45 protein-coding genes and 2 tRNA genes (2 of these 47 cut by a window edge) are annotated in these 57671 nt (G+C 41.1%); 26 read left to right on the forward strand and 21 right to left on the reverse strand.

Going from position 1 to position 57671, the window contains the following annotated elements; translation table 11 throughout:
- From KQP79_RS10395 to KQP79_RS10425, 7 genes are all read right to left on the reverse strand, one after another.
- Positions 1 to 2202, reverse strand: the 5' portion of a protein-coding gene (locus KQP79_RS10395) for an alpha-amylase family glycosyl hydrolase (RefSeq protein WP_004305044.1). It extends 75 nt beyond the left edge of the window; only the first 2202 of its 2277 coding nucleotides appear in the window; it begins with the start codon at positions 2200 to 2202; the stop codon falls past the left edge of the window.
- 163 nt (positions 2203 to 2365) lie between these two features.
- A complete protein-coding gene (locus tag KQP79_RS10400; RefSeq protein WP_004305043.1) occupies positions 2366 to 3847 on the reverse strand; it encodes a DUF5115 domain-containing protein in 1482 nt (493 codons plus the stop codon).
- A 25-nt stretch (positions 3848 to 3872) separates the two neighbouring features.
- On the reverse strand, positions 3873 to 5045 hold the full coding sequence (locus tag KQP79_RS10405; protein ID WP_004310516.1) for a SusF/SusE family outer membrane protein: 1173 nt from the start codon (positions 5043 to 5045) through the stop codon (positions 3873 to 3875).
- A gap of 35 nt (positions 5046 to 5080) precedes the next feature.
- Positions 5081 to 6691: a starch-binding outer membrane lipoprotein SusD gene (gene susD / locus KQP79_RS10410; protein WP_022198967.1), complete on the reverse strand. Its 1611-nt coding sequence runs from the start codon at positions 6689 to 6691 to the stop codon at positions 5081 to 5083.
- Between the two features lie 29 nt (positions 6692 to 6720).
- On the reverse strand, positions 6721 to 9768 hold the full coding sequence (locus tag KQP79_RS10415; RefSeq protein WP_004310514.1) for a SusC/RagA family TonB-linked outer membrane protein: 3048 nt from the start codon (positions 9766 to 9768) through the stop codon (positions 6721 to 6723).
- A 105-nt stretch (positions 9769 to 9873) separates the two neighbouring features.
- Positions 9874 to 12090 carry a glycoside hydrolase family 97 protein gene (locus tag KQP79_RS10420; RefSeq protein ID WP_032856047.1) on the reverse strand — a complete coding sequence of 739 codons (2217 nt, stop codon included), beginning with the start codon at positions 12088 to 12090 and terminating at the stop codon, positions 9874 to 9876.
- Positions 12091 to 12287: 197 nt separating this feature from the next.
- The gene (locus KQP79_RS10425; protein ID WP_004299758.1) at positions 12288 to 14141 is read right to left on the reverse strand and encodes a glycoside hydrolase family 13 protein; all 1854 of its coding nucleotides are present in this window, start codon (positions 14139 to 14141) and stop codon (positions 12288 to 12290) included.
- Positions 14142 to 14385: 244 nt separating this feature from the next.
- Between KQP79_RS10425 and KQP79_RS10430 the strand changes: the two genes are divergently transcribed.
- Both KQP79_RS10430 and KQP79_RS10435 read left to right on the forward strand, forming a co-directional pair.
- The gene (locus KQP79_RS10430) at positions 14386 to 15981 is read left to right on the forward strand and encodes a DUF6377 domain-containing protein (RefSeq protein WP_004305037.1); all 1596 of its coding nucleotides are present in this window, start codon (positions 14386 to 14388) and stop codon (positions 15979 to 15981) included.
- Between the two features lie 161 nt (positions 15982 to 16142).
- Positions 16143 to 17543, forward strand: a complete 1401-nt coding sequence (locus KQP79_RS10435; RefSeq protein WP_004310511.1) for an alkaline phosphatase — start codon at positions 16143 to 16145, stop codon at positions 17541 to 17543.
- Positions 17544 to 17613: 70 nt separating this feature from the next.
- On the opposite strand, the gene efp is transcribed toward KQP79_RS10435, so the two are convergent.
- The gene (gene efp / locus KQP79_RS10440) at positions 17614 to 18180 is read right to left on the reverse strand and encodes an elongation factor P (protein WP_004299761.1); all 567 of its coding nucleotides are present in this window, start codon (positions 18178 to 18180) and stop codon (positions 17614 to 17616) included.
- 192 nt (positions 18181 to 18372) lie between these two features.
- On the opposite strand from efp, the gene rpmH reads away from it, so the two are divergent.
- The 7 genes from rpmH (at position 18373) to KQP79_RS10475 (ending at position 23980) form a co-directional block, all read left to right on the forward strand.
- On the forward strand, positions 18373 to 18531 hold the full coding sequence (rpmH, locus tag KQP79_RS10445; RefSeq protein ID WP_004299762.1) for a 50S ribosomal protein L34: 159 nt from the start codon (positions 18373 to 18375) through the stop codon (positions 18529 to 18531).
- 370 nt (positions 18532 to 18901) lie between these two features.
- On the forward strand, positions 18902 to 19555 hold the full coding sequence (locus tag KQP79_RS10450; protein WP_004310510.1) for a PASTA domain-containing protein: 654 nt from the start codon (positions 18902 to 18904) through the stop codon (positions 19553 to 19555).
- Positions 19556 to 19581: 26 nt separating this feature from the next.
- Positions 19582 to 20655, forward strand: coding sequence for an RluA family pseudouridine synthase (locus KQP79_RS10455; protein WP_004299766.1), 1074 nt, complete (start codon positions 19582 to 19584; stop codon positions 20653 to 20655).
- Positions 20652 to 21626: a D-alanine--D-alanine ligase gene (locus KQP79_RS10460; protein WP_004299767.1), complete on the forward strand. Its 975-nt coding sequence runs from the start codon at positions 20652 to 20654 to the stop codon at positions 21624 to 21626. The genes KQP79_RS10455 and KQP79_RS10460 overlap by 4 nt, the downstream gene beginning before the upstream one ends.
- A gap of 100 nt (positions 21627 to 21726) precedes the next feature.
- Positions 21727 to 22875: a 1-acyl-sn-glycerol-3-phosphate acyltransferase gene (locus KQP79_RS10465; RefSeq protein ID WP_004310509.1), complete on the forward strand. Its 1149-nt coding sequence runs from the start codon at positions 21727 to 21729 to the stop codon at positions 22873 to 22875.
- The gene (locus KQP79_RS10470) at positions 22872 to 23573 is read left to right on the forward strand and encodes a NigD-like protein (RefSeq protein ID WP_004310508.1); all 702 of its coding nucleotides are present in this window, start codon (positions 22872 to 22874) and stop codon (positions 23571 to 23573) included. Before KQP79_RS10465 ends, KQP79_RS10470 begins: the two co-directional genes overlap by 4 nt.
- A 14-nt stretch (positions 23574 to 23587) precedes the next feature.
- Positions 23588 to 23980, forward strand: coding sequence for a rhodanese-like domain-containing protein (locus KQP79_RS10475; RefSeq protein WP_004299770.1), 393 nt, complete (start codon positions 23588 to 23590; stop codon positions 23978 to 23980).
- A gap of 33 nt (positions 23981 to 24013) precedes the next feature.
- Here KQP79_RS10475 and KQP79_RS10480 read toward each other — a convergent pair whose 3' ends face one another.
- The 5 genes from KQP79_RS10480 to proB all read right to left on the reverse strand — a co-directional run bounded on the left by KQP79_RS10480 (position 24014) and on the right by proB (position 30184).
- Positions 24014 to 24970 (reverse strand): acetylornithine carbamoyltransferase, encoded by a 957-nt coding sequence (locus tag KQP79_RS10480; protein WP_004310506.1) that lies wholly within the window; start codon positions 24968 to 24970, stop codon positions 24014 to 24016.
- A 71-nt stretch (positions 24971 to 25041) separates the two neighbouring features.
- A complete protein-coding gene (locus KQP79_RS10485) occupies positions 25042 to 26298 on the reverse strand; it encodes a glutamate-5-semialdehyde dehydrogenase (protein WP_004299772.1) in 1257 nt (418 codons plus the stop codon).
- Positions 26299 to 26524: 226 nt separating this feature from the next.
- The gene (locus tag KQP79_RS10490; protein WP_004299773.1) at positions 26525 to 27571 is read right to left on the reverse strand and encodes a hypothetical protein; all 1047 of its coding nucleotides are present in this window, start codon (positions 27569 to 27571) and stop codon (positions 26525 to 26527) included.
- 34 nt (positions 27572 to 27605) lie between these two features.
- The gene (locus KQP79_RS10495) at positions 27606 to 28631 is read right to left on the reverse strand and encodes a hypothetical protein (RefSeq protein WP_004310505.1); all 1026 of its coding nucleotides are present in this window, start codon (positions 28629 to 28631) and stop codon (positions 27606 to 27608) included.
- Between the two features lie 470 nt (positions 28632 to 29101).
- A complete protein-coding gene (gene proB, locus KQP79_RS10500) occupies positions 29102 to 30184 on the reverse strand; it encodes a glutamate 5-kinase (RefSeq protein WP_004310504.1) in 1083 nt (360 codons plus the stop codon).
- A gap of 105 nt (positions 30185 to 30289) precedes the next feature.
- On the opposite strand from proB, the gene KQP79_RS10505 reads away from it, so the two are divergent.
- Positions 30290 to 31438 carry a pyridoxal phosphate-dependent aminotransferase gene (locus KQP79_RS10505; protein ID WP_004310503.1) on the forward strand — a complete coding sequence of 383 codons (1149 nt, stop codon included), beginning with the start codon at positions 30290 to 30292 and terminating at the stop codon, positions 31436 to 31438.
- On the opposite strand, the gene KQP79_RS10510 is transcribed toward KQP79_RS10505, so the two are convergent.
- The 8 genes from KQP79_RS10510 to ribD all read right to left on the reverse strand — a co-directional run bounded on the left by KQP79_RS10510 (position 31407) and on the right by ribD (position 40080).
- Positions 31407 to 31640, reverse strand: coding sequence for a DUF2007-related protein (locus tag KQP79_RS10510; protein ID WP_004299777.1), 234 nt, complete (start codon positions 31638 to 31640; stop codon positions 31407 to 31409). The two genes, KQP79_RS10505 and KQP79_RS10510, sit on opposite strands and share 32 nt — an antisense overlap.
- A 76-nt stretch (positions 31641 to 31716) precedes the next feature.
- The gene (murI, locus tag KQP79_RS10515; protein WP_004310502.1) at positions 31717 to 32559 is read right to left on the reverse strand and encodes a glutamate racemase; all 843 of its coding nucleotides are present in this window, start codon (positions 32557 to 32559) and stop codon (positions 31717 to 31719) included.
- Positions 32560 to 32667: 108 nt separating this feature from the next.
- Positions 32668 to 33183 (reverse strand): OmpH family outer membrane protein, encoded by a 516-nt coding sequence (locus KQP79_RS10520; protein ID WP_004310501.1) that lies wholly within the window; start codon positions 33181 to 33183, stop codon positions 32668 to 32670.
- A gap of 56 nt (positions 33184 to 33239) precedes the next feature.
- On the reverse strand, positions 33240 to 33755 hold the full coding sequence (locus tag KQP79_RS10525) for an OmpH family outer membrane protein (protein WP_004310500.1): 516 nt from the start codon (positions 33753 to 33755) through the stop codon (positions 33240 to 33242).
- 23 nt (positions 33756 to 33778) lie between these two features.
- Complete coding sequence (gene bamA / locus KQP79_RS10530) at positions 33779 to 36433, reverse strand: outer membrane protein assembly factor BamA (protein WP_004299781.1); 2655 nt, start codon at positions 36431 to 36433, stop codon at positions 33779 to 33781.
- 30 nt (positions 36434 to 36463) lie between these two features.
- Positions 36464 to 37198: an isoprenyl transferase gene (locus KQP79_RS10535; RefSeq protein WP_004310499.1), complete on the reverse strand. Its 735-nt coding sequence runs from the start codon at positions 37196 to 37198 to the stop codon at positions 36464 to 36466.
- Between the two features lie 25 nt (positions 37199 to 37223).
- Positions 37224 to 38882: a DUF6242 domain-containing protein gene (locus tag KQP79_RS10540; protein WP_004310498.1), complete on the reverse strand. Its 1659-nt coding sequence runs from the start codon at positions 38880 to 38882 to the stop codon at positions 37224 to 37226.
- 142 nt (positions 38883 to 39024) lie between these two features.
- Positions 39025 to 40080, reverse strand: a complete 1056-nt coding sequence (gene ribD, locus KQP79_RS10545; protein WP_061447986.1) for a bifunctional diaminohydroxyphosphoribosylaminopyrimidine deaminase/5-amino-6-(5-phosphoribosylamino)uracil reductase RibD — start codon at positions 40078 to 40080, stop codon at positions 39025 to 39027.
- 36 nt (positions 40081 to 40116) lie between these two features.
- Between ribD and prmC the strand changes: the two genes are divergently transcribed.
- The 16 genes from prmC to KQP79_RS10625 all read left to right on the forward strand — a co-directional run.
- Positions 40117 to 40953, forward strand: a complete 837-nt coding sequence (gene prmC / locus KQP79_RS10550; RefSeq protein WP_004313007.1) for a peptide chain release factor N(5)-glutamine methyltransferase — start codon at positions 40117 to 40119, stop codon at positions 40951 to 40953.
- Complete coding sequence (locus tag KQP79_RS10555) at positions 40950 to 41432, forward strand: regulatory protein RecX (RefSeq protein ID WP_004299786.1); 483 nt, start codon at positions 40950 to 40952, stop codon at positions 41430 to 41432. The genes prmC and KQP79_RS10555 overlap by 4 nt, the downstream gene beginning before the upstream one ends.
- Positions 41433 to 41510: 78 nt before the next feature.
- On the forward strand, positions 41511 to 42149 hold the full coding sequence (gene pyrE / locus KQP79_RS10560) for an orotate phosphoribosyltransferase (protein WP_004313008.1): 639 nt from the start codon (positions 41511 to 41513) through the stop codon (positions 42147 to 42149).
- Positions 42150 to 42244: 95 nt separating this feature from the next.
- On the forward strand, positions 42245 to 42655 hold the full coding sequence (locus tag KQP79_RS10565) for an SRPBCC family protein (RefSeq protein ID WP_008024483.1): 411 nt from the start codon (positions 42245 to 42247) through the stop codon (positions 42653 to 42655).
- A 10-nt stretch (positions 42656 to 42665) separates the two neighbouring features.
- Entirely contained in the window at positions 42666 to 44006 is a 1341-nt protein-coding gene (gene argH / locus KQP79_RS10570) for an argininosuccinate lyase (protein WP_004305025.1), read from the forward strand.
- A 93-nt stretch (positions 44007 to 44099) separates the two neighbouring features.
- Positions 44100 to 44172, forward strand: a tRNA-Gly gene (locus KQP79_RS10575).
- Between the two features lie 16 nt (positions 44173 to 44188).
- Positions 44189 to 44272: transfer RNA gene (locus KQP79_RS10580), tRNA-Leu, on the forward strand.
- A 282-nt stretch (positions 44273 to 44554) separates the two neighbouring features.
- A complete protein-coding gene (locus KQP79_RS10585) occupies positions 44555 to 45097 on the forward strand; it encodes an RNA polymerase sigma-70 factor (protein WP_004314638.1) in 543 nt (180 codons plus the stop codon).
- A 70-nt stretch (positions 45098 to 45167) separates the two neighbouring features.
- On the forward strand, positions 45168 to 46154 hold the full coding sequence (locus tag KQP79_RS10590; RefSeq protein WP_008645190.1) for a FecR family protein: 987 nt from the start codon (positions 45168 to 45170) through the stop codon (positions 46152 to 46154).
- A gap of 161 nt (positions 46155 to 46315) precedes the next feature.
- Positions 46316 to 49639: a TonB-dependent receptor gene (locus KQP79_RS10595; protein WP_138343213.1), complete on the forward strand. Its 3324-nt coding sequence runs from the start codon at positions 46316 to 46318 to the stop codon at positions 49637 to 49639.
- Between the two features lie 15 nt (positions 49640 to 49654).
- Positions 49655 to 51295, forward strand: a complete 1641-nt coding sequence (locus KQP79_RS10600) for a SusD/RagB family nutrient-binding outer membrane lipoprotein (protein WP_138343212.1) — start codon at positions 49655 to 49657, stop codon at positions 51293 to 51295.
- A gap of 33 nt (positions 51296 to 51328) precedes the next feature.
- Complete coding sequence (locus KQP79_RS10605) at positions 51329 to 52450, forward strand: glycoside hydrolase family 18 (RefSeq protein ID WP_004305021.1); 1122 nt, start codon at positions 51329 to 51331, stop codon at positions 52448 to 52450.
- Between the two features lie 32 nt (positions 52451 to 52482).
- Positions 52483 to 53625 (forward strand): DUF1735 and LamG domain-containing protein, encoded by a 1143-nt coding sequence (locus KQP79_RS10610; RefSeq protein ID WP_004310490.1) that lies wholly within the window; start codon positions 52483 to 52485, stop codon positions 53623 to 53625.
- Between the two features lie 346 nt (positions 53626 to 53971).
- Positions 53972 to 54514 carry an RNA polymerase sigma-70 factor gene (locus KQP79_RS10615; protein WP_008770350.1) on the forward strand — a complete coding sequence of 181 codons (543 nt, stop codon included), beginning with the start codon at positions 53972 to 53974 and terminating at the stop codon, positions 54512 to 54514.
- Between the two features lie 149 nt (positions 54515 to 54663).
- Positions 54664 to 55635: a FecR family protein gene (locus KQP79_RS10620; RefSeq protein WP_004310488.1), complete on the forward strand. Its 972-nt coding sequence runs from the start codon at positions 54664 to 54666 to the stop codon at positions 55633 to 55635.
- A 180-nt stretch (positions 55636 to 55815) separates the two neighbouring features.
- Positions 55816 to 57671: the 5' portion of a SusC/RagA family TonB-linked outer membrane protein gene (locus KQP79_RS10625; protein WP_008770349.1), read on the forward strand. The gene runs 1507 nt beyond the window's last position; 1856 of the gene's 3363 nt are visible here — the first part of the coding sequence; the start codon lies at positions 55816 to 55818; its stop codon lies off the right edge, out of view.

Genomic DNA, 57671 nt, shown 5'->3' on the forward strand with positions numbered 1-57671 from the left:
CCCATTTTCCAGATATAGATACCATGTACCTTCAGGAATAGTATAATCGATAGATGCATTGGTGAAATTCGCATACACATGAAGTTGTTTCCCATTCACAGCTTTCAATGTCAGTGTACGTCCATTATCCCAATCATTATAACTGACTTTCCAGGTAAATTGAGAAGAAGCGTTGAATAAATCGGAGTGTGTTGTCCGTAGAGTGATTAGTTTTGTATAAATATCTACCAAGCTTTTACGCTCTGTCTGATATTCCCAAAGGACTGGTTTCTTTCCGGTACGTCCATTTTCGTCTATTGAAATATCATACCCCATTTCGCCGAATTGCCAAAGCATTTTCGGACCTGGAACCGTAAAGAAGAATGCGGCGTTGGATGATAACTGTTTGAGCCGTTCGGACAGGTTGGTTTTTAAGGCTCCATTTCCGTATTCAATCTGTTTATAGGCACACCGCTCTTCGTCATGACTTTCCATATAGCCCACAAATTGATTCGGACGGGTGGTGTCATATAATCCGGAGAAATCACTATTATCTTTCCAGCCCATAGCCGACTGACAATAAGAATGGTTCATATTCCTCCAAAAATGAATTCCTTCTGTGGCTAAAGTTGTTTCTTCATTTGCACAGAAATGTTCCATGGTAACCATTGCATCTTCTTTGACAGCTTTTACGGCTTCGTAGTATTCTTTCAGTACTGATACACGAGCAGGGTCGGTTGCCGCCAAATCATCATCACCTGTTGTCTGTTTCTGTGTGAAACCTTTGGTGAAATCGAAACGGAAACCGTCGATGTGGTAAGTATCTAACAGATATTTCAGGTTGCGTTTGACAAAAGCTTTTGTTTGTTCTGAAGTGTGATTGAAATCATCCGGTGAAAAAACATACTTCTGATGCGGTGTTACAGCGTTCAGCCATGGATTCTTAGTGGAAGGGCGGTTATTAAACGTATCCCAATACATACGGGCAAACGGATTATCATTGTTCGTATGGTTGTAGACTACATCGAAAATAACGGCGATTCCATTCTGATGGCAGGCGTCAATAAAAGCTTTATATTCATTTTGAGTTCCATACGAGGCATCCAGTGCAAAGTATAGTCCGGTGTTGTATCCCCAACTGTCATTACCTGCAAATTCTTGTACAGGCATCAGTTCGATAGCATCTATTCCCAGTTCTTTTAAGTAAGGCAGCTTTTCCATTGCTCCTGCCAGATTTCCACTGGAAGTAAAATCCCGCAACAAGAGCTCATAGATAACCGGATTTTCTTTATTCTTCATCTCAAATTCTCCGGCACTCCATTGATAGGGTTGTGGGTTTGTGCTTACGACTGATACGTAAGGTGCTTGTGCGCCAGTGGGAAAGTTGGTATCCACTCCCTTTTCCAATGCTTGCTCACAATAAGGATCGCACAAGTAAGTACCGCCATCCGAAGCACTGTACACAAAGTACTGGAACTGTGTTTCACCGGCAGTCAATTCCTCCAGAGTGATCCACCAGCAATGGTTTGTTTCGTCATATTTCATCATGTAGCGACTATCCAGTTTCCAGTTGTTGAAATTACCTGTTACAAATACACAATCTTTATGACCGCCCTGACTGTCCTTATCATATAATACAAGCGTTATCGAAGTGGCCGAATGGATATGAATACCCTCTTTTTCTTCTCCGGATATGGGGAGAGGGGCTTTTTGCGGTTCTTCCCAGATAAATCCGTTTTGACTATCTTCTACTAAAGTTGCGTAATCGTAGGTTTGTTGGCTACCTTCCGCATCACGTACAATCAGGTTAATGGTCTGTAAGGGAGTAGATGGAGCAACAGAATAGAAATGGCGGATAGATGAGGAAAGGGTGATACTCCACACATTGTCCTTTGTCTTTTTCAGTCTGTATTTATTCTGATTATCTCCCCATGTAGGTGCACCTGTCCAATTTGCTCCTGTTCCGGAGTGTAAGTACAAGTCGTCAGCGTAACCATAGAAGTTACTTCCTTCGGGTGCTTTGAAGGTGATAGTCAGTGGTTCATCCGCTTTAGGAATAGCCGGATCAAAATTAAATCCGTCGTGGAGAACTTGTTCTTCCGGGGCAGGATCAGTTCCGGACGAAGGACGCTCGCCCGGCATCAACGGATCATCATCTGAACAAGCTCCAAAGCTGTTGAGTATCAGCAATAAAAGGAGCCAAATATATTTAAAGTCTTTCATAAGCCTTATTTTAGAATTCTTCTTCCAATGTAGTGGTACTATATTTAGCTTTGAGTGTGTCAGATTTCGATCATATCTCAAATCTCCTCTTTCCCGAAGAGGGAGACTTGAGATATGATCGTAATTGATTCTACTCGTTGTGCTGTTTAAGAGTGTCTGATAGTTATTCGACTTTACCTTTGCCTGTCGTAAAGTTAATATGGACTTTCTGACCGGCTTTTACATTACATTCGTAGCCAAGTTCGCTTAGATTATCCGATACGTTCTTATTCTCACGGTAAACGATAGTACCATCGCCTTCATTAGCCAGATCAAGTGTAAATTCGCTCTTCCACCAGCCTCCGGCATCTACAGCCGTAGTAGAAATACGTGCCATGCCTGTAACGGTTGCTGCCGGTGATATGAAGTCGCTTGTTTTATCGGTCGGAATCCTGAACAAGGTCGTTTCATCGCAATTCCACGAATTGTTAATCACACCTCCCAACAGGTAAACTTCCGGCAAACGGAATGAAATTGTTTTTCCTTCTGTAGTCACTGCGACAATTACCAGATACCATCCGGATTTACCAATGCCAATATTGCCTCCTGAGGATGTTAATTCGGCGAAATCAATTGCTTCCGGAGATAAGATTTCTTCGTCATAACCAAAGTCTCCTTCCCATTTTCTAACCGGAGCAAACTTGATTTGGTCTCCCGCCGTATAATATTGTATACTCCAGAACATTCCGGGAGTCTGTGTGACAGGAACCATTTCAGGAGCTACTGCCCAATCCCACCCAAGACTGTACGGAGATCCATTGATGTACATGTGCTCGGGTAGATCCTCCTTGATTGTGTATGTATAATCTTCTACATTAATCGTAATTTTCATTTTCTTTCCGCCGGCGCAGGTGAGATTATCCGGGTCGGCTCCTTCTTTATCCCTGAAAGCCAATAATCCCGGATCCGGATCTTCTATTACTTTGGAAGCACCCAAGGCTCTTTGCCAGGCATCCGGAGCTTCTATCGCACTTCCCGGGACAATCTTGAAATCAAACTTCTCTTCCGACTCGACGACTACTGAAAAGAGATACTGATTGTCTTTGTCTACTTCGAGCTTTGTGGCTGTCGATTTGTCCATCTGCCAGCTGTTTAGATCACCTACTATATAGTATTCCGTATCCACAGCCGGAGTTGCGACCGGAGTGATGGCAGATTGCATTTCCGGGTATTCAGTCAGTGAAGTTGCTTCACCGTTGGTTGTCATGACTACCGGTGTCAGCTTTAAAGTGACTTCGCGCTCTAAAGATTTTTGTGACTTATACAAACTTGCCACTTTTTGGTCAAGTTCTGTCAACCTGACTTTTATATTCCCATCTTTTACTTTTGACGGTAGATTTAATATCTGCCCTTCGGCAACTAATTCTATATTACAAGCTGTGAGTGAGAAGTTTTCTGCAATCGAAGAAACAGAGGCGATTACCACAGAATCGCCCGGCTGTTCTTCAAGTTTCATACTGGCAACCGGAGTTATATCTACCATTGCAGTTATAGCTTCTTCCTGGGGATTGGACTGGGGATCAGCCCAGTCCTTAAAATCTTCATCGCAAGCGGTGAAAGCTGCCGAAGCAAGCAACAGACACGCCATATATGATAATCTTTTCATGATATTCAGTTATTAAAGTTAACGATTATTGAGTAACGGAACCTGTTTTCTGAACAAAGTTCAGATTTATTTTCTGCCCTGCCTTAACGTTTATCGCATATTCAGGACCTATTTCCGACCAACTGTCAATCACACTTTTGTTTTCACGGAACACGATTTTTCCATTAGGTATAGCGAACTCCGTACGCCACCAGTCTTCTCCCGGAACTTTGACGGACATACGCAATTCTCCGCCTCCGGTGCATACCGGTGAAACAAAGTCTGCATCTGCCGTTGTTGGTGCTTGGAATTTGCCTTTATCGCCGAATGTCCAATCTCCTATAGCATTGCCTATCAGACAAACTTCGCCCGGAGCAATATCCAGCGTAAAGGCATAATCAGTCCCTTTGATGCTTACAGACATGATCACTGTATACCAGCCTGTGACATTAACGCTGATATTTTGTCCGCCAAATCCATCATCCGATCCGGTGAATGCATCCGAGGCTATTGTCAGACGTGGATCGTTGAATCCGATGTATTCTCCTTCTTTAGTACCGAACTTGAACATATCAGTGCCTCCGAAATAGAATAAACCGAAGAACTTGGACATTCCGTTTACTGCTGCCAAAGGCACCCAGTTGCTCCAATTACTATCTGCCATCGAGCCATTGATAAATATACTGGAAGGTAATTCGAGAGGCGGTACAGCTTTATATCCCAATACTTTGGGAAGTTCAATTACATTCGAAAAAGCGATGCCACGACCACTATTGGTCAGTTCCGCTTTCAGGCGTACATAAACGGGTATGGGAGTGGTCGGAAATTCTTCATCGGAGGATGCACTCCACAAGTCTCCCAGTGCCAATGCAAATTCTAAAGCTTTCACTTCCATTTTGGCAGAAGAATGGGTAGTACCCAAAGTTGTATAATTAGCTTCCGTATTTGTCTCTGCATGAGCGTCAACGAAATTTTCTTCCAGTGAAATTTGTACTGAATAAGTGGTTGCCATCGGAATCCCGTAATCCGGTTGTGTACAGGTTAATTCCAATGATTCGGAGTTTTTAAGGTCGTACACGTTGTTGGAAGCAAAAGCTGGCACATTCAGTACGAACGTATCCGGTTCGTTCAACACAGGGTTGCTGTCACGGTCTGCTTCACAGGCGGACAGAGCTAGTAGCCCCATTGTCAATGTAAATAGTTTATATAGGTTTTTCATTGTTTTCAGTCTTTAAAACGTGAATAAAGGTTCTATCAATATCCCGGATTCTGAGTCATATTTGTATTCGTCAGCGTTTCTGTTTTCGGTATCGGATAGAGATTATAGATCGAACTCACACCGTTTCCTTCAAAGGAACCGCCTTTCCAATCCCAGAGGTAGGTGCTTGAGGTGAAATAGCCATAACGGATCAAATCTGTGCGTCTGAATCCTTCCAGATACAATTCGCGGGCACGTTCATCCAGAATATAATCTAATGTCAGGTTATTGGCAGAGGGTATTTCTGTTGCTTTGGCACGGTCTCTGAGGGCTTTGATATCCAACCAGGCATTTTGTTGTGCATTTGCGCCGCCTGCTCTCAAATAGGCTTCCGCGCGAATCAGATAAGCTTCCGCCAAACGGAAGAACGGAATGTCCGTATCAGGAATTTTAGCATCGTGAGCGGGTTGTCCGTCCGAGCGCAGATTACTCCATTTCATAAATGAAAGTCCGTCGGTGAATTTACCTACACTTTCCAGTTCGGCTTTGCGACCGGTTGTATAGAACAAGGCGCGTTCATCTTTTGCAGCAGCCTGCACATCTCTCACATTCTGCCATTTATTATCGGTATATTCGGTGAAAGGAATATCCTCACTGTTTGCGAAGAACTTGTCAACCAGTGCTTTGCGTGTACGGATACATTCCCAAGGGTCATTTGTTCCGCGATTCGGCATGTCGCTCTTTTGCGTTGCAGCAATCAGGAAGTAACTTCCTCCGTAACTCTTTGCTTGTACACCATCCTGACGGATAGAAAGGATGATTTCTTTTTTAGCATCGGGATTTTCATCATTGTCTGCCATAAAAAGTTGTTCGTAATTTCCACACAATCCGTATCCATTGGAGGGATCGAGCACTTTGCCGGCATAGGTGATAGCATCATTCCAACGCGGTTGTCCGGTGTATACTTCGGCATTGAGATACAAACGGGCACGCAGCAACCAGCAAGCAGCTTTGTCGGCACGTCCGAAAGGAGCTTGACGCGGTTCGCTCATATCATTTTCGATGCTTTCCAGTTCGCTTTCAATATAAGCGAACAGTTCGGAGGCCGTCTTTTGAGGAGGATTCTCTTTGGAGAAGTGTTCGGTGAAAGGAGCTTTTCCGAAGGTGTCCATCAGATAATAGTAAAATAAGGAACGGAGAAAACGGGCTTCGGCACGTTGCTGAACGGAGGTAGCATCCTCTTTTCCGGCGATCTGATCCAGGAAGAAATTGCAGAGTGTGATATTATATGCTAAACGATTATATAATATTTCTGTCTGCTGATGAGAGGAGTTCCAACGCATATAAGTTAGTTCGGGGATACCGGCATTTTCTTGCCAGGTCCATATCATCTCATCAGTGCCATATTCATTGTTAGTGAAAAGAGCGCGATAGAAACAGGATTGACCTTCGTCCTTTACTGCGATATCCGGATCTTCGCTCAATTTTTGTCCGGTAAGTCCCAGTGAAGCGTATAGTTTGGTAAAGTACATATCTTGGTCGAAGGTGGCAGTCATCTGAGGATCGATTGGAGATATATCCAGGTCATTGATACAGGAGGTCATTCCGGTGGTCAGGCTAAGGAACAACGCTGCTGAAACTATTGATTTTATATGTTTGAACTTCATAATAGTCTACTTTTTAATAAATTACAATCTTAGAACTGAAGACTTAGCCCGAACAGGATAGTGATCGGATGAGGATAAATGTTCCTGTCAATACCTGCTACTCCGGCATCATTTCCTGAACTGATAACCGATTCAGGATCGAGTCCTGTATACTTGGTGATAACGAAGGGATTCTGTACAGTACCGTAAATACGGCCGTTGATACCTTTATAAGCCTGGGACTTCAGTAAATTTTTGAAGCTATAACCTACTGTTATGTTATCACAACGCAAGAATGAAGCATTCTCAACGAAACGATCGGACAGATAATAGTCTCCCTTTCCTTCAAATCCCAGATTCACGGCAGCTGTCGGGCGGTTGGAATAGTATCCATGATTAAAGATTCCTCCCTTGCCGACACTGGATTTACTGGCCAGTACGTCATTGTACACATAGTTATTCAGGCTGGCACGGAGGGCAAAGCTTAAATCCCAATTTTTATAAGTGAATTTGGAAGTCAGTCCCATCAATACGTCAGCGGCAGGTTTTTTATAGATATATTTGTCCGAAGCGTTGATGACACCATCTCCGTTACGGTCTACGAACATGTTTTCAATCGGTTTTCCATCCTTATCATACACTTGTTGGTAAACGAAGAATGAGTTCATCGGATAACCTACTTTCTGTACCTGGCAGGTTGCACCGCTAATACCAGTAGATACACCTCCGGTTTCTACATAGTAATTAGAATCATCTCCTCCGGTCAGTTTAGTGATTTCATTTTTGTTCCAAGTGATGTTATATCCCAAGTCCCAGACAAAATCTTTGGTTACAATAGGTTTGGCATTGATGGTGAATTCAAGCCCCGTATTTTTTAATGAACCGATGTTGCTGATCAGTTGGGTATTAAAGTTAGTCCCCGCCGCAATCTTTACGGTATTGATTAAATCGTCGGTTTTCCGGTAATAGTAATCCATCGAGCCGGAGATACGTCCGTTCAGGAAAGCAAAGTCGAAACCTGCGTTATAAGTCGTTGTCTCTTCCCATTTCAGGTCTTCGTTATAAGCTTTAGGACGCATAGTGCCATAATAGGTATCCCCGAAAGGATAATAACCTCCGGCTGCGTTGACGCGGTACAGTGCCATATAAGGGAAATCATAATCGTCGCCTAAGTTCTGCTGACCCGTGATACCCCATCCGAGGCGGAGTTTCAGATCTGACAATACTTCTACGTTTTTCAGGAAATTTTCTTCTTTCAGTTTCCATCCCAAAGCAACAGAAGGGAAGCTACTCCAACGGTTGTCTTTAGAGAAACGGGAAGAACCGTCCTGGCGGAAAGTGGCTGTCAGCAAATAACGGCTAAGTAATGTATAATTTACGCGGGCAAAATAAGAAACTAATGTACTGTGATGTCCCCAGGCTGTTTGTGAGCGCAGATTCGGATTGTAGGCTTCGCCTGTTAACGGATTTGTTCCTTGTCCGACTTTATATCCGGTATAGTGGAAATGTTGCTCTTCACCACCCAGTATTACGTCGACATAATGATCCCCGATTTCTTTGGAATATTGTGCATAGGCATTCACCGACAGGTTATATTTGTAGCCGTAGTCAGTCCCGTTCCAACCATAGTAATAAGAGCCCGGGGCATAAGGTGAATTTACATTCTTTTCCTTACCTTCCGAGTAGTCACCGCCTACGTTAGCATGGATATGCAGGTCAGGGAGGAAGTGGAATTTATAGTCTACTTCTACATTGCTGATAAAACTGGTGTTTCTGGAAGTATGTTTCTTTAGTTTCAGTAGGGAAACAGGGTTGGCGGTTGAATTACTTTCCAGTGTAAGCGGCCATTCCGGATCGTTATATGAACTACCGTCACTGGTCGGTTGGTAGAATCCACCGAAGTTTTTGTACATGTCCGAAGAGTCATATACAGGTTGGGTCGGGTCCATGGTCAAAGCTGCGCCGATAGCCCCGTCGTCAGCATAACGTTGGTTGGCCCACATCATTTTAGCATTGATATTGAACTTCAGGTGATCTTTAAAGAAAGAGGGTGTCAGATTGACGGAGGCGGTATAACGCTCGAAATTAGATGTCATCAGGATCCCATTCTGATTGGTGTAACCGAAAGAAACACGATAAGGCATATTTTTCAAACCACCGCTTACAGTCACGTTATGGTCTGTACTAACGGCTGTCTGGAAAATTTCTTTCTGCCAGTCAGTGTTTGCTTCACCGAAGGGGCTTGGAGCATTTCCTTCACCATAAAGTTTGGATACGTATCCTTTGAATTCATTGGCATCCATTACGTCTATTGTCTTTTGCAGTATACCGGCGGAAACGTTACCTTCATAGTTCACCTGTGGTTTGCTGCCTGCTTTCCCTTTCTTTGTAGTGATGATAATCACACCATTAGAAGCACGTGAACCATAGATGGCGGTGGCCGAAGCATCTTTCAAAACAGTGAAAGTTTCGATGTCATTCGGGTTTACCATTGCCAAAGGATTAGTCAAACCTTGCACACCGCTATTATCCATTGCCAGTCCGTCGATAACGATCAACGGATCGTTTTTGGCGTTCAATGATGAACCACCGCGAATACGAATCGTAGCTCCTCCACCCGGAGTACCGCTGGAAATTACATTCACACCGGCTATTTTACCTGTTATCATATCCTGTGCGCTGGTGATTACTCCTTTGCTGATTTTATCCGGCTTGATGGCAGTAACTGATCCCGTCAAGTCGTTTTTCTTTACTGTTCCGTAACCTACAACGACTACGGCGTCCAATACTTGAGAGTCATCTTCCAGTGTGACCATTACCGAAGGAGCTGCTTTAATTTCTGCTGCTTTGTAACCGACGAATGTAATGGACAGAATAGAATTTTGAGGAACATTCAATGTGAAGTTACCGTCAAAGTCAGTGATGGTACCCGTTGTGGTACCCTTGGCAATGACATTGGCGCCAATCACGGGTTCGCCCATAGCATCTTTCACATGTCCTTTGACTGTGATTTGCTGTGCATAAGCGCCCAATGATAAAAACATCCCTATTAACAAGGGGAGAATCGTTTGAACGATTCTAAATTTAACTTGCTTCATGCATTTAAAAAATTAAAGTTAACAATATAGTAATATTATTTCTCTCTCTTAAAAGTTTCTTTAAAAATACCTATTGAAAACACTTTTTTTAAGACTATCCTTTATTTATAGTCTTTTCAATCCCTTAAACTCTGATTTGTTTTTCACCTCTTTGATACTGATTGCGTATCCACCGCCATTGGCAGCGTGCAGATTCAGTTTGCTTTTATTATTCAAGATACCTTTTTTGATGGTGTATGCCTGCGGGTTATCTTTCCAGTCGGTATCTTTGGCATCTGCGTATACGGTAGCGACGTATTGTTTTCCCGGTTCCAGGAAATCGAACGTTAATTGGGAGTCGTGGCCGTTTTCACCGGCTGTGCAGCCTATGTACCAGTCGTCCGTTCCTTTTGCTTTGCGGGCAATTGTGATGTATTCTCCCGGTTCTGCTTCCAGATAGATTGTTTTGTCCCAGTCGAGAGCGACGTCTTTGATAAACTGGAAAGCATCCATAAAGCGTTCGTAGTTTTCCGGAATATCGGCAGCCATCTGCAAAGGGCTATACATGGTGACATACAATGCCAGTTGGCGTGCAATGGTTGAACGTACCTGGGAGTTGTTTGCCGGATTCATCTGGTTACAGTGAGTCTCGAAGATGCCGGGAGTGTAATCCATCGGACCACCGACCAGGCGTGTGAAAGGCAGAATCGTCGTGTGGTATACTTTATTTCCTCCAAATGATTCATATTCTGTTCCACGTGCGGATTCATTACCGATCAGATTGGGATATGTACGGCAGATACCGGTTGGACGGGTTGCTTCGTGTGCATTGACCATGATTTTATAATCGGCGGCTTTTTTCACGGCATACAGGTAATGATTATTCATCCATTGACCGTAATGATGTTCTCCGCGTGGAATGATATTACCCACATAACCGCTTTTAACCGAGTTATATCCATTGTCTACCATGAATTGGTAAGCTTTATCCAGGTGACGTTCGTAGTTGCGAACAGATGCAGAAGTCTCATGGTGCATCATCATTTTAATTCCTTTGCTTGCAGCATAACGATGGATTTCCTGTACGTCGAAATCAGGATATGCAGTCAGGAAGTCAAATACATAGTCTTTGCTGTTGCCGAACCAGTCTTCCCATCCTTCATTCCAACCTTCTACCAGCACTGCATCAAATCCGTTGGCTGCGGCAAAGTCGATGTAACGTTTCACGTTAGCTGTATTGGCAGAATGTTTGCCGTTCGGTTTGGTTTTGGAGTAGTCTGTAACGCCAAGTTTCACGCTGGTCAGTTCATCTGTATAAGCCCAGGAACCTTTTCCGGTAATCATGTCCCACCATACGCCTATATATTTCACCGGTTTAATCCAGGAGGCGGCGTCTGCAATCTTACAAGGTTCGTTCAGGTTGAGGGTGATGCGGGAGGCGAGAATGTTACGTGCATCATCACTGACGATGATCGTACGCCACGGAGAGTTGCACGGAGTCTGCATGTAACCTTTATCCCCTTTTGCATCCGGTGTCAGCCAGGATTCGAATATCATGTTTTTGTCGTCCAGATTGAGGTGCATACAAGAATAATCAATCAAAGCGGCTTCGTGCAGATTGATGTATAAACCATCATCTGTTTTCATCATCAGTGCCGTCTGTACACCTGTCGGTGAAAATGGGGTTTGAGAAGAATTTGGAGTGATCGCCTGTTGCATCAAACCTCTGATTTCCGATAGACGGGAGATGGTGTAGTCGTACTCTTGAGTGTCGTAATCGCCCGGTATCCAGTATGCGATATGGTTGCCTGCCATGGCAAATTGGGAATGTTCTTCCTTGATAACGAAGTAGTTCAGTGATTTCTGTTGCGGAAATTCATAACGGAATCCCAAACCATCATTGAACAGGCGGAAGCGAACAACGATGGAACGGTCGTTCATTGGCTGAAACAGAATGACTGCCAGTTCGTTATACTGATTGCGGATTTCCTTTTCTTCTCCCCAGACTGGTTGCCAGGTTTCGTCAAAGGTAGTCGTTTGCGCATCTTTCAGCTTGAAGCCATTATAAAGATTGGATTTAGAATCGAGCTTGGTGAGGTCTCTGCGGTCTACCCAGTCAAAGTCGGTTCTGGTATTATCTTCTTTTTTCAATTCCAGTCCGAGAGTGCTCGGCTTAATTACCACCTTGCCTTTGTAAGTCAAGTCGTAGGTTGGTGCGCCTTCTTTGTTAACCTGAAAGGTCAGAACCAGATTGCCATCCGGTGAGGTCAGTTTCTGTTGTGCATTCGCAATGAATGAGATGCAAAGGAATGCGATGATCGAAAAAAACTTTTTCTTTTTCATTCTATTTATGGTATTAAATTGTAAGCTAACCGATATTTCTATTCCTGTTTGTTTCGGATATTGCAAATGTAGCAACCACCTTCACTTTTTTGCTTGATTAGAATAAAAATACAAGTTTGTATAAATGCTAGTATCTTGTTTTATAATTGTTTATCTATCTGATTTCATTGGATAAATATAAGTCGTAGTGAACTTGCTTAGAAGGCTAAAAGGTATATCCCACGGCTTGGAAGTGTTAATTCATTTCTTAATTCAATCTTTTTGTCTGTGAGCAAATCATGAGCAGACGAGGTGGAGAGTATTTCCTGATAAGGATGTAAGTCAATAGTCTGTTCCCGGTCGTTTCCATTCAGAAAGACAACGACTGATTGGTTACCGTATTTGCGTTCATAAACATAAATGCCTTTATTGGGTGCGAAATGTTTTAGTTTGCCTTTGGCGATGACTTCATTTCCTTTTCTCCATTGGAGCAGTTTTTGCATAAAAGAGAAGGCTTCATTTTGTTGCGGAGTACGGTTGGTTGCTTCAAAACAGTTTTTGGCGTCATTCTGCCAACCTCCCGGAAAGTCACATCGGAGTAATCCGTCTCCATTTGCTTTGTCGGCTGCCATCAGGATTTCAGTTCCATAATATATTTGTGGAATTCCACGGGTAGTCAGTAAGAATGTCAAGGCTTGTTTATATCGGTTCAGGTTCTTGGTATCTTCCTCCGAACGGTAGAAACGGGAAGTATCGTGATTATCGAGGAAGGTCAGCAGACTCATTGGATCGGCGTAGACAATATCCTGTGAGAGGTATTCGTAGAGTCTGAAAAGTCCTCCGTTCCATTCGGTGGTTTCTTCGTCGAAAGCTTTATTTATTTCTTCCATCAGTGGGAAATCCATGACAGTAGGAAGATAACTGTTTTTCGGATAAGCAAGTTTACTGTCTTTCTGCCAGTAGGAGATCAGTACATTGCTGCCCAGCCATGTCTCACCGACAATGTTGAATGAAGGATATTCATCATTGACCGCTTTGCACCAATGCGCCATCATTTCAAAGTCGGCGTAAGGATGTGTATCCTGGCGGATTCCGTTGATACCCGCATATTCTATCCACCAGATACTACTCTGTATCAGGTAAGTGGCTACGTGACGGTTTCGTTGGTTGAAGTCCGGCATAGTCAGTGTGAACCAACCGTCAATGGCCAGCTTTTTATCATAATCGGAAGTATAAGGGTCCATTTGGGTGGCAGTTTTGAAACTGGTCTGCATGTAGTTTCCCTCAAAGTTGAACCAATCTTTGGCAGGCATGTCTTTGAATAGATAATTGTTCGAACCGCAATGGTTGAAGATCATGTCCATGACTACCTTTAGCCCTTTAGCATTGGCTTCTTTTACGAGATTGCGAAACTCTTCATTGCTTCCGAGGCGACGGTCTACTTGATAGTAATCGGTGATGGCATATCCATGATAAGAGCCTTCCTTCATGTCATTTTCCTGAATCGGGTTAAGCCATATACTCGTAACTCCGAGGTCTGCAATATAATCCAAATGTTTCTCTATTCCTTTTAAATCACCGCCATGACGGGCGAAAGGTTCGTTGCGGTCTATGTTTGCTTCCAACATTCCGGGAATTATATCATTGGAGGGGTTGCCGTTGGCAAAGCGGTCCGGCATAATGAGATAAAGTACATCACTGGAGTTGAAGCCTTCTACTGCTGAAGCATTCTCTTTGCGCTGTTTAAGTTCGTATGGTATTTTAGTCTGTTTTTTACCTTGTTTCAGGAGAATGTCGAAGTGCTGAGGGATAGCTTTTGAAAGATCTAAATATAAGATCAGATAATTAGGATTTTCCTGTTTCACCACGTCCTGCAGGGTGATGTCATTAGAAGAAATACTTACCTCTGCGGATGATATGCCATCGCCGTATAGAAGTATTTGTAGTTCGGGATTCTTCATTCCTGCCCACCAAAAGGTAGGAGCCACTTTCTTTATATTGGTTGCGGCGAATGCTTGATGATAACCCGATAGAAGTAATAGTAAAATAGCAAATAACAAATTTCGTTTCATGGTAGCTAGATTTTTAACTGTTTGCTCGGAGAACCGATGATGCAAATGTAGGGGGATGCTGTGCACCTTTGTGAGATTAGAATGGAAATATAAACCTGTTATCTGACTATGTTGCTGATAATTAGTTGGATATTCTAATACCTTATGCCGAAAAATACAAGTGAAAATGAAAATAGTTATACCCATATTTTTCGTTTTCATTACTATATTTCTTATATTTGTAACATCTTTAAAAAGGAACCTTATGAAAAATCTAACCCTTTATATGCTATTTCTTCTTTTGCTCTTTCCTTTTTCGTTGTGTGCAATGCATACGGATAATGCGGCTGCTCTTAAAAAGCTGGATGAAGTTATAAGCAAGAAAGAGACTTTCCAGATTCGGAAAGAGAAAGAGATTAATAACTTGAAATTAGAACTTGCCCATTCTACTGATCCTGTTCGAAAATATGAATTATATGCCTCTCTTTTTGGTGCTTATTTGCATTATCAGGCAGACTCGTCCTTATATTATATTAACCGTGAGATGGAAATCCTTCCATTGTTGAACCGCCCGGAATTGGAGTATGAGATCATCATTAATCGTGCTACGGTAATGGGAGTAATGGGAATGTATATAGAAGCCATTGAACAGTTGGAGAGGATTGATCCTAAAAAATTGAATGAGTGGACTCGGTTATCTTATTATCAGACGTATCGTGCCTGCTACGGGTGGTTAGCAGATTATACGACCAATAAGAATGAAAAAGAAAAGTATTTGAAGAAAACCGATTTATATAGAGATTCCATTATTGCTGCGATGCCTCCAGAGGCAAACAAAACGATTGTTTTAGCCGAAAAATGCATAATGAACGGGAAAGCCGATGTCGCTGTGGATATGCTGAACAATGCTTTGAAAGAAATTCAGGATGAACGTCAGAAAGTATATATTTATTATACTCTTTCCGAAGCTTATAGTATGAAGAAAGATATCGAAAAAGAAGTTTACTATCTGATTCTGACTGCCATTGCGGATCTGGAAACTCCGGTGAGGGAGTATGCTTCATTGCAGAAACTCGCGCATCTGATGTATGAATCAGGAGATATTGACCGTGCCTACAAATACTTGAGTTGCTCGATGGAAGATGCTGTGGCGTGTAATGCCCGTTTGCGGTTTATTGAGGTGACGGAGTTTTTTCCGATTATCGACAAGGCGTATAAATTAAAAGAAGAAAAAGAACGTGCCGTTTCCCGCGCTATGTTGATTAGTGTCAGTTTGTTGTCTTTGTTTCTTCTGATTGCTATTTTCTATCTATATCGTTGGATGAAGAAGTTGTCTGTTATGCGGCGGAATCTTAGTCTGGCTAACAAACAAATGTCTGCGGTCAACGCGGAACTGGAGCAAACCGGAAAAATAAAAGAAGTCTATATCGCCCGCTATCTGGACAGATGTGTCAACTATCTCGACAAACTGGAAACTTATCGTCGTTCATTGGCAAAATTGGCAATGGCATCGCGTATCGAAGATTTGTTTAAAGCTATCAAGTCCGAACAGTTTATCCGGGATGAGCGGGATGAATTCTATAATGAGTTCGACAGGTCTTTTCTGAAACTTTTCCCGAACTTTATTTCAGCTTTCAATAATTTGCTGGTAGAAGAAGGAAGAGTGTATCCTAAATCCGATGAACTTCTGACAACAGAACTTCGTATCTTTGCCCTTATCCGTCTGGGAGTAGTAGACAGTAACAAGATTGCTCATTTTCTCGGTTATTCTTTGGCAACTATCTATAATTATCGTAGCCGGATGCGTAATAAAGCTGCCGGAGATAAAGATATGTTCGAGCAGAATGTAATGAACCTATAATGTTATTCACAGATAGCAATATGTTATTACTTCGTAATATACGAGCCAATAATGCTTGTGTATAAAGCAAATATCTACTTTTAGTGTTCAATAATCCACTGTGCATCTCTCTTTTTTTTCTACCTTTGTAGACAACTAATCTAAAATAAATATACTAGAAAATGAAAAAGTTAGTCTACACACTGTTCTTTGTCCTTATCTCCGTTGTAGCCAACGGGCAGGCAAAGTACGTATTCTATTTCATCGGAGATGGAATGGGAGTCAATCAAGTAAATGGTACGGAGATGTATCAGGCGGAAATTCAAAATGGTCGTATTGGAGTCGAGCCTTTGTTATTTACTCAATTTCCGGTTGCTACCGTAGCAACCACTTTCTCTGCTAAAAATTCAGTAACAGACTCTGCAGCTGCAGGTACTGCATTGGCAACAGGAAAGAAAACTTATAATGGCGCTATTTCTGTAGGAGAAGATAAAAAAGCTATTCAGACTGTCGCAGAAAAAGCAAAGAAAGCAGGAAAAAAGGTGGGCGTAACGACTTCTGTCAGTGTGGATCATGCTACTCCTGCCGCATTTTATGCACATCAACCCGATCGTAATATGAATTATGAAATTGCTCTTGATTTGCCGAAAGCCAATTTCGATTTTTATGCAGGCGGTGGTTTCTTGAAACCTACCACCACTTATGACAAGAAAGAAGCTCCGAGCATTTTCCCTATTTTTGAAGAGGCAGGATATACAGTAGCACGTGGTTACAATGACTATAAGGCAAAAGCTGCAAAAGCAGAAAAGATGATCTTGATTCAGGAAGAGGGAGCCAATCCTTCTTGTCTGCCTTATGCTATTGACCGCAAAGAGAATGATTTGACATTAGCACAAATTACGGAAAGTGCTATTGACTTTCTTACTAAAGGCAATAATAAAGGCTTTTTCCTGATGGTAGAAGGAGGTAAAATAGACTGGGCATGCCACGCTAATGACGCCGCTACTGTGTTCAACGAAGTGAAAGACATGGATAATGCCATCAAAGTAGCTTATGAATTCTATAAGAAACATCCGAAAGAAACGCTGATTGTGATTACCGCAGACCATGAAACAGGTGGTATCGTGCTCGGTACGGGAAAATATGCGTTGAACCTGAAAGCATTGCAATATCAGAAACATTCTGCTGACGGACTTTCACAACGTATCAGTGAATTGAGAAAATCAAAAGGCAATAAAGTCACTTGGGAGGACATGAAAACATTCCTCGGCGAAGAAATGGGCTTCTGGAAACAATTCCCTCTTTCTTGGGAACAGGAAAAGACGTTGCGTGATGAATTTGAGAAATCATTCGTGAAGAATAAAGTCGTATTTGCTGAAAGTATGTACTCTAAGAGCGAACCGATGGCTGCACGTGCAAAGGAAGTGATGGATGAAATCGCTATGATAGGTTGGGTAAGTGGCGGGCACTCTGCCGGTTATGTTCCTGTATTTGCTATTGGTGCAGGTTCTCAACTGTTTGGTGAGAAGATTGACAATACAGAAATTCCTAAAAGAATTGCGAAAGCTGCAGGATATAAATAATAGAACTGTATGAATATAAAAATAGCCGGAAGTCCTTGGACTCCCGGCTATTTTTATATGTTTTTGCAAATTATGCTTTCACACGTCCTACGTAAGAACCGTCACGAGTATCGATTTCGATTGTTTCACCCTCGCTGATGAACAAAGGAACACGTACTGTTGCACCTGATTCCACAGTTGCAGGTTTCAGTGTGTTAGTAGCTGTATCACCTTTCATGCCCGGTTCTGTATAAGTCACCTTCATCTGAACCTTGATCGGCATGTCTGCATAAAGTACAGTTTCAGTAGAAGCATCAGAAACAACTTCCAATACTGAACCTTCGAGCAGGAAGTCAACACCATTAATCAGATCGTGAGCGATAGGATGTTGATCGAATGTTTCCTGGTTCATAAAGATATAATCTTCTCCTTCTTTATACAAAAATTGGTATGGACGACGTTCTACACGTACATCTTCCAACTTTTCACCGATGTTGAAACGGCGTTCGAGAACGTATCCGCTAACTACATCTTTCAATTTAGTACGCATAAAAGTGTTACCTTTACCTGGTTTTACATGCAGGAATTCTACACAGAAATAGAGCTTTCCGTCCATACGGATACAAGTTCCGTTTTTGATGTCTTGAGCATTAATCATACTGCTATTTTTCTTATTATATTATTGTTATTTAATTGTTTTCGCAGGAATTCGACTGCAAAAGTAATCTAAATCGGTAAAAAACACAAAAACTTTTGAGCAAAAATGAGTTATCTCTTGGTTAATTTAAAAAAAGTGCCTATTTTTGCAGCCCGATTACGTAGAATAATAACATAAAAACAAGATACAGTAATGAAAAGAACATTTCAACCCTCTAACAGAAAGAGAAAGAACAAACACGGTTTCCGTGAGAGAATGGCATCGGCTAATGGTCGTAGAGTATTAGCTGCTCGTCGTGCGAAAGGCAGAAAGAAACTGACTGTTTCTGATGAGTACAACGGACAAAAGTGATAATCACTTGTCATCAGGAAACAAAAAAGGCGGAGAATTTAATCTTCGCCTTTTTTGTTTCTCTGTTTTTCAAGGGGATAGTATGTTAAAAAGCGGTATTGTTTGCTCTTATTTATGACTTTTTGCTTTTCTTTGTGAGATTAAATAAAACTCATAAACGAACATACGCGATGGTAGAGTATATCCGGGACATGAAACCCCGTATCATTATAATAAGGTTGTTGAAATCTATAGGAGTGGGGATTATAGTTGCAGCAATTCTGGCGATGATAAGCGTCTTTGCATAATAGGTAGGGACATTTTTCATCGCCTACTTTTTAAAAGTTCAACTATTTTGTCGTATCTTTGGCGCATATTAACAGCAATGCGTATGACTATTAAAGAATTCTTTTCTTTTAAAACCAATAAATATTTCTGGGTGAATATTATCGCCATGATTGTGGTGATGGTAGTGATGATATTTGGTGTGTTGAAATGGCTTGATATACATACACATCATGGTGAAAGCGTGGTAGTTCCCGATGTGAAGGGAATGACAGTGGAAGAAGCTACGAAGATGTTCCGGAATCACGGTTTGGTATATGTGATTTCTGATACCAAATATGTCAAAGATAAAGCAGCGGGTATCATTCTTGAACTGAAACCGGGAGCCGGTGAAAAAGTGAAGGAAGGACGTACAGTATACCTGACAGTCAATACCCTGGATGTCCCTTTACGTGCCATTCCCGATGTGGCGGACAACAGCTCGCTCCGTCAGGCACAGGCTAAGTTACTGAATGCTGGTTTCAAGCTGAATCAGGTTCAATTGGTAAATGGTGAGAAAGACTGGGTGTACGGTGTGAAATATCAGGGACGTCAGTTGGCTGCCGGAGAAAAGATTCCTTTAGGGGCTTCTTTGACATTGATGGTGGGAGACGGCTCCGGTGATATGTCGGAAGAAGAGGACTCGGTCGATGTTTCCGTGGATACGGAGAAACCGGTTACGTCGGAATCATCACCTGCTCAAGATGATAGTTGGTTTTAATAGATAAATAACAGAAACGGACTCGCATGATAGAGGAAGAACTTCCGGATGAACTGGAGAATGATTTGGATGATATAGAACCTGTCGGTGACGAATCCCAGCTTTACGAACACTTCCGCGTGGTTGTAGACAAGGGACAGGCGATGGTCAGAGTCGACAAATATCTGTTCGAACGTATTGTCAATGCTTCGCGCAACCGTATTCAGAAGGCTGCCGAAGACGGATTCGTTATGGCCAATGGCAAACCGGTGAAGAGTAGCTACAAAGTGAAACCGCTGGATGTCATTACGGTGATGATGGACCGTCCCCGTTATGAAAATGAAATTATTCCTGAAAATATTCCCCTTACTATCGTTTATGAAGACCCTTATCTGATGGTTGTGAATAAACCGGCGGGATTGGTCGTGCATCCGGGACACGGAAACTATCACGGCACGCTGGTCAATGCGCTGGCCTGGCACATGAAGGATATACCGGATTATGATGCCAATGACCCGCACGTGGGACTTGTTCATCGCATCGATAAAGATACTTCAGGCTTACTGGTGATTGCCAAGACACCGGATGCCAAAACAAATCTGGGAATTCAATTTTTTAATAAGACTACCAAACGCAAATATCGTGCTTTGGTGTGGGGTGTTATGGAACAGGATGAAGGAACGATTGTCGGTAATATTGCCCGTAATCCGAGAGACCGGATGCAAATGGCGGTGATGTCCGATCCGACAGTGGGCAAACATGCCGTTACACACTACCGCGTACTGGAAAGACTGGGATACGTAACCCTTGTGGAATGTATACTTGAGACAGGACGTACTCATCAGATTCGTGTCCACATGAAACATATCGGTCATGTGTTGTTCAATGACGAACGCTATGGCGGTCATGAGATACTGAAAGGAACCCATTTTAGTAAATACAAACAGTTTGTAAATAATTGCTTTGACACTTGTCCCCGACAGGCTTTGCATGCTATGACATTGGGGTTTGTGCATCCCGTCACAGGTGAAGAGATGTATTTTACTTCCGAACTTCCGGATGACATGACCCGGCTTATCGAGAAGTGGAGAGGCTATATAAGTAATAGAGAATTAGAATGAAACGCAACATCGCTATCGTAGCAGGAGGAGATACCTCTGAAATCGTAGTTTCCCTGCGTAGCGCACAGGGTATTTATTCCTTTATTGATAAGGAAAAGTATAATTTGTATATCGTGGAGATGGAAGGCCGTCGCTGGGAAGTACAATTACCGGACGGAAACAAAGTGCCGGTGGATAGAAACGACTTTAGTTTTACGAACGGAACGGAGAAGGTTGTGTTCGACTTTGCTTATATCACCATCCACGGTACGCCGGGTGAGGATGGCAGGCTGCAAGGCTATTTTGATATGATGCGTATTCCGTATTCCTGTTGTGGAGTGTTGGCGGCTGCCATTACTTATGACAAGTTTACCTGCAATCAATATCTGAAGGCTTTTGGAGTGCGCATTGCCGAATCATTGTTGTTGCGCCAAGGACAATCGGTTTCTGACGAGGAAGTAGTGGAAAAGATTGGCCTGCCTTGTTTTATCAAGCCTAGTCTGGGAGGTTCGAGTTTCGGAGTTACGAAAGTGAAGACAAAAGAACAAATACAACCGGCCATTGTTAAAGCTTTCGGAGAAGCGGAAGAGGTGATTGTTGAAGCGTTTATGGACGGAACGGAACTGACTTGCGGCTGTTATAAGACAAAAGAGAAGTCGGTCATCTTTCCACCTACGGAAGTAGTGACGCACAATGAGTTCTTTGATTATGATGCTAAATATAATGGACAGGTAGATGAAATCACTCCTGCGCGTATCTCGGATGAATTGACCAAACGCGTACAGATGCTGACTTCAGCTATCTATGATATATTAGGTTGTTCCGGCATTATCCGTGTAGATTACATTATAACTGCCGGTGAAAAACTGAATCTTCTCGAAGTAAATACTACTCCGGGAATGACTACTACCAGTTTTATTCCCCAGCAAGTGCGTGCAGCCGGACTGGATATAAAGGATGTGATGACTGATATTATTGAAAACAAGTTTTAAGTATTAAGTATCAAGTATAAAGTATTAACCATGCGGTTTGTACGCAGTCTAATACTTTATACTTATTACTTAATACTTGAGCACATAATACTTGAGACTTATGGATCTGACAGAGTTTAATGAAATTCGTCCTTACAATGATGAGGAACTTCCTCAAATCTTTGAGGAACTGATTGCCGATCCGGCTTTTCAGAAAGCTGCTACCGGTGCTATACCGAACGTTCCATTTGAACTTCTGGCGCAAAAAATGCGTGCCTGTAAGACTAAGCTTGATTTTCAGGAGGCATTTTGTTATGGCATTTTGTGGAAGATAGCGGCAGATCATACTGCCGGACTGACACTGGATCATACCGCCATACCGGATAAAAGTAAAGCTTATACGTATATATCGAATCATAGAGATATTATTCTTGATTCGGGCTTTCTCTCTATTTTGTTGATTGACCAGGGAATGGATACGGTAGAAATTGCGATTGGCGACAATTTGCTTATTTATCCCTGGATTAAGAAACTGGTGCGTGTCAATAAATCATTTATTGTACAGCGGGCGTTGACCATGCGGCAAATGTTGGAATCTTCAGCGCGTATGTCCCGTTATATGCATTACACCATTTCAGAGAAGAATCAGTCTATTTGGATTGCGCAGCGTGAAGGACGTGCAAAAGATTCGAATGACCGTACACAAGACAGTGTATTGAAAATGTTGGCAATGGGAGGTGAAGGCGATTTGATAGACCGCCTGATGGAAATGAATATTGCTCCGCTTGCTATTTCATACGAATATGATCCGTGTGATTTTCTGAAAGCGCAAGAGTTTCAGCTGAAGAGAGACATCGAAGGATATAAAAAGACGACACAGGACGATTTGATTAATATGCAGACAGGTCTTTTCGGATATAAAGGCAGGGTACATTTTCAGGTTGCTCCTTGTTTGAATGATGACTTGCAAAGCTTGGACCGTTCGTTGCCGAAACCGGATTTGTTTGCCCGAATTTCTGCTTGTCTTGATCGCCGCATCCATCGTAATTACCGGATATATCCGGGAAATTATGTGGCGTATGATTGGCTGAATGGCACAACGGAATTCGTGTCCAATTACACGGAAGAAGAGAAACAGCAGTTTATGAACTATATTGAACAACAATTGGCAAAGATCAAGATTCCGAATAAGGATGAAGACTTTTTGCGTGAGAAGTTGTTATTAATGTATTCCAATCCGTTAGTTAATTATTTAGCAGCTTGCCGATGAAAAGAAGAAAATTACATGTTGTTTGGTTGTGGGGATTGCTTTTCCTGATGACTGCCTGTGGAGATGATGACTATTATTATCCTTCGGTGAAACTGGAATTTGTGACTGTAGAGGCCGGAGAAGACGGTCGTATACAAACGCTTATTCCTGATAAGGGAGAAGTCTTGACTGTTTCGGAAGACCGTACGGGTTCTACTATCTCTCCAAACACTTCCAGACGTGTGATGAGTAACTATGAGGTGCTTTCCGGTGAGAACACTGCTACTATATATTCTTTGCAATCGCTCATAACGCCGGTACCTAAACCGGAAGATGATCCGGTTTACAAGGACGGTATAAAGCTGGATCCGGTAGAGATGGTCAGTATCTGGCTCGGAAGGGATTATCTGAATATGATTTTGAATCTCAAGGTCAGTACGGGCAAGGGACATACTTTCGGCATAGTGGAAGATGTGTCCGAACTTAAAACAAATGGCATTGTGAATATGTTATTATATCATGATGCGAACAGTGATGGAGAATACTATAATCGGCGTGCTTACATTTCTGTTCCTTTGGCGCAATATATAGATGAAGAGAATCCGGGTCGGACGATAAAGATTAAATTTAAATATTATACGTACGATAAGGATGGCTCTCCGATAGAATCTGATAAGTACTGTGATCCTGGGTTTGACTATACTCCGGGACAGAATTGAATAATGGAGTGTATATGTTTAAATTGAATCAATTAATCGTGGGAATATTTTTATTTCTCTCTTCCCTTTTCTCTTGTCAGCAGAAAGGGGATTTTCAATCAATGAATGTAGAGGAGTTTGATTCTCTTATTCAGAATGAGGATATACAACGTCTGGATGTTCGTACACTTGCGGAATATTCGGAGGGGCATATCACGAAGACGATCAACATCAATGTGATGGATGACTCTTTTGCTTCAATGGCTGATTCTTTGTTGCAAAAAGACAAACCGGTGGCTGTATATTGTCGCAGTGGAAAACGAAGCAAGAAGGCTGCGGCAATTTTGAGCGAGAAGGGATATAAAGTCTTTGAGCTTGATAAGGGATTTAATTCCTGGCAGGAAGCAGGTAAAGAAATAGAGAAATAAAGTGCTGATTTATCAGCACTTTATTTTTTGGGGTTATTTCAGTCCTTCCAATAACCTTTTCAGAACGACAGTTGCCGAGATTTCACGGTTGGCAGCTTCCGGAATCACAATAGATTGCGGACTTTCAATGACATCGTCTGTCACAATCATATTTCTACGAACCGGAAGACAATGCATGAAATAAGCATTGTTGGTAACTGCCATTTGGCGGTCGCTGACAGTCCAATCACGATCTTTGCTTAATATCTGTCCATAGTTGTCGCCAGAATAAGCAGCCCAGTTCTTGGCATATATGAAGTCGGCTCCTTCGAAGGCCTTCATCTGGTCATATTCTACTTTTGCATTACCTACAAATTGCGGATCAAGCTCATAACCTTCGGGATGAGTGATGACAAATTCGTAATCCGTTGCATTCATCCATTCAGCAAAGGAATTAGGAACAGCCTGTGGCAATGGACGTGGATGAGGAGCCCAGGTCATAACTACTTTGGGACGTACTGTTTTCTTGTATTCCTCGATGGTAATCAGGTCGGCAAAGCTCTGCAATGGGTGGCGTGTTGCCGCTTCCATCGAAAAGACAGGACGTCCGGAGTATTGGATGAATTGATTGATAATAGTTTCCTGATAGTCAAAGTCACGGTCTTCAAAACGGGCAAAAGAGCGTACTCCAATGATATCACAATAGCATCCCATAACCGGAATGGCTTCTAATATATGTTCCGGTTTATCACCATCCATAATTACGCCACGTTCAGTTTCCAATTTCCATGCACCTTGATTGATATCCAGTACCATTACATTCATTCCCAAATTGATGGCAGCTTTCTGTGTGCTGAGGCGGGTACGTAAACTAGAGTTGAAGAAGATCATCATTAAAGTCTTGTTTCGTCCCAGTTCTACATATTTGAAGCGCTCTTTTTTGATTTCGAATGCTTCTGCAAGGGCTGATTTTAAATCGCCAATGTCCTGTACACAAGTAAATTTCTTCATATCATTTATTTTTTAATTTTTAATTAGCTTCGCTCAAAACCTTGTTTGATTTTTAACATATAGGTATAGTCTCAATTTCTTCTCGTTTGTCCATCTCCTTCAATGACCCATTTGTAAGAAGTGATTTCCTCCAGTCCCATCGGACCGCGTGCGTGTAGCTTTTGCGTGCTGATTCCGATTTCGGCTCCTAATCCGAATTGTGCCCCGTCAGTGAAAGCGGTAGACACATTGGTGTATACGCAAGCTGCGTCCACGATTCTGGTGAATAAAGCTGCACGTTCCCCGTTCTCGGTAACAATACACTCGCTATGTTTAGAACTGTTTTCCTGAATATGTCCTAAGGCATCTTCGAAGCTCTTTACAGTCTTGACAGCCATTTTATAATCCAGAAACTCCGTGCCGAAGCTTTCTGCTTTTGCATGTTCCAGGAGCTCGGCAGGATAGCGGCCTTCCAATGCCTGGTAAGCTTGCGGATCAGCATAAATAATGACATGGCTGTCTTTTAGTTTCTCGCAAATCAGAGGGAGGTCGGCCAGTCTCTTCTCATGTATAATGGTGCAGTCCAATGCATTACATACGCTAACTCTACGTGTCTTTGCATTATGAATAATGTCTGCTCCCTTGTTTGTATCCCCAAATTCATCGAAGTAAGTGTGACAGATACCTGCTCCTGTTTCAATGACAGGAATCCTTGCATTCTCGCGTACGAAATGAATAAGACTGCTGCTGCCTCTGGGGATAATCAAGTCTACGTAGCCCACAGCATTCAGTAACGCTGCCGTAGCCTCTCTATCAGCTGGAAGTAATTCTACAATGTGCGGATTGATTTTGAACTTCTTCAATACTTTGTGAATCACACTGATGATGGCCCGGTTGGAACAATCGGCGTCACTTCCTCCTTTCAATATGCAGGCATTTCCGCTCTTCAGACAAAGGGAGAAAACATCAAAGCTAACATTAGGGCGTGCTTCATAAATGATTCCTATGACTCCGAAAGGAACGCTGACTTTCGTCAACTTCATTCCATTGGGACGAACACTCTCTTTCAACACTTTACCCAAAGGAGAGGGGAGTGTTGCTACATTGCGTGTATCTGCGGCAATACCTTTCAAACGTTCTTCCGTCAGTTTCAACCGATCGTACTTCGGATCATTTTTGTCCATCCGTGCGAGGTCTTTTTCGTTCTCTGAAAGAATGAAAGGTGTTTCTGCAATTGCTGCGTCAGCTACTGCATTTAAAATCTGATTGATGACATTATCATTCAGCAGGGCTAATTCCCGACTTGCTACTTGTACAGCGGCAAAGGTCTCGTTTAAATTTGTAGTCATTTGCTCCTTTTTTGCATTAAATGGAAAGATAAACTATGCAAATATAGTGAATGATGTGAATAAAACTTGTTGAAAATAGAAATAAATGTTGCTCTTTACTTATTCACTGGTTTTTTTACAAGATTAATACTAAAAAAATACGAGACTCAATTCTGAATCTCGTATTTTTCATTTATGCACTATATTGGTATAGTGCTTGTTATTCGAACTCCTATTTGGCATTATCTCATTGCCATGGAATGTCTTGTTCAATATCTTCTCCCATTTCTCCTGATTCGACTTCAATTCCTATGTCACTAGGTGTTCCTATATGTTCAATATTGGTTAGTGCGATAGAATGGGTATAGTTTCTCTTGAATGTGATACTGCTACTGATGATTGTCTTTTCTTCTGCTCCTGGAGTCTCTTCCCAAAATACTTCCACTTTTACATTCTCTGTTAAATGTTGATTATCACCAGTAGGTATATTGGCAGTGAGATTTCTCATGCTGACCATTTTTAATTCAGATTCAACAGTCTTATGAATATCTGCATTAGCATTCAAATAGATGCTTGGTGCGTCTTCAAGTTTTATTCTAAGACGTCCTTTCTCTAAACCTGTTTGTTTGAATTTTACTCCGAAAAAACGGCGATAGAGCATGATGTGATTTTGCATGCCATCTGTCACTTCCACTTTATCGTTTAATCCATGATAACGTTCGATGAACGGGCGGTTGCAGGCGTCTTGTGATCCGTTTCTCGTTTGTATTCTCGGGTTTTCAATGTTGTATAAGAATTTGATTCCATCTGCTTGTTCGGCAGTCAGGAATTTGTTCAGGCATTCCCCTTTGATTTTTCCGCTACGTTCCAAATCGAAAGGGGCTCCGAAGAAGCCTTTTTCGTCTTTTATGATTGAGTCCTTTGCATTTGCAATCATAGAGCAAGAGATGCGGTAAGTGTATCCATCAATAACTTTTATTTTTAGGTTATTGGGATCTTTCGCCTTGTCTAACTGGAAAATACCATAAGCGTATGGTTTTGAAGATGGATTCTGTCCCTCTTTGGGTGTCATGGTAATGGCGATTCCCACTAATGTTTCACTTTCATTAATTTTGGTTGGAGTTGTAGCACGTGCCATGGGCAGTTCGGTTGAGAGGTAGTCTCCGTCCAGTTGTAAGTTAAGTTCGGAATACGTAGTAGGAGGTGCCTGATACAGATCTTTCTCCTTAATACATGATTGTAGAGTAAAAGCTGTGAATAGACAGCCTGCGATCATAAGATGTTTGATTTTCATATGAATCTTTTTTAGTAGTTGTTGAGTATGATAATTATTTCCCTATTTCTTGTTCTGATTCTTCCATTTCTGCTTCTTCACCAAAAGAGATAGTAGCATCCCCTATATGCTCATCTATCTTGACTATTTTGATTATGTTCTTTTTGTTTCTTTTCATTTTAATACTCTGATTGGTATATAGAGAATACCATTTCTCTTCATTGGCCGGGCGGTAGGAAATAGTGAAAGCGATTGTTTCTTCTTCCTTAAGTTTGGCCGTATAATAGTTGGATATATCGTACATAGAGATAATTCGTTCCTCCGTCCGGGATGTTCCATCTTTGGAATATAGTAGATAAAATGGAGCAACGTCCGCTGCTTTAATTTTGATGGAGTCACCCGGTGCAAGTTCGTCTGTAACGAATTGTATAGAATAATAAGCACGTTTCAATGTCATTGAAACGGAGGTATTCATATTGGGATTTGAAAAGTCCAATTGCTCACTGCCGAAAAAGCGTCTGACGGTAGGGTGAGTACTAGTACTATCGCATTTTATATGCATTTCTCCTTTGTAAATATGTTGGTGAAATGCCCCATTGATATTCAGGGGATTGATTGAAATCTTTAAATCGTTGTTGACTAACCCGTTCACCTCTTTCTGCAGAGTAGATGAAAAAGGAAGTCCATAAAGTATGCTGTCACTTTGTATTGTATAATATGGGCGGTCTTTATATCCCAGGAAGCTGCAGTCAAAGCGATACACATATCCTTCGATTAACCCGATTTCTACTCGATATGGATTATCGAAAAGGCCTGAAGCATAGGGCTGAAAAGAAGTCAGGCCTTTTCCTTTCCAAAAAACATTAACTGCATATATTCCGTCAGCCACCGTGGAGGTGGAACGGCTTAAAGGTTGTTCGGCTACTTCAAGAAAAGGAGCTATATTTAAACTGACATTAAACTTTCTGCCGACAGGAAATGACGGTGTACTGTTTACTTCAGGTTCATTCTTACTGCTCTCACAAGATATAATTGAGAATGTTAAAAATATGAGTATAAGGTTCCAATGTTTTAGTAGCATGGGGATTATATTGTTTGTTTAGAGGGCAAATATACTGCTATTAATAGTTTTTTGCAAATAAAGTCCCTGTATTTATGTTGCAGATGTCTATCTATAATACATTATATAACTGAAAATAAAAGCGCTTATCTTCACTAAAGAAGCTAATATTCTACCTGAATAAGAGCTTCATTTGGGTGCAGAAATGAGGTAAACTCATACAATTATAATTCAAAAAAACTTCCGTAAACATTCTCAACTATACTTATCCCTATGAGAAAAAATACTCATAGGGATGAGAAGAAATACTCATTACAATGAGAACTTTTTCTCATTGCAGTGAGAATATCCCCTTGCTAGAATAGGATGAAACAGTTTATTACCGTGCAGTCATGAACAAGATTCACCTCTGTGTACTCTGTGGTGAAAACCGTACAGAAACAAGCTAATTTTAGTCTAAAATCGGATAAAACAGAAATTCTTATTATTAATTATTCAATGTATAGATAGTCATAATGTACTACTGGTTTCTTTCCATGCTTGCCAATCGCTTCTTGTGCCTGTTTGGAGTCACAGTTCACTTTTCCAACGCCAACCTGGTTTCCTTGAAAGTCCATGATACGTACAATGTCATCTTTCTCAAATTCACCTTCAATATGAGTGATTCCGATGGGGAGGATACTGACAGCCTTTTCAGAGTTTAGAACTTCTGTCGCACATTCGTTGATGTGAATTTCCCCTTTGGCAAACCCTTCACTATGGGCAATCCACTTTTTGACGCTGGATACCGGTTCGTCTGATGGTATAAAACGTGTACAAAGAGTTTCTTCAGGATGCTGTAATAAATCTACCAGAATATTATCCCGCTTCCCGTTGGCAATAATCACTGTAATTCCTTCATCAGCAACTTTGCGGGCAATATTGGTTTTCGTCAACATCCCCCCCCGTCCGAAACTGGACTTAGTTGTCTGAATATAGTTGGATAAGTCTTTGCCGTGACCGATCTCCCGGATAACAGAAGAGTTTGGATCGGAAGGAGAACCATTGTAAATCCCATCAATATTACTTAGGATAATGAGTGCCTGCGTGTCCATCATCGAAGCGATGAGTCCGGACAATTCATCATTATCGGTGAACATCAGCTCACTGACGGAAATCGTATCGTTTTCGTTGACAATAGGAATGACATTATTTTCAAGCATTACCGTCATGCAATTTTTCTGATTCAGATAATGGCGGCGAGTTCCAAAACTTTCCTTCGTTGTCAGTACCTGGCCGACAGGTATATTGTGCTCACGGAAAAGTTCGTAGTAACGGTTGATTAGTTTGGCCTGACCCACAGCAGAAAATAATTGGCGCTGATCTACACTATCGAGTTTTTTCTGCGGATGCACTTCACTGCGTCCGGAAGCAACAGCTCCCGAAGAAATCAAAATGATTTCTACCCCGGACTTATGTAATTCCGCTATCTGGTCAACAAGTGCCGACATACGGGTAACGTCCAGCGTTCCGTCGCGGCGTGTCAATACATTGCTTCCTACTTTTACTGCGATTCGTGTAAATTCCTGTTTCATCCTTACTAACGATTTGAAAGCACAAATATAGAGCTTTTTGCCGATATGCTACCTAAACAGGCTAAAAAGAATTATCTTTGCAGCCAGATAGAGAAAAGATAAACAATGAAACATACAAATCCACAAGTAGAACAGATGACCTCCTTCATCGTAATGGATGTGTTGGAGAGGGCAAACGAATTACAGAAACAAGGTGTTGATATTATTCATTTGGAAGTTGGTGAACCCGATTTTGATGTACCGTCTTGTGTGTCGGAAGCAGCAAAAGCGGCTTATGATCGTCATCTTACTCACTATACACATTCTTTGGGGGACCCGGAACTCCGGCGGGAAATTGCTGCTTTTTATCTACGGGAATATGGAGTGACGGTAGATCCGGATTGCATTGTGGTGACTTCCGGCTCTTCTCCATCCATTCTTCTTGCGTTGATGTTGCTCTGTAATACGGATAGTGAAGTGATTCTTTCCAATCCGGGATACGCTTGTTACCGTAATTTTGTGTTGGCTACCCAGGCTAAACCCGTTTTGGTTCCTTTGTCTAAAGAATATCTGCAATACGACATAGAAGCTATTCGTAAATGTGTGAATCCACATACAGCGGCTATCTTTATTAATTCTCCGATGAATCCGACCGGAATGTTGCTGGATGAAAAATTCTTGAGAGAAGTGGCAGCACTGGGAGTTCCTGTTATTTCGGATGAGATTTATCATGGACTTGTCTATGAAGGACGTGCGCACAGCATTCTTGAATATACCGATCAGGCTTTTGTCCTGAACGGATTTTCTAAACGTTTTGCGATGACAGGTCTTCGGCTGGGTTATTTGATTGCACCTAAATCTTGTATGCGTTCTTTGCAGAAGTTGCAGCAAAATCTATTTATTTGTGCGTCCAGCGTTGCCCAACAGGCTGGGATTGCTGCATTGCGGCAGGCTGATTCGGATGTGGAACGGATGAAACAGATTTATGATGAGCGTCGCCGGTACATGATTACTCGTCTTCGGGAAATGGGGTTTGAGATTAAAGTAGAACCTCAAGGAGCATTTTACATTTTTGCCAACGCACACAAATTTACTACCGACTCTTATCGCTTTGCATTCGATGTACTCGAACATGCGCATGTCGGCATTACTCCCGGGGTGGACTTTGGTACGGGAGGTGAAGGATATGTACGCTTCTCCTATGCAAACTCATTGGAGAATATCAAAGAAGGACTGGACCGTATCAATCGCTACCTTTCTCGTCTCGGCTTCTGATTAGCTCGGTGGCTGCTTCGTATTCTTCCTCTGTCACGAGGACGGATACGGAAGGAGCGATATAGGGTGCTAATGTCCCCATAATTCCATCTTTGATTACACAACGGATATTATTGCTTTCTAATAACCCTTTAATGATCTCGGCTTCCCAGGGGGATCCGGAGAATACTTCTATTGCCTTGCTATAATCTTCTTCTTTCATGATCTTACTTATTAGGGGTTGTTATCTACAAATATAACAAAAAAGAGAGAGAAATGGTTATTTATTTTCTTAAAAATTATTCGAGTGTGATATGTTTTACGCTAATCTGCTGTTTCAGGAAAGTAGAGGCCGATTCTGAAAACTTTTCTTCCGCTTCGGTCGTGTAAAACTGGCAGTTGCCATTCTTGGTACATTTGGCATCCATTTCGGGATGTCTTTTCAGATAGTCTTTCAGGCTTTCTGCAACATACTCTCCTTGTGCAATTACACTGATATGATCCGGGATGTATTGCCGGATTTTAGGTAGGAGTATAGGGAAATGGGTACATCCGAGGATGACAGTATCTATTTGAGGATCCTTTGACAGTAATTGGTCGATGTACTTCCGGATAAAATAGTCTGCTCCTTCGTCTTGTGATTCGTTATTCTCAACTAAGGATACCCACATCGGACATGCTGTCCCGCTAACCTGAATTTCAGGAAATAGTTTATGTATTTCTAATGGATACGATTCGGATTTGATGGTGCCTGCTGTTGCCAGTACGCCGATATGCTGATTCTTGCTAATCTCTCCAACACATTCTACAGTGGGGCGGATGACTCCGAGCACACGGCGGGCAGGATCGATTTGGGGTAAATCATTCATCTGAATGCTGCGCAAGGCTTTGGCGGAAGCAGTATTGCAAGCTAATATAACCAGATGGCATCCCATATCAAACAGTTTGTTGACGGCTTGCCGGGTAAATTCGTATACGACTTCGAAAGAACGTGTCCCATAGGGGGCACGTGCATTATCTCCCAAATAGATATAATCATATTCCGGTAATACTTCTCTAATCTTGTCTAAGATGGTCAGACCTCCGTATCCGGAGTCGAATACTCCGATAGGTCCGGGCGTATGGGATAGATGTTGCTTCATGACACACTTGATTTATATACGCAAATGTACACCAAAAAAAGGGAAAGAGAAAGAAGATGATCCTTCTTTCTCTTTCCCTTTTGGTATTTCTTTATTCTTGGTCAGCTCTTATTTGATACCAAGATTTGCTTTTACCTTGCTAGTCAAGTTGATGCTCTGTGATTCGTTTACATAAGGAATCGAAGTTCTTGCCAGGTCGAAGATATAGATCACACCTTCAGCAGCACCTACTGCTTTGATAGCATTGTCCAACTTCTGGTAGATAGGAGCCATGGCATCATTTTGTGCTTTCGCCATTTGCTGTTGAGCATCTTGTTGGAATTGCTCTTGTCTTTGCATCATATCTTGCAATTCTTTTTGTCTTCTTTCAGCGATGTTAGGAGGAAGAGAATCCTTAGCGATAGCTTGTTGGAATTCCTGATATTTCTTGTTGAATTCTTCCTGCGTTCTCTGTAGTTCGGCAGTAAGTTGTTTTTCTAAAGTCTGAATATCATTTTGAGCTTTGGTGAATTCCGGCATCACAGTGATGATTTCCTGTGCATTAATGTGGCCGAATTTCAGGTTCTGTGCAAATACACCCATTGGGAGTGCAAGCAACATTACAAGTGCAATTTTTTTTAGCATAGTTCTATAATTTATTTGAATGATTTTTAGTTATTTCCAGCTGCAAATGTATGAAATTAATTTGAATATCCTAATTTTCTTAGGATTTCATCACTAATATCTATGCGTGGATTTGCAAATATTATACCTGTAGCAGAGGCTCTGTCAATTACCATATCATATCCATGTTGCTGTGATATAGCTTTCACTGCTTCATAAATATCATCCTGAATCGGAGTAATCAACTTGTCTCTCATCTTGGCTAATTCGCCTTCCGGACCGAAGTAGTTACGCTTCAGCTCGGCTGCTTCTTTTTCCTTCGCTACGATTGCATCTTCTGTCTTTGTTTTTTGTGCGGCAGAAAGAGTGGAAGATTTTGCCTGGTAATCCTGGAACATCTTCTGTGCTTCTTTAGCCAGAGCTTCTACTTCACTCTGGTATTTCTTCGTAGCTTCTTGCATTTGCTCATTAGCGCTTTGAGCTGCCGGAATATTCTTCATAATATATTCCGTATCGATCAGTGCAAATTTCTGTGCATTTGCTGCCATGCTGACAGCAAATAGCATCATGATTAATAGAACAGACTTTCTCATAACGTTTAGTTTTTGATGATACATTAGAATTCTTGTCCTAAGATAAAGTGGAACTGGCTTCCTCCATATTGTTTAGAACCAAATACTTTGTCGAAACCGTAACCCCAGTCAATACCCATCATACCAATCATCGGAAGGAAGATACGAACACCGACACCGGCAGAACGTTTCAACTCGAATGGATTGAATTTCTTGATATCATGCCATGCGTTACCTGCTTCAAGGAAACCTAACACATAAATGTTAGTACTTGTTTCCAGCATCAACGGATATCTCAATTCGATACCGAGACGTGCATAGGCATAACCTTCAGAACCGTATGGTGTTAATGAGCTGTTTTCGTAACCACGCAAAGCGATACTTTCAGTTGCATAAGTTGAATAACCGGTCATACCGTCACCACCTACGTCGAATGTACCGAACGGAGATTTCTTGTATTGGTTATAGTGACCTAACAGACCGAATTCCGTACGTGTCATTAATACCAGACATTTAGGATGAGCAACCGGATCCATCAGCGGAGTATATGTTTTGCCTTTGAATTTCCATTTGTGGTATTCTATCCATTTATGAAGTTTATTCATGTTGTCCTGGGTAATGCTACCTGTTTCAGGGTTGCTGTAATATCCCTTATAGTCTTTACCGTCCATCAACGAGTAAGGCGGTGTGAACTGAACTGACAGTGAGAAATCTGAACCCGAACGAGGGAAGATTGGGTTGTCAATAGAGTTACGAGCCAAAGTCAATGAAATGCTAAGGTCATTACATTTACCGTTGGTGACCGGGAAGTATTGCCAGTCGCTCAAGTTATAACGTTGGTAAGCTAATTCTGCAGAAAGAGTGAAATAGTCATCCGGCCATTTCAGACGTTTACCCCAACCTACGGAAAGTCCCCACATCTTGATAGACTTATCAGGGTCATAATAGTTTTCGTAGTTGTTATAGTTACCATAGTTGTACATACCATAACCACCGTAGCCACTATACATACTGTTGTAGTAGTTGTTGAAGTAGCTGGAGTTGTAGTAACGGCTACTGATATCTGTCTGTACAGAGAAGAATGCCGATACAGAGAATGAATTCGGACGTTTACCGCCAAACCATGGATCGAAGAATGAAATACTGTATGATTGGTAGTATTTAGCGTTCGTCTGTCCGCTGATAGTCAATGTCTGACCATCACCTTGAGGAAGTATACCACGGTAGTTTTCACCCGGGTGCAACAAGTTGGCTACAGAGAAGTTGGTAAACTTCAAGCTCAACTTACCGATAATACCCGTCTGTCCCCAACCTGCAGAGAATTCCACCTGGTCGTTAGCTTTGGAAGTCAAAGGCAAACCTATGTCAACAGTTCCGTTCATCGGATCCGGTTGAATATCTGGTTGCAGTTTTTCCGGGTCAAAGTGTCCCATCTGCTGAATTTCACGCAAAGAACGCATCAAGTCTTCTTTGCTGAACAATTGTCCCGGACGAATACGAAGTTCACGGCGAACGACGTTTTCATACAAACGGTCATTACCACTGATCTTGATCTTATTGATAGTAGCCTGACGGCCTTCATAGATTCTCATTTCGAGGTCGATAGAGTCGCCAACGATATTTACTTCTACCGGGTCGAGGTTATAGAACAGGTAACCGTTGTTGTAATATAAGTTACCGATAGCGTCATCATCTGTAGAAACACGTTCGTTCAATAACTTCTGGTTGTATACGTCACCTTTCTTCATGCGGAGCAGGAAGTTCAACTGTTCTGACGGATAGAGAGTGTTACCTACCCATGTAACGTTACGCAGATAATATTTTTGTCCCTCGTCTATATTCAAATAAACGTTTACAGTCTTTTCGTCATACTGTGAAACGCTGTCTTTTACAATCATTGCATCACGGTATCCCAACTCATTATATTTGTCGATAATCAGTTGCTTGTCTGCCTCGAAGTTCTCCGGCACGAATTTCTTGGTGCGGAACAGGTTACGAAGTTTACCTTTCTCATTGGTTTTCTTCATAACTTTCTTCAGCTTGGAAGTCTTGATCGCATGATTACCAACGATTTGGATTTCGTGTACTTTGATTTTTTCTTTCTTGTCGATATCAATGTCGACGATCACCTGATTTTCGCTGGATGGATCGTCTTTCTGCGAGATGATTACTTCTGCATTTTTGAATCCCTTATCGTCGAAGTAACGTTTGATTAATGTCTTGGCACGGTCTACGGTATTCGGAGTAATCTGCATACCTTTTACCATTCCCAGCTTGCTTTCAAGATCGGTACGTTCCGACTTCTTCACACCATGATAGCGTACATCTGCGATACGCGGGCGTTGTGTCAGACTGATTTTTAACCAGATTTTGTCACCTTCAATTTTCTCGGCTGTGATTTGTACATTTGAGAACAAGCCATGACGCCAATAACGTTTGATTGCTCCAGTAATTTCGTCACCCGGCACAGTAATTGTCTGTCCTACCGATAGTCCGGATAGTCCAATCAATACATAGTCTTCATAATTCTTTACGCCTTCGACTTTAATATCTGCTATCTCATACTTTTTGGGTGTTCCGGAGTATAAGATGACAGGTTTCGAGTCTTCATCAGTGTTAGCATTTTGCGCAATGCCTGTTGTCGCAAAGCAGCACAGGCAGACAAACGTTATGAATATAAAGGAAATACGATAATGCATTTATGTTATAATTTGATGTTTCGAGTTATATTAGCTGATCTGTTCACTGGTTTTGCCGAATCGGCGTTCCCTTTGTTGATATTCCCAAATGGCCTTGTAGAGTTCTTCTTTATCGAAGTCGGGCCAAAAGGTGTCACAAAAATAAAGCTCCGAATAAGCGCATTGCCATAGAAGGTAATTGCTTAGCCGGATTTCTCCTCCCGTGCGGATCAGTAGATCCGGATCGGGCATAAATTTAGTATCCAGATGAGATGAGATACATTCATCCGTTATCTGTTCGGGAGACATTTCTCCTGCTTTTATCAGTGTTGCTATTTGCCGTACAGCTTCGGTTATTTCCCAACGGGATGAGTAACTAAGAGCTAGTACCATATACATTCCACTATTCTTGGATGTGCGTTTTATACATGATGTCAAACTTTTCTGAACTTCAACAGGCAACTTCTTGAAATCACCGATTACGTTGAAGCGAATATTGTTCTTCATCAGTGTCTCTTCTTCAATAGATTCTAGCAATAGATTCATCAAAGCCGCTATCTCGTCTTGCGGCCGATTCCAGTTCTCGGTTGAGAAGGTATAAAGTGTCAGGTACTTAATCCCCAGTCTGGCAGCATCTTCAGTAATCTTCTGTACCGTTTCTGCGCCAGCACGGTGACCGTAAGTACGTTCTTCCCCTCGTTGTTTTGCCCATCGTCCGTTCCCATCCATAATGATGGCTACGTGTTGTGGTATCCGAGTTTTGTCTATTTGTTCTATATAGGACATCTTCTTATTTTAAACGTATACGTTTTTATTTCCCGGCATGTTCCGGATCTTTATCAAACCATAGCTGATTCAAGCGACCACGCCATACTTCTGAATTATGACTATATGGGCGTTTTACTGTGGTAGTAGCTCGTGAGCTGTCTTCTTTTTCTACTTCTTCATCAAAGCTAACATTGTCGTCTTTGCCGAATATGAATACTAAATAATTATTGGCTCTGTTCTGGGCATCTTTTTCTGTGTCCACTACCATGGAAAAGTTCTTTCTGCCTCTAAATTCGGGGAACTTAATAGGATCATATCCAGTGTTCTCTTTAGACCAATTTTGATGAGGGAATGAGAACTTTTTATTAGCTTTTTCCCAATCACGTCCTGACGGTGAAGTATAGAATGCTTCAAATCCGTCTCCAAATAGATAAAATTGAGAATTATAATGAATAATAATAGGGTTTTTTAGTTCCGGGCAATATCTATAGGTTGAACCGGCAGGGAGATCTCCCCATCCGCTTACTATAATATTTTCTTTAATAGGGGTATCATTGTCGTCCAAAACTGGCTCTCTGTTCTCATTCAATTTGTTGACCTCTTGAGATTCTTCAGAATACATCCATGCGACAGCTATCGCAATGTCAGTGCCATCATTTGAAAGAGTGGTAGATTTTTCCGCTTCACCAATTAATAGCACACCTTGAGTTCCATTCCTATTCTCATAATTGGTATATGAGGTGATTTTACTTGGAAATTTTTTTCTGGTTTCTCCATCAAGATATTTTTTGTTGTTGTCATATAGAGCGTATTCCTCATTTACTCCATCAGTACTGGTTGTGAAAATATACTTATTATCATTAACTTTTTTGATATAACTAATCCTTGTATTCTTTTCAGAGTCAAAATTCTCTTTGATAGGCGCTAAGAACAGTTCAATATTGGTTAAAGAAGTTAGCGCACTCCAATTAATACCATCTTCTGATGTATAGGCGTATACAGTATTGTTATTATCTTTAAACGTTGCATACAACATATCTTTGAATTCGATGATAGAGGTGGGTAATGTTTTTATAGAATTCTCTATTCCTACTATCGAATTAGGAGACCAATTGTTTAAACCACTAACTGTGTTCTTGTATACTTTAAGTCCTGATGTCGTTTCTGTATATGTTAAGACATTAGACCCTAAAATAATGGATCTTTGAAGACCAATTATATTATTGTCGCCAGCTCCTTCTATATACTCCCATCTCAACGAATCCGGATCATGCTGATGCACATTTACCTTAATAGTATATTCCTTAGTTTGATTAGGAGATATTCCCGCTAAGGCTTCTGTCGACCATACCTTTATCTTAAGTGGATTCCGAAGATCGATCGAATCATTGATGTTTAAGACGGAATCGTTTCCGCTTTTGTCCTTCATTGTAACGACGCCTGATGCCGTTGTTAATGTTTTGATTAAAATCTTGTCAATGATGGTATCGGCATGAACAGGAAGAGAGTCTTCGTTATAGATTTCACATGATAATTGGTCAATTGTGAATTTATAACTCCCAAGGCCTGCTGTGTCAAGTGCAAACGCATGTATAGTTGCATCCGGGCTATATTCGATGTTATTATCGTCATCAAGACATGACGTTATAACAAATGACACCATGAAAAAACTCGCAATGAATGATAAAAACTTTATTTTCATTTGAAAGATTGTGTTTATTTACAAGTTGCAAAAATAGAAACATTTTTTCCGATAATGAACATTACAGGTAAGTTTTATATAAAATTATAGATAATAACACTGTTTTTATCGACGTAAAACCCCCTGAATAGAACTATCTTAGCTATAATCGACGAACATAATGCCAAATTTGTCTTTCGAAGTGTTCTTCTATCGAATAACTAAAATTATCGTCCATTTGAGGTGCTTTAACACCGGAGTGTAACCGGCCGGGGCACTTTTCGATATAGGCTTCATCCCATAGCTCATTATCAATGAATGATTGCAGCAATTGCCTGCCTCCTTCCACCAATAATGATTGTATTTTTCGTTGATACAATGCTTCCATGATCTGTTTCAATGGGTTATGGTTAAAGTTGATGGTGATATATGTGATGTTCTTTTTTTCTGGCTGTTGCTTTTCAGTAAAGATTAATGTAGGCACGTTGCCATCGAATATTTGTGAATCATTAGGTAGGGATAGCGTGCGATCTAACACAACGCGTATCGGGTTGTGCCCATACCAGTTGCGTACCGTAAGTGACGGATTATCCAATAAGGCAGTTCGCCTGCCTACCATAATCGCATCCGCCTCCGCTCTTTTTTTATGCACTAGCATGGAAGTAAGAGGAGAGGAGAGGCTTACCGGTTTTCCGTCTGTACGTTCTATATCAATAAAGTGATCGGCTGATTCTGCCCATTTCAGTGTAATGAAAGGACGGTGAAGCGTATTAAAAGTGATAAAACGGCGAATCAGCGATTTACATTCTTCCTCTAATACACCGACTGTCACTTCTCGTCCGGCATCCCGTAATTTCTGAATTCCCCGTCCGGCCACTTCTGAAAAAGGGTCTTGACAACCGATAACAATGCGTGGTATCTGCTTCTCTATAATAAGATCGGCACAAGGAGGCGTTTTCCCATAGTGGGAACAAGGCTCCAGACTGACATAAATCGTAGAACGTTTCAATAATGACTCATCTTTGACAGAATGGATCGCATTAACCTCCGCATGCGCCTCGCCACAGCGAATGTGGTAACCTTCGCCGATAATTCGCCCGTCACATACGATAACGGCCCCTACCATCGGGTTTGGAGATACGTTGCATAACCCATTCTTTGCAAGCTCAATGCAACGTCTCATGTATTTTTCTTCTTCCATTTTGGTGCTCTTCGCCATATTATTCTTACTTTTGCACTCCGAAATTGTGAAAATATGAATCGTATCACCGCTTACATTCGCCAATCTTTGCAGGAAATCTATCCACCGGAGGAGGTAAAAGCCCTTTCGATGCTGATTTGTTGCGACATGTTAGGTTTAGATGCGCTCGATATTTACATGGGCAAAGATATAATTTTATCCGAATGCAAACAGCGTGAATTAGAAAACATTATATTCCGTTTACAGAAAAATGAACCTATACAGTACATTCGTGGTGTTGCGGAGTTTTGTGGAAGGAATTTTAAGGTTGCTTCCGGCGTGCTGATTCCCCGGCCGGAGACCGCGGAGCTTGTAGAACTAATAGTAGAGGAGAATCCGAATGCTCGTCGTCTATTAGATATAGGTACGGGAAGCGGATGCATTGCGATCTCTTTGGATAAAAAACTTCCGGATGCAGAAGTAGAAGCTTGGGATATTTCGGAAGAAGCATTGGCTATTGCTCGTAAAAACAATGACGCCTTGGAAGCTCGGGTGAGATTTCTACAAAGAGATGTTCTGGCCGATGACTGGGAAAAGATACCGTCTTTCGATGTTATTGTCAGCAATCCGCCTTATGTGACCGAAACGGAAAAGAACGAAATGGACGCTAATGTCCTTGATTGGGAACCGGGGCTGGCCCTGTTTGTTCCTGACGAGGATCCTTTACGGTTTTATAATCGTATAGCCCGTCTGGGAAGTGAATTGCTCTTGCCGGGTGGGAAACTTTATTTTGAAATCAACCAGGCCTATGGCCGGGAAACAGCACACATACTTGAAATGAACCAATATCGTGATGTTCGTGTTATAAAAGACATATTTGGAAAAGATAGAATAGTTACAGCTAACCGATGAGTGCACAATTAACTGATGAAGAGGCTTTGAATCGCGTAGCCTCTTACTGCTCCACTGCCGAGCATTGCCGGGCAGAAATAAATGAGAAGTTACAACGTTGGGGAATTGCCTATGATACCATTGCGCGTATTCTTGACCGACTGGAATCAGAGAAGTTTATCGATGATGAACGTTTCTGCAGAGCTTTTGTGAATGACAAGTTCCGCTTTGCCAAGTGGGGGAAAATGAAAATAGCCCAAGGGCTTTATATGAAGAAGATCCCATCTGATGTGGCATGGCGTTATCTGAACGAAATTGATGAAGAAGAATACCTTTCTATTCTGCGTGACCTGCTGGCTTCCAAACGGAAAAGTATCCATGCAGCAGACGATTATGAATTGAATGGAAAGCTGATGCGATTCGCTATGAGTCGTGGTTTTGAACTGAAAGATATTAAGCGTTGTATCGACATTCCCGATGAAGAGGAACAAATTGACTGAAAAAATAAACGGATTCTTCTTTTTATTCTCGTTCAATTTCTGTACTTTTGCGGCAAATAATTAATAGTTAGTTTAGTTATGAAAAACTTAGAGAGACTATTTGCGGAGAAACTGTTGAAGATTAAAGCTATTAAACTTCAACCCGCTAACCCTTTTACATGGGCTTCTGGATGGAAATCCCCCTTTTACTGTGACAACCGTAAAACTCTGTCCTATCCTTCTCTTCGTAATTTTGTGAAGATTGAAATTACACGTCTGATATTGGAACGATTCGGACAGGTGGATGCGATTGCTGGTGTGGCTACAGGTGCTATCCCGCAGGGAGCTTTAGTGGCTGATGCATTGAATCTGCCGTTCGTGTATGTTCGTTCTACCCCCAAAGATCATGGATTGGAGAACCTGATTGAAGGTGAACTTCGTCCGGGTATGAAAGTCGTAGTCGTAGAGGATTTGATTTCTACAGGTGGTAGTAGTTTGAAGGCTGTTGAAGCAATTCGTCGCGATGGTTGCGAAGTAATCGGTATGGTTGCAGCTTATACGTATGGATTCCCGGTAGCAGAAGAGGCATTCAAAAATGCGAAGGTGACTTTGGTAACGTTGACCAATTATGAAGCAGTGCTTGATGTTGCTCTTCGTACAGGTTATATTGAAAAAGAAGACATACAGACATTGAACGAATGGCGTAAAGACCCTGCTCATTGGGATGCTGGAAAATAAGATTCATTTTTTGATCAAACATATTTGGTAAAAAGAACTGTTCGGACAATATTTGGCCGGATTGTTCTTTTTTTGTTTTATACTAATAGAAGTTTATGAGTAATTTTGAGAGTAGTGTCAAGGTAATACCTTACAGCCAGGAGCGCGTATATAATAAACTTTCGGATTTAAGTAATCTGGAAGCAGTCAAAGACCGTTTGCCAAAAGATAAGGTGCAGGATTTGAGTTTTGATTCGGACACGTTGAGTTTTAGTGTTTCCCCTATTGGACAATTGACTTTGCAAATTGTAGAGCGCGATCCTTGTAAATGTATAAAGTTGGCAACAACTAACTCTCCTCTTCCTTTTAATATGTGGATTCAACTGGTTGAAACTGCAGAAGAAGAGTGTAAAGTGAAGGTAACTATCGGAATGGATCTTAATCCATTTATGAAAGCAATGGTGCAGAAGCCTCTCCAGGAAGGTTTGGAGAAGATGGTTGATATGCTGGCAGTTATTGAATATTAAACTTTTTTTTATGGCACAGAAACTTTGGGAGAAGTCCGTACAGGTAAATAAGGATATCGAACGTTTCACGGTAGGTCGTGATCGTGAGATGGATCTTTATTTAGCCAAGCATGATGTGCTTGGTTCTATGGCTCATATTACGATGCTTGAAAGCATTGGGTTGTTGACAAAAGAAGAACTGGACCAGTTGCTGGTGGAATTGAAGAGTATTTATGCCTCGGCCGAAAAAGGTGAATTTGTGATAGAAGACGGGGTGGAAGATGTACATTCGCAGGTAGAATTGATGTTGACCCGTCGTTTGGGTGATATCGGAAAGAAAATACATAGTGGCCGTTCCAGAAATGATCAGGTTCTGTTGGACTTGAAACTTTTTACCCGTACGCAAATAAAAGAGGTTGCCGAAGCGGTAGAACAACTATTTCATGTCTTGATCCGTCAGAGCGAACGATATAAAAACGTTTTGATGCCGGGGTATACACACCTGCAGATTGCAATGCCTTCTTCTTTTGGCTTGTGGTTTGGTGCCTACGCCGAGAGTCTTATGGACGATATGCTGTTTTTGCAGGCAGCATTTAAAATGTGTAATCGTAATCCGTTAGGTTCAGCAGCCGGATATGGTTCGTCTTTTCCTTTGAACCGTACCATGACGACTGACTTATTAGGTTTTGATTCAATGAATTACAATGTTGTATATGCTCAAATGGGGCGTGGAAAGATGGAACGCAATGTTGCTTTTGCATTGGCTACGATTGCCGGGACGATTTCCAAATTAGCTTTTGACGCCTGTATGTTTAACAGTCAAAACTTCGGTTTCGTTAAGTTGCCTGATGACTGTACCACGGGGTCCAGCATTATGCCTCATAAGAAGAATCCCGATGTCTTTGAACTGACACGTGCTAAATGTAATAAACTGCAATCGCTTCCCCAACAGATCATGATGATTGCGAATAATTTGCCTTCTGGCTATTTCCGTGATTTGCAGATTATCAAAGAAGTTTTCCTTCCTGCTTTTCAGGAACTGAAAGACTGTTTGCAGATGACAACCTATATCATGAATGAAATAAAGGTAAATGAACATATTCTTGATGATGACAAATACCTCCTTATTTTTAGCGTGGAAGAGGTAAATCGTTTGGCACGTGAAGGTATGCCTTTCCGTGATGCATATAAGAAGGTTGGTTTGGATATTGAAGCAGGTAAATTCTCGCATACTAAAGAAGTACACCATACTCATGAAGGTAGTATCGGCAACCTCTGTAATGCAGAAATCTCCGCATTGATGCAGCAAGTGATTGATGGATTCAACTTTTGTGGAATGGAGAAAGCGGAGAAAGCACTGCTTGGAAGATAAAATAGACTTTCGGAGGATAGTTTTTTAAACTTTCCTCCGAAAAGATTTGGCAGAAACAAGTAAACTACTTATCTTTGCACCCGTTGAAAAAACGCGGAAATAGCTCAGTTGGTAGAGCATAACCTTGCCAAGGTTAGGGTCGCGAGTTCGAGTCTCGTTTTCCGCTCTTTCTTTGAAAGGATGCTCGAATGGTGGAATGGTAGACACGAAGGACTTAAAATCCTTTGGCCATTGCGGCTGTGCGGGTTCAAGTCCCGCTTCGAGTACGAGTATTCTTTATAAGGCTTCATGAATCATTGATTCATGAAGCCTTTTTTGTTTTTATGGGTGTATAATATACATTTTATTTATTTTCTGGAAAGCTCTATATGATAGCTGCTTGGAAGAAATAAACCAAAAAAGAGTTATAATATTTTTTTATTGTGTTATTAATCTTTTATTTTGCTTTTAGATTATGATTTAATGTATAATATTATATTGAATCATTCCTTAGACCTAAATATATGTAATATTTGATTTAACCGCTAACACTGAAAAATACTAGAGAGATGGAGAATAATGACAGGCAGATTGAATTAAAGTTTCAGAGGTTTTTCACTGTAAATTTTCCAAAGGTAAAGAACTTTGCTCAAATGCTGCTAAAATCGGAAGCGGATGCAGAAGATGTGGCTCAAGATGTTTTCTGTAAGCTCTGGTTGCAGCCTGAGTTGTGGCTGGATAATGATAAAGAACTAGACAATTATATTTTTATAATGACTAGAAATATAGTTCTGAATATCTTTAAACATCAACAAGTAGAACAGGAATATCAGTCGGAAGTTATAGAGAAGACTCTTCTTTATGAATTAACAGAAAAGGAAGAGATCTTGAATAACGTATATTATAAGGAGATGTTGATGATTATTCAACTCACCCTGGAGAAAATGCCGAAGCGTCGGAGGTTGATATTCGAACTTAGTCGTTTCAGGGGATTAAGTCATAAAGAAATAGCTGATAAACTCGATGTTTCTATCCGAACAATAGAGCATCAGGTTTATTTGGCATTGATCGAATTAAAGAAGGTACTCCTCTTTTTTATTTTTTTTCTCTAATATTTTTAAGTAGTATGTATGTAGTAGTTGTATTTAGTGTATAAAGCCCAAAAAAGAAAGAAAAAGATTCATGAAAAATTATATTCAACAACTCGTAGAATTATTCGGCCATAATAGCTATTCAGCCGGAACACAGAAGAAAGTGCAACAGTGGTTGGCTGATGAGGAGCATGTTGATGAAAAGAGTGAGGCTCTTCGTGAGCTTTGGAAACAAGCAGGAGAACAGAAAGTGCCTGATGGCATGCAACAATCAATACAACGAATGCGGCAGAATCTGGGAATGCAGTCTATCACTTCACGTAGAAATTACCAGTTGCTTATATGGAGAGCTGCAGCTATTTTCTTGTTAGCAGTCTCATCCGTTTCTATTTATTTGATGTTGGAAAAGGAACGGCCGGAAAAAGATTTAGTTGAATGCTATATACCGACAGCGGAAATTCGTGAACTTACATTACCGGATGGTACAAATGTCATGCTGAATTCGAAGAGTATACTACTATATCCGGAAAAATTTACAGGAGAGACTAGAAGTGTATATTTGATTGGTGAGGCCAACTTTAAAGTGAAACCGGATAAGAAGCATCCTTTCATTGTAAAGGCCAATGATTATCAAGTTACTGCTTTAGGTACTGAATTTAATGTAAATGCTTATCCGGAAAATAGCGAACTGATGGCTACTTTGCTGGAAGGTAGTGTGAAAGTTGAATTCAATAACTTGCTGTCCAATATTATTTTAAAGCCTAATGAACAGTTGGTATATGACAAACATACGAAAGCGCACAATCTGCGGATGCCTGAGATAGATGATGTGACGGCATGGCAACGTGGGGAATTGGTTTTTAGTAATATGTATCTGGAGGATATTTTTACAAGTCTTGAACGCAAATTTCCTTATGCTTTTGTATATAGCCTTCATAGCTTGAAAAAGAATACATATAGTTTCCGCTTCTCCAAACAGGCGAATCTGGAGGAAGTTATGAAGATTATATCGCAAGTTGTAGGAAATGTAAACTATGTTATCAAGGGAAATAAGTGCTATGTAACTAGTAAAGAATAAATATATTGTAGAACCTTTTAAATTTAATACGTAATGCAAAAAAATACCCGGAAGGAATGGCCGTTCCTCCCGGATATGAAATCAATCTCTTTTAATATTAGCGTAATATTGACGCTATTCTGAATGATCCTAGAATAATAACCAATTAACTAATACTAAAGATGCTACAAATCTACGAAAAAATAGCAGAAAAAATAGCTCATAAGCGGGTCTTTCTCACTTTTTTAAGTCTTATTCTTATACAGACTTTCGCTTTGGCTCAAAATGATAGTAAAATAACTATCCAGCAGAAGAACATCACTGTCATTGATGCCTTAAAAACTGTGGAAAAACAGTCCAAAAAGTCTATAAATTATAGTGATTCCGAATTAAAAGGAAAAGTAATAGCCCAGTTAAACTTGCAGAATGCATCCCTCGAGACCGCACTTGATACCATCTTAAAAGGGACGGGCTTTTCATTCCAGATTCAAGGTAACTACATCATAATAGCTGAAAAGAAGCCTGTAGTTGCACAAACCCTTAAAAATATCAAAGGAAAGGTTACTGATGAAAGCGGTGAACCGTTGATTGGAGTAAATATATCTGTGGATGGTAGTTCTACAGGTACGATTACCGATTTCGATGGTAACTTTACGATCAAGGCGGCAGAGAAATCTATTCTCAAAGTATCTTATATCGGATATGCTGCACAGATAATTCCTGTTTCCAAGAAAGATTTCTATCCGGTTGTAATGAAGCAGGATACAGAAGTGCTCGATGAAGTTGTTGTGACGGCATTGGGTATCAAACGTGCAGAAAAGGCGTTGTCTTACAATGTACAACAAGTCAAGGGAGATGCTCTGACTACGGTAAAAGATGCTAACTTCGTAAACTCGCTGAACGGTAAGATAGCCGGAGTGAGTATTAACAAAAGTGCTAGTGGAGTTGGTGGTGCGACACGTGTTGTAATGCGTGGTGCAAAATCTATTGAAGGTGATAACAATGCTTTGTATGTGGTGGACGGTATTCCTTTGTTCAATACCAATATGGGAAATACCGACAGTGGTATTATGGGTGAAGGTAAGGCCGGAACAGAAGGAATCGCCGACTTCAATCCCGAAGATATTGAAAGTCTTTCTGTTTTGAGTGGTCCTTCGGCTGCTGCGTTGTATGGTAGTAGTGCCGCTAACGGTGTAATTTTGATTACCACTAAAAAAGGAAAAGAAGGAAAACTTTCAGTGCAGTTCTCTTCTTCTTCAGAGTTCAGCAAAGCTTATATGACTCCTGAGTTTCAAAATACGTATGGTAACAAAAAAGATATGTATGAAAGCTGGGGTGAGAAACTGTTGACTCCTACAAGTTATGATCCCAAGAAGGATTTCTTTAATACCGGAACAAACTTTATTAATTCGGTTACGTTGACCACCGGTACGAAATCGAATCAGACTTTTGCTTCTGTTTCTTCTACCAATTCCAAAGGTATTGTGCCTAATAATGAATATGATCGTTTGAATTTCACAATCCGTAATACGGCAACTTTCCTTAATGATAAATTACAACTCGATTTAGGTGCGTCGTATGTGAAACAGAAAGACAAGAATATGGTATCGCAAGGACAATATTGGAATCCGGTGATGGCCGCCTATTTGTTCCCTCGTGGTGAAGACTTTGATGGAATTAAGTCATTCGAACATTTCGATGAAAGTCGCCAACTTCCGGTTCAGTATTGGCCGGTGGCAGATCCGGTATATGCTTCACAGAACCCTTACTGGACTGCTTATCGCAATGTAGCTACGAATGAAAAGAGTCGTTATATGTTCAACGTAGGGTTGACTTATAATATTACCGATTGGTTGAATGCGACAGCCCGTTTCAGAATGGATGACACACATGTATTGTTTGAACGCAAGATTTACGCTTCATCCGACGATAAATTTGCGGAAGGAAAGAAAGGACTGTATGGATACAATAACTATGAAGACCGTCAGGAATATGCCGACTTTATGTTGAACGTAAATAAACATATAGCTGATTTCAGTATTTCTGCCAATGCGGGTTGGAACTATTCTAACTATTGGGCATTGGAGAGAGGATACAAAGGGACATTATTGGGAGTGCCCAATAAATTTGCGGCTTCTAATATCGATCCGGCTAATGGTCGTATCTCAGAAAAGGGTGGTGATAGTCGTGTACGTAATCATGCTGTTTTTGCCAATTTGGAACTTGGTTGGAAGAGTATGCTTTATTTGACGCTGACCGGACGTAATGACTGGAATTCACGTTTGGTGAATACCGATGAAGAATCTTTCTTCTATCCCTCAATCGGTCTGTCCGGGATTATTTCCGAGATGGTCAAATTGCCCGAATTTATCTCTTACCTGAAAGTTCGCGGTTCGTATACGGAAGTCGGTGCGCCTGTATCCCGTTCGGGACTGACTCCGGGTACGGTAACTACCCCTATTGTGGGTGGTGCATTAGATCCTACCGGTATCTATCCGTTTACTGATTTCAAGGCAGAGCGTACAAAGTCATACGAATTTGGATTAAGTCTGAAGTTGTGGAATAAATTAAGTGCGGAGGTAACCTACTATCATTCTAATACATACAATCAGACCTTCTTGGGTGATCTTCCGGAATATACCGGATACAAGCAGATTTATTTGCAGGCCGGTAATGTGGAAAATCGTGGTTGGGAGGCTTCATTAAGCTATTCCGATCAGTTTAAGTTCGGATTAGGAATCTCTTCAACATTGACATTCTCTCGAAATATAAACGAGATTAAGGAGATGGTTGAAAACTATCATACGGATTTGATGGATGAACCGATTAATATTCCGGAGGTTTTGAAGGATGGTGGTCGTGTCATCTTGAAAGAAGGCGGAAGTATCCACGATATTTATGCCAACACCTTCTTGAAGAAAGACCACCAGGGATATGTTGAGGTAAAGAGCGACGGAACCTTTGGAATGGAAAAGGGGGAACCTGTTTATTTGGGAAAAACTTCTCCTGACTTTAATCTGGGATGGAGTAATATGTTGACATACAAAGGCTTTGGACTCGGATTCCAAATCAACGGGCGTTTTGGTGGTGTGGTGACCTCTTCTACAGAGGCATTGCTTGATCGTTACGGTGTGTCCAAACGTTCGGCTGAGGCTCGTGAAGCGGGAGGCGTATTGTTGAAGGGACAAGGTCTGGTAGATGCGAAGTCTTATTATCAGATGACAGGTACGGGAAATTATGAAACTTCCGGTTACTATGTATACAGTGCCACCAATATTCGTTTGCAAGAACTTACCTTTAGCTATACTATGCCTAATAAGTGGTTTGGTAACGTGTTGAAAGATGTTACAGTTTCGTTTATAGCCAACAATCCTTGGATGTTGTATTGCGAAGCTCCGTTCGATCCGGAACTGACTCCTTCCACTAGTACTTACGGACAAGGTAATGATTATTTTATGCAACCGAGTGTTCGTAGCTTTGGCTTCGGTATTAAATTTAAATTATAATACACCTTCTTTATTATGAGAAAAATGAATCATTTTAAACTATTAGCGGTGATATGCGCAATGGCGCTATTTGCCTCATGCAATTTTGAAGAAATCAATACCAACCAATTTGAGATGAGCGACGGAGAAGGTGCGATGGATGGTTTTGAAGTCGGAGGGCTGATTACAGCTATGCAACGGACAGTGATTCCCGTAGGCACACAGGCTGATGATACAGATGTTATCAATGAATATCAAATAGCTTATCATCTGTCGGCCGATAATTGGAGTGGATTTTTTGGCGAGAACAACAGTAACGGTTGGAACGCAGGTAGTAACAATACTACTTATTATTTGTTGGACAATTGGATAAAAGCGACCTATACACAGTCTTATACCAATGCTCTTGATCCTTGGAAGAAATTGAAAATAGCGTCCGAGAAAAATGGTACGCCCGAAGTCTTTGCTTTGGCTCAAATTCTGAAGATTTCCGCTTGGCACAAGACACTTGAAAGTTTCGGTCCGATGCCTTATTCTCATGCGGCGGACGCTACAATGAACATTCCGTTCGATTCGGAGAAAGAGGTGTATACGGCGATGTTTGAAGAATTGACCGCAGCCATTGAAGAATTAACGGAAAAGGCGGAAAATGGGGTGAATGTAATGGGCGCTTATGATGCGGTATATGCCGGAGATGCTACCAAATGGGTGAAATACGGCAATTCGCTGATGCTTCGTTTGGCTATGCGTGTCCGCTTCGCTGATGCGGAACTGGCGAAAAAGTATGCTACTCAAGCAGTGAATCATTCTATTGGCGTGATGACGGCTAAGGATGATGCGGCTCAAATGAGTCAAGGAGCGGGTATGACTTTCCGCAACAACATTGAATGGTTGGCAGGCAACTATAATGAAGCTCGTATGGGTTCTTCCATCTTTTCTTATCTGATGGGATATGAAGACCCGCGTTTGAGCGTTTATTTTTTGCCGATGGATGGTAATGCCTCTTATGGTGTTGAGGCTTTCGACGGAAAAACGTATCAAGCGGTGCCGGCAGGGCATGCCAATGCGCAGAATGACATCTACAAATCTTGCTCAAAGCCCAATATTCAAAGTGGAACTCCTACATATTGGCTGCGTGCATCGGAAGTTTATTTTTTGCGTGCGGAAGCAGCTTTAGTGTGGGAAGGTTTCGGCAGTGCGGATTCATGGTATAAACAGGGCATTGATATGTCTTTTCAGGAGAATGGTGTGACCGAACCTGTAGACGATTATATGAATTCCAATTTGTCACCTCGGGCATATGTTCTTTCCCATTATCAGTATGGGCAAACACTTTCTGCTCCGTGTGAGACTACTGTCAAGTTTGAAGGGACAACTGAGCAGAAGTTGGAAAAAATTATGATTCAGAAGTGGATTGCTTTGTTTCCTAACGGACAGGAAGCGTGGACGGAATGGAGAAGAACCGGTTATCCGAAGTTGAATGTCATTAAGACTTTGAAAGGAGCAGTGCAAGGCGCAACTCTTGAGGGCGGTATTCGCCGTATGATTTATCCCACCAGTTTTTCTCAGACTAACGAGGGAAAGGCTATTTATGAAGCAGCCTTGAAGTTGTTCAATAACGGTGCAGGTGGCGAAGATAAGTCTTCTACCCGTTTGTGGTGGGATTGTAAGAGATAACCTACATGTATCATTTTAATACAGATGAAGAATATGAAATCATTAAGAAAATTGTTATATATTATTCCATTGACAGGCATGATGGTAACTTCTTGCATGGATGTGGAGAATATTGAGATAGACCATATAGGCGGGTATGCCACAATGAACAATGCGGAGAGTGAGGCATATTATGCCAATCTGCGCGCCTATAAGGCGACTGCTTGGAATTACAATCGTCCCGTAGCTTTCGGATGGTATTCCAATTGGGCGCCTGCTGGAGCTTATCGAAGAGGATATCTCTCTGCTATGCCCGATAGTATGGATTTTGTTTCTATGTGGAGTGGCGCTCCAGGACGTTATGAAATCACTCCGGAGCAGAAGGCAGATAAAGAGTTTGTGCAAAAGGTGAAAGGAACGAAACTGTTGCAGGTAAGTCTGCTTTCTTATCTTGGTAAGGGCGCGACACCAAATTCGGTATACCTCGAAGTGGAAAAACAAGCGGAGGAAGAAGGCTGGTCGGCGGCTCAATTGGAAACGGCGAAGAAACAAGCCCGTTGGAAATATTGGGGATTTGAAGGTCAGTTTGAAAGTGAAAACCATTATGCATGTCTGGCGAAGTTTGCCAAAGCTCTGTGTGATTCTTTGTATGCAAACGAATGGGACGGTTATGATGTAGACTGGGAAATCGGTAGTGGTGTGTTTGATATGGATGGCACATTGAGTCAGAATAAGCATTTGATTCATTTGGTTAAAGAGATGAACAATTACATTGGTCCGAAAAGCGATCCGGAAGGTAAAGGACATAAAATGATCTGTATTGATGGAAATATTTATGGGCTTACCCATGAATTGGATGAGTATGTCGATTATTGGATTATACAAAGTTATGGTAGTTCCAATCCCGGTTTTGATGGTTATGGCGTTGATCCTAAAAAAATAATCTGCACAGAGAACTTTGAAAAGTATGCCACTAATGGAGGTCAATTGCTGAAGCAGGCTGCTGCTATGCCGCAAGAAGGTTATAAAGGTGGAGTAGGAGCTTATCGCTTCGATAATGATTATGACAATACGCCAAATTATAAATGGATGCGTCAGGCTATTCAAATCAATCAGCGGGTTTTCAATGAATGGAAAGCGAAACAAAACGAAGCGGAAAATAAACCGCAGAAATAAGTGGACTTATAAAATTCTAAAACAGTAAAAAGATGATGAATAAACATATATTCTATTATTTGATGGTAGGTAGTATGGCGTTATTGTTGGGCGCTTGCAACGACAGCATGAATGACCTGCTGGAGCCTAAGGTTTATTTCGAAAGCAAGGAATATAATTTCTCGGTGGAAGATGAAATGGATGTAATGACATTTGATCTGGTTTCAAGACTCTCGTCAGCAACTTCCTCTCAGGTAGACGTATCATATAGTGTAGCCGAACCAAGTGTAGTAGACGAATACAATGCAAAGTATGGCACAAATTATGAGATGCTTGATGTTTCGCAGGTAAAGCTAAGCAGTACGACATCTTCTATTTCGAGTGGAAAATTGTATGCGGATAATGTAGAAGTCGAACTTTCCGGGTTAGAAGCCTTGAAAGCCGGGAACTCATATGTTTTGCCTATGCGGGTGCATTCGTCTTCGGTGTCGACTCTTTCCGGAACAAACATTGCATATTTCTTTTTCTCCAAACCGTTGAAAATTACCAAAGCTGGTAACTTCAGTAATCACTATATTTCTGTGAAGTTCCCTGTCGGTACTTTCTTCTCGTCATTCACTTACGAAGCATTGATTAATGTGGATTATTTCCTCGATAATAATACGATTATGGGAACCGAAGGTGTGATGATCCTCCGTATCGGTGATGCGGGAGGAGGAATTACTCCTAAAGATTATTTGGAAGTGGCCGGAAGACAGAACTACCGTGTAACGAAACCGTTGTTAACAAATCGTTGGTATCATGTAGCGTTGACTTATGATCAACCGACAGGAAAAACAGGCATTTATGTAAATGGTGAGAAATGGGCTGGTTCAGATTGGGGGATTGACGGTTTTGATCCGAATTCGGATATGGGTTTTTATATTGGTAGAATCTATGGTTTCAAATGGGGTGAACGTCCATTCCATGGTAAAATGAGTGAAGTCCGTGTTTGGAGTGTAGCCCGTACGGAAAATCAACTTAAGCAGAATATGCTGGGTGTTGACCCTGCTTCAGAAGGCTTGGCACTTTATTATAAACTAGACGGATCGGAGACTCAGGAAGGTGGAGTTATCAAAGATGCCACAGGGCGTATAAACGGTACTACAAATGGAATTACTATTAAGACGTTGGATGCTCCGATAGCTATCAATTAATGGAACACACAAATTTGTGAGAGATTTTGCTCTTTGCATTTTTGAATATGAGTGAAAGCCTGCTTACTGAAAAGATAATATTCTTTGGGTAAGCAGGTTTCTTTTATTTATGTTTGTTTTATGAAGAAGTTACTATTTACCCTGTTTATATCTTTTCCATCTAAATGTTTTTGCCAGTACCTCAGAAGGAAGATTAATGCTGACGTGCAAATTATAATCAAGGCATTTCTTTTCTTCTTTATAAGGAAAAGGTATTTTAGCTAAATTTAAATTTTCTCTAAAAAGTTTCCTTTTTATGAGTAAAATGTATTTCTTTGCAGCGTTTAATACTTATGGATATACTGGAATGGCTCAAATCAATTTCAACTCGATATATACTGCTTATTATAGGAAAGCCTTCCTATTTACCTTGTCCTATGTCCATAATGATTTAGTAGCAGAAGATATTGTATCAGAAGCCATTATCCATTTATGGGAACTAAGTAAAGAACGGGAAATCCCAAGTGTTGAAGCGATTTTGATTACTTATATTCGCAGCAAATCACTCAATTACCTGAAACATATACAAGCACAAGAGAATGTTTTTCAAACTTTGCTTGATAAGGGACAGCGTGAATTGGAAATTCGTATATCAACATTGGAAGCATGTGACCCGAAGGAAATATTATCAGAAGAATTACGGGCAAAAGTGCATGCATTACTAGAGAGTATGCCGGAAAAAACTCGTATTGCTTTCATCCACGATCGCCTAGATGGAAAATCCCATAAAGAAATAGCCGAAGAACTGGGCATTAGTGTAAAAGGAGTAGAATATCATATCAGCAGAGCAGTTAAAATGCTGCGTGATAATCTAAAAGATTATGCTCCATTCCTTTTCTTTTTCATCTGAAAAGAAGGAAAAGGCCTCCTTGTTTGCTATTTTTTTAAGCACTAACAAAAAAATCACATTTCTTACTAGGGAATCTCTTTAGTGAGTGGTATTCTTAATGAAAGGGGGAATAATACCCCTATTCTCATAACTTATAAATTATTTATTGTATGGATAAGGAATTACTATTAAAATATATTGCAGGCAAGGCATCCCAAAAGGAAAAGGAAGACGTTGCTACATGGATTGATGCAGATGCAGCCAATCTTAAAGAATTCATTTCTCTTCGTAAGAGTTATGATGCATTCATATGGCAAGACACAGACGCATTCTCAAAGAAGACAAAAAAGACAATTTCATTGCATCCTGTTACACAACGAATCTTGCGGATTGCGGCAGTATTTGTTGTAGCTTTCGGATTAAGTTATGCAATGATACAGGTTCTCCAAAAAGAGGATATAGAAATGCAGACTGTTTACGTTCCTGCCGGACAACGCACATTGGTGACACTTGCTGACGGAACTACAGTATGGGTGAATGGGAAAAGTACATTAACTTTTCCGAATTGTTTTTCTTCCCGTACACGTAAGGTGGAACTTGACGGAGAAGCCTATTTTGATGTTCGGAAAGATCCGGAAAAACAGTTTATAGTCTCTACGGCTCACCAGTCTGCCATAAAAGTTCTGGGCACAAAGTTCAATGTAAAGGCATACAAAGAAGCCGATGAGGTAATTACTACATTAGTTGAAGGAAAAGTTAATTTTGAATTTAACAACGCTAGTCAGCAACCGCAGTATATTGTGATGGCTCCGGGACAGAAGCTGGTCTATTATTTCCAGGATGGAAAGACTGAACTCTATACAACTTCCGGTGAAAGGGAGCTTTCATGGAAAGATGGCAAAATCATTTTCCGGCAGACCTCCCTACGGGATGCACTGGATATCTTAGCGGATAGATACAATGCTGAATTTGTCGTTCGGGAGAATGTTCCTCATGACGACTCATTCTCCGGTACATTTACCAACCGGAATCTAGAACAGATACTCAATTTTATCAGTGTCTCTTCAAAAGTACGTTGGCGTTATCTGAACAATAATGGAACTGCCGGTAAAGAAAAGATAAAAATAGAGATATTTATTTAGTATTGGAAAATATAAAACCTTAAAAAACAAAACTTATTGCCATGAAAAACAAAGATCCTTAAAGACAAAAATACGGGACGATATTGGCCGTATCTTCCCGTATGAGCCTCAGTAATTGTGAACTACTTGTTTGCAGACAAGTATAACTACCAATTTTCTAATTAAACTCGTTACAAATCTATGCAAAATTATTGTATCGTCCAATTTCTTGGAGGATTAAAGTCGCTTAGACGAACCTTAAAAGAAATATCATTGGCTATGAAATTACTATTAATGCTGCTCGTTTGTTCTGTTGGGCTGACTTATGCGTCTGACGGATATGCACAAAGAAACTCTATTTCGTTGAACGTGAAGAACAGTACTATCGAAGAAGTGCTGCACACGATTGAACGTGAATCCGGATTCGGCTTTTTTATTAACAGCAAGAATCTGAATCTCAATCGCCGGATAACGGTTTCCGTATCGGATAAAAATATTTTTCAAGTACTGAAGCAAGTCTTTGAAGGTACCAATATTGAATATAAAATACTGGATAATCAAATTGTACTGACAGCTAAGGAAACGGAAGTTGCCCAGCAAAAGGTACAAAACGTTAAAGGTACGGTAGTTGATAAAAATGGAGAACCGCTAATTGGCGTTTCCATTGTGGAGAAAGGAACTACTAACGGAACAGTGACGGATCTTGATGGAAATTATACGTTGACTGTTCAGACTGCCAATCCGGTGTTGTTATTTTCATATGTGGGTTATCAGAAAAAAGAACTGCCTGTTGTCGGTTCGGTCTTGAATGTTACTTTGGAAGATGATTCGCAAGTGTTGAACGAAGTAGTGGTCACCGCCCTTGGTATTAGAAAAGAAGCGAAAGCACTTTCTTATAATGTGCAGGAAGTATCTGCCAGTGAAATTGTTGGTGTTAAAGATGCCAACTTTGTAAACAGCTTGTCCGGTAAAATAGCCGGTGTGGTTATCAATTCCAGTTCATCTGGTATAGGTGGCGGAGCAAAGGTGGTGATGCGTGGTGCAAAATCTCTTTCCGGAAATAATAATGCATTATATGTAATTGACGGCATTCCGATGCCTTCATTGGAAACGACACAGCCGGATGACTTTATGACTGGTATGGGGCAGTCCGGTGACGGTGCTTCCATGATTAATCCCGAAGATATTGAAACGATGTCTGTATTAAGTGGTGCTGCCGCTTCTGCACTTTATGGAAGCGATGCAGCTAATGGGGTTATTATGATTACCACGAAAAAAGGTACGAAAGATAAACTCCGTGTCAGTTATGCTAATAACACCTCGTTCTTCAATCCGTTTGTAACTCCGGAGTTTCAAAATACTTATGGTGCAACGACAGGTGAACTGAAAAGTTGGGGGCAGAAAATGGGACAACCCAGTAATTACGATCCGTTAGATTTCTATCAGACAGGATGGAATGAAACTAACTCGTTGACTATCAGTAATGGTAATGAGAAGAACCAGACATTCCTTTCTATGGCTGCTACCAATGCAGCGGGCATTGTTCCGAATAACACGTTGGATCGTTACAATTTCACGATCCGGAATACAACTAGTATGCTCAATGATCGTTTACGCCTTGACTTGAGTGCTAGCTATATGAACGTACGCGAACAGAATATGGTATCACAGGGTCAGTACTTTAATCCGATAGTTCCGGTCTATCTGATGTCACCGAGCTACAGCCTGGATATGCTTCAACAGTTCGAAATGTATAATGAGACTCGTAACTTCAAGACACAATATTGGCCGTGGGGTAATCAAGGGATTGCTTTGCAGAATCCCTATTGGATTGTCAACCGCGACAATTTTGTCAATCATAAGAATCGTTTTCTTATAAGCGGGGGCTTGAACTTTGAAATCACTAAAGGTATAACATTAGGTGCACGTGCTAAAATGGATTATACCTCGGCTCTGTTTGAAAAGAAATATTCGGCATCTACCGATAATATCTTTTGCCAGGACTTTGGTGGTTATTACAAAGGCGATGCCTCTACCCGTCAGCTTTATGGTGATGT

This window comes from Bacteroides sp. DH3716P (assembly GCF_025914115.1).
GTDB lineage: Bacteria > Bacteroidota > Bacteroidia > Bacteroidales > Bacteroidaceae > Bacteroides > Bacteroides ovatus.

What these genes read in the sequence shown, in the direction of transcription:
- KQP79_RS10400 (WP_004305043.1), bottom strand. Translation starts at nt 3,847, where the DNA reads ATGAAAAGATTATCATATATGGCGTGTCTGTTGCTTGCTTCGGCAGCT.
- KQP79_RS10405 (WP_004310516.1), bottom strand. Translation starts at nt 5,045, where the DNA reads ATGAAAAACCTATATAAACTATTTACATTGACAATGGGGCTACTAGCT.
- susD (WP_022198967.1), bottom strand. Translation starts at nt 6,691, where the DNA reads ATGAAGTTCAAACATATAAAATCAATAGTTTCAGCAGCGTTGTTCCTT.
- KQP79_RS10415 (WP_004310514.1), bottom strand. Translation starts at nt 9,768, where the DNA reads ATGAAGCAAGTTAAATTTAGAATCGTTCAAACGATTCTCCCCTTGTTA.
- KQP79_RS10420 (WP_032856047.1), bottom strand. Translation starts at nt 12,090, where the DNA reads ATGAAAAAGAAAAAGTTTTTTTCGATCATCGCATTCCTTTGCATCTCA.
- KQP79_RS10425 (WP_004299758.1), bottom strand. Translation starts at nt 14,141, where the DNA reads ATGAAACGAAATTTGTTATTTGCTATTTTACTATTACTTCTATCGGGT.
- KQP79_RS10430 (WP_004305037.1), top strand. Translation starts at nt 14,386, where the DNA reads ATGAAAAATCTAACCCTTTATATGCTATTTCTTCTTTTGCTCTTTCCT.
- KQP79_RS10435 (WP_004310511.1), top strand. Translation starts at nt 16,143, where the DNA reads ATGAAAAAGTTAGTCTACACACTGTTCTTTGTCCTTATCTCCGTTGTA.
- efp (WP_004299761.1), bottom strand. Translation starts at nt 18,180, where the DNA reads ATGATTAATGCTCAAGACATCAAAAACGGAACTTGTATCCGTATGGAC.
- rpmH (WP_004299762.1), top strand. Translation starts at nt 18,373, where the DNA reads ATGAAAAGAACATTTCAACCCTCTAACAGAAAGAGAAAGAACAAACAC.
- KQP79_RS10450 (WP_004310510.1), top strand. Translation starts at nt 18,902, where the DNA reads ATGACTATTAAAGAATTCTTTTCTTTTAAAACCAATAAATATTTCTGG.
- KQP79_RS10455 (WP_004299766.1), top strand. Translation starts at nt 19,582, where the DNA reads ATGATAGAGGAAGAACTTCCGGATGAACTGGAGAATGATTTGGATGAT.
- KQP79_RS10460 (WP_004299767.1), top strand. Translation starts at nt 20,652, where the DNA reads ATGAAACGCAACATCGCTATCGTAGCAGGAGGAGATACCTCTGAAATC.
- KQP79_RS10465 (WP_004310509.1), top strand. Translation starts at nt 21,727, where the DNA reads ATGGATCTGACAGAGTTTAATGAAATTCGTCCTTACAATGATGAGGAA.
- KQP79_RS10470 (WP_004310508.1), top strand. Translation starts at nt 22,872, where the DNA reads ATGAAAAGAAGAAAATTACATGTTGTTTGGTTGTGGGGATTGCTTTTC.
- KQP79_RS10475 (WP_004299770.1), top strand. Translation starts at nt 23,588, where the DNA reads ATGTTTAAATTGAATCAATTAATCGTGGGAATATTTTTATTTCTCTCT.
- KQP79_RS10480 (WP_004310506.1), bottom strand. Translation starts at nt 24,970, where the DNA reads ATGAAGAAATTTACTTGTGTACAGGACATTGGCGATTTAAAATCAGCC.
- KQP79_RS10485 (WP_004299772.1), bottom strand. Translation starts at nt 26,298, where the DNA reads ATGACTACAAATTTAAACGAGACCTTTGCCGCTGTACAAGTAGCAAGT.
- KQP79_RS10490 (WP_004299773.1), bottom strand. Translation starts at nt 27,571, where the DNA reads ATGAAAATCAAACATCTTATGATCGCAGGCTGTCTATTCACAGCTTTT.
- KQP79_RS10495 (WP_004310505.1), bottom strand. Translation starts at nt 28,631, where the DNA reads ATGCTACTAAAACATTGGAACCTTATACTCATATTTTTAACATTCTCA.
- proB (WP_004310504.1), bottom strand. Translation starts at nt 30,184, where the DNA reads ATGAAACAGGAATTTACACGAATCGCAGTAAAAGTAGGAAGCAATGTA.
- KQP79_RS10505 (WP_004310503.1), top strand. Translation starts at nt 30,290, where the DNA reads ATGAAACATACAAATCCACAAGTAGAACAGATGACCTCCTTCATCGTA.
- KQP79_RS10510 (WP_004299777.1), bottom strand. Translation starts at nt 31,640, where the DNA reads ATGAAAGAAGAAGATTATAGCAAGGCAATAGAAGTATTCTCCGGATCC.
- murI (WP_004310502.1), bottom strand. Translation starts at nt 32,559, where the DNA reads ATGAAGCAACATCTATCCCATACGCCCGGACCTATCGGAGTATTCGAC.
- KQP79_RS10520 (WP_004310501.1), bottom strand. Translation starts at nt 33,183, where the DNA reads ATGCTAAAAAAAATTGCACTTGTAATGTTGCTTGCACTCCCAATGGGT.
- KQP79_RS10525 (WP_004310500.1), bottom strand. Translation starts at nt 33,755, where the DNA reads ATGAGAAAGTCTGTTCTATTAATCATGATGCTATTTGCTGTCAGCATG.
- bamA (WP_004299781.1), bottom strand. Translation starts at nt 36,433, where the DNA reads ATGCATTATCGTATTTCCTTTATATTCATAACGTTTGTCTGCCTGTGC.
- KQP79_RS10535 (WP_004310499.1), bottom strand. Translation starts at nt 37,198, where the DNA reads ATGTCCTATATAGAACAAATAGACAAAACTCGGATACCACAACACGTA.
- KQP79_RS10540 (WP_004310498.1), bottom strand. Translation starts at nt 38,882, where the DNA reads ATGAAAATAAAGTTTTTATCATTCATTGCGAGTTTTTTCATGGTGTCA.
- ribD (WP_061447986.1), bottom strand. Translation starts at nt 40,080, where the DNA reads ATGGCGAAGAGCACCAAAATGGAAGAAGAAAAATACATGAGACGTTGC.
- prmC (WP_004313007.1), top strand. Translation starts at nt 40,117, where the DNA reads ATGAATCGTATCACCGCTTACATTCGCCAATCTTTGCAGGAAATCTAT.
- KQP79_RS10555 (WP_004299786.1), top strand. Translation starts at nt 40,950, where the DNA reads ATGAGTGCACAATTAACTGATGAAGAGGCTTTGAATCGCGTAGCCTCT.
- pyrE (WP_004313008.1), top strand. Translation starts at nt 41,511, where the DNA reads ATGAAAAACTTAGAGAGACTATTTGCGGAGAAACTGTTGAAGATTAAA.
- KQP79_RS10565 (WP_008024483.1), top strand. Translation starts at nt 42,245, where the DNA reads ATGAGTAATTTTGAGAGTAGTGTCAAGGTAATACCTTACAGCCAGGAG.
- argH (WP_004305025.1), top strand. Translation starts at nt 42,666, where the DNA reads ATGGCACAGAAACTTTGGGAGAAGTCCGTACAGGTAAATAAGGATATC.
- KQP79_RS10585 (WP_004314638.1), top strand. Translation starts at nt 44,555, where the DNA reads ATGGAGAATAATGACAGGCAGATTGAATTAAAGTTTCAGAGGTTTTTC.
- KQP79_RS10590 (WP_008645190.1), top strand. Translation starts at nt 45,168, where the DNA reads ATGAAAAATTATATTCAACAACTCGTAGAATTATTCGGCCATAATAGC.
- KQP79_RS10595 (WP_138343213.1), top strand. Translation starts at nt 46,316, where the DNA reads ATGCTACAAATCTACGAAAAAATAGCAGAAAAAATAGCTCATAAGCGG.
- KQP79_RS10600 (WP_138343212.1), top strand. Translation starts at nt 49,655, where the DNA reads ATGAGAAAAATGAATCATTTTAAACTATTAGCGGTGATATGCGCAATG.
- KQP79_RS10605 (WP_004305021.1), top strand. Translation starts at nt 51,329, where the DNA reads ATGAAATCATTAAGAAAATTGTTATATATTATTCCATTGACAGGCATG.
- KQP79_RS10610 (WP_004310490.1), top strand. Translation starts at nt 52,483, where the DNA reads ATGATGAATAAACATATATTCTATTATTTGATGGTAGGTAGTATGGCG.
- KQP79_RS10615 (WP_008770350.1), top strand. Translation starts at nt 53,972, where the DNA reads ATGGCTCAAATCAATTTCAACTCGATATATACTGCTTATTATAGGAAA.
- KQP79_RS10620 (WP_004310488.1), top strand. Translation starts at nt 54,664, where the DNA reads ATGGATAAGGAATTACTATTAAAATATATTGCAGGCAAGGCATCCCAA.